This window comes from Stenotrophomonas sp. (genome assembly GCF_032066555.1).
GTDB lineage: Bacteria > Pseudomonadota > Gammaproteobacteria > Xanthomonadales > Xanthomonadaceae > Stenotrophomonas.
The window spans coordinates 50,744-103,775 of sequence record NZ_DAMBKV010000013.1; the positions used below are offsets into that span (position 1 = coordinate 50,744).

Here is a 53,032-nt window from a genome sequence, read left to right on the forward strand (position 1 = left end):
AGGGGATGATTTCCTGGTAACGCCTCAGCCGAGCATGGCTCGGCTCTACAGGGGATGATTTCCTGGTAACGCCTCAGCCGAGCATGGCTCGGCTCTACAGGGGACGATTTCCTGGTAACGCCTCAGCCGAGCATGGCTCGGCTCTACAGGGCAGGTACTGCCATGACTTCAGACAGGTGTGTCGCGCGGAATGGCGGCGCATCCTTCGGCCAAGGTCCCCACCCAGGCGGTGCAGCATGTTCCGCAAGATAATGATCGGGATGCTTGGCTTCCTCGTCGTCTGCATATTGGCCGGCGCGGGTTACCGCGTTGGTCAGCATCTGGCACAGCAGGACAAGGCCGCCGCCGCAAGGTAAACCATCCCGGCATCAACCCGTCACAACAAGTGGCGCTCCTCTCCCGCTGCCGTCGGGATGCCCTGGCTGACACATTCCAAATCCGTGTCAGTGCCGCTAGCATCGCCTGTTCAGGCAGGGGGCCTATCCACATGTCATCACTTCTGTTCCGCTGCGTCGCCATGGCGCTGGCACTGCATGCGGCATCCAGCAACGCAGCCAATCAGGGGCTGGACTCACACGCGCTTGCGAGCGCTGTCGAAACCGCACCTGCACCGGCAGCTGACACGCTTCCCATGATTCCTGCCGGCACGCCCGTCATTATTGAAATCGCCGAACCCCTGGCATCCTCCACCAATAAGCGCGGCGACGTATTCGCCATCACGCTGGTCGAGCCACTGCTGCTGGATGGCGTTGAACGCCTCCCGCGCGGCATCCGTGGAACCGGTCAAATCGTCCACGCCGCAGCGGCGCGTGGCGGCGGCGCCCCCGGTGAACTGCTGATTGCCGCACGCACATTGGAAACATCGCAGGGCCAACTGCTGCTGCGCGGTTTCAGTCTCGGTGCCGCCGGTGATGACAACACCGGCATGGCGCTTGGCGTATCAATCGCAGCGGGGCCCTTTGCGATGTTCATCCGAGGCCGGGAAGTCGAGATTCCCGCAGGCACGCGCGGCATCGCCAGAACCAAGGCCGCGGCAAGACCTGTAACCAGCGCAACTCCTGCCGCCGAGCCGGACACCACAAGCCATCCTGATCCAGCCGTCGACTCCGGTAACGGCAGCACTGCCGTTGCAGGCCCTGTTGTCCCACCCCCGCCGGAAACCCCGGCCCAATCCAAGGAATAGTTCGATGCGCCTACGTTCGTGCGCGATGGCCCTGTCTGCAAGCTTGCTGATACCGCTTGGTGTTTTCGCACAGCAAGTGCAGGCGCCCACCGATGCCGCCATCGCCACCCAGGAAGTGTCCGCCAGTGCGCTGGAGGAAGCAGAAGCAGCCGATACCGCGACAGCTGGTGATACGGCGCAAACCGCGCCTGCAGCGGTCGCTGACAGTCCTGCCGCAGCTGAATCCCCCGCCCGCAGCGGCCTGATTGCAGCCGCACCCGCCGACAAGGCACAAATCGTGTTCTTCCGTCCCTCAAAATTCACTGGCGGCGCGATCGGCTTCAAGGTCCGCGAGGGTCAGCAGGAACTGGGCAAGCTGCGCAGCGGCAATTATTTCATCCACCTTGCCGAGCCCGGCACCCATGAGTACACCGTCCACTCCGAGGCCAAGGACGTGTTGACGATTGAGGTGGAAGAGGGTGAGACCTACTTCGTGCAGGGAACCATCACCATGGGCGTGTTCGCAGGCCGTCCCAACCTGTCGCCATCCGACCAGAGCACCTTCGACGGCATGGCAGACAAACTCACACTGCGCGAGTAAGCAGCATGGCATGGGCGCAGCGCTGCGCCCTGCAGTGACCTGCCGCCCTCAGCGACAGCTTGCTCCTTCCATTCTCAGGACGGCCGAATACGCTGGCAATGCGGCCAGGCGCCCTGCCGCCGCCTGCGTCTTGGCATCTTCCAGGTACACCCGGTTCTGACCCTGCCCGTCCAGCGCCACCTGTTGGCCGGCCGGTTTTCGCCACACCTCGATCAAGGCCTGCTGCGTGTTGCAGCTTGCCGAGGGGATGCGCACGACTTCGTTGAGTTTCCAACCGCTGGCTTCGCTGGGCGTCACCTTGGTTGAATCAAGGAAAGCAGCGCGCGCCTGACATTGCGCGCTGATCCGCACCAACTGCATGTCATAGGGAGCGGCGGCATCGCCAGTGAAACGCCCTTCGATGCGGGTGCAGGCTTCGGGAATCTGTCGCACGGTGTGCAGCGCAGCAACGGCCTGTGGGCTGGCTGCTGGCCGTTCGATCTCGGGCTTGGCGTTGGCCGCGAACAGCGGCAGTGGCAGCGCGGCAAGCAGGATCAAGTGGAATGCGACTTTCATCATGGTGTTCCCTATCGGCAAGCTGCCGACGTTGCCAGCGTCTGCCTGAACCGCCGGGCAAGAGCGCCGCCTGCTGGCGGTGGAGACAGCTGGCAGTCATACTCAGGCCGCCTCAGAGTGTTTGAACACAGCGACACGTACCACAGCCGCACGCGGCCCGGGTCTGTTCCAGTGCTTCGATCTACCCGGCGTGTCCCCGCTTCATCCACAGCTGGATGGCATCCACCAACGCTGGAGGGGTCATGCTCGAACAGTACGGTCTTGTGCTTTCGCTTGTCTGCGCCGCTGTCGCCATCGTCTACGGCATCATCTCGGCCCAATGGGTCCTACGCCAACCTGCCGGCAATGCCCGCATGCAGGAAATCGCCGCCGCCATCCAGGAAGGTGCGCGCGCCTATCTCAACCGCCAATACCTGACCATCGCCATCGTCGGCGTGGTGTTGTTCGTGCTGGTCGGTGTCTTCCTCAGCTGGTACACGGCGATCGGTTTCGCCATTGGCGCGGTGCTGTCCGGTGCTGCCGGTTATATCGGCATGAACGTGTCGGTACGTGCCAACGTGCGCACCGCCGAGGCCGCCCGCAACGGCATGAGCGCGGCCATGGATGTGGCGTTCCGCGGCGGTGCGATCACCGGCATGCTGGTGGTCGGGCTGGGCCTGCTTGGCGTGGCGGGCTACTACCTGCTCCTGCAGCGCATGGGTCTGAGCCAGGCCGACAACCTGCATGCGCTGGTTGGGTTGGCATTTGGCAGCTCGCTGATATCGATCTTCGCGCGACTGGGCGGCGGCATCTTCACCAAGGGTGCGGACGTCGGCGCCGATCTGGTCGGCAAGGTCGAAGCCGGCATTCCCGAGGACGACCCGCGCAACCCGGCGGTGATCGCCGACAACGTCGGTGACAACGTTGGCGACTGCGCCGGCATGGCTGCCGATCTGTTCGAGACCTACGCGGTAACGGTGATCGCCACCATGCTGCTCGGCGGCATGATGATTGCCGAAGTCGGCCGCAACGCGGTGCTGTACCCGCTGGTACTTGGCGGCGTATCGATCATCGCCTCGATCATCGGTGCGTTCTTCGTCAAGGTGAAAGCCGGCGGCTCGATCATGGGCGCGTTGTACAAGGGCGTGATCGTCTCCGGTGTACTGGCCGCCATCGCCTTCTGGCCGGTCACCACGCAACTGATGGCCGATTCCAGCCACGGCGCCACCAATCTTTACATCTGCGCCTTGATCGGGCTGGTGTTGACCGGCCTCATCGTCTGGATCACCGAGTACTACACTGGCACCCAGTACAAGCCGGTGCAGCATGTGGCGCAGGCATCGACCACCGGCCACGGCACCAACATCATCGCCGGCCTTGGCGTGTCGATGAAATCCACTGCACTGCCGGTGATCGCGGTATGCGTGGCGATCTGGTCGGCGTTCCACTTTGGTGGTCTGTACGGCATCGCCATCGCTGCGACCGCGATGCTGTCGATGGCCGGCATGATCGTCGCGCTGGATGCCTACGGCCCGATCACCGACAACGCCGGCGGCATCGCCGAGATGGCCGAGCTGCCGTCGGACATCCGCGACATCACCGATCCGCTGGATGCAGTGGGCAATACCACCAAGGCGGTGACCAAGGGCTATGCGATCGGTTCGGCGGCATTGGCGGCATTGGTGCTGTTCGCCGACTACACGCACAACCTGCAGGTGGCGCATCCGGGCGAGGCCTTTGCCTTCGATCTGTCCGACCACACGGTGATCATCGGCCTGTTGATCGGCGGTTTGATCCCCTACCTGTTCGGCGCGATGGCGATGGAAGCGGTAGGCCGCGCGGCCGGCGCGGTGGTGGAAGAAGTACGCCGCCAGTTCCGCGAGATCCCCGGCATCATGCAGGGCACCGCCAAGCCGCAGTACCACAAGGCGGTGGATATGCTCACGCGCTCGGCGATCAAGGAAATGATCGTGCCGTCATTGCTGCCGGTCGCAGTACCGGTGGTGGTTGGCCTGCTGCTCGGGCCGAAGGCGCTGGGTGGCCTGTTGATCGGCACCATCGTCACCGGCCTGTTCGTGGCGATCTCGATGACCACCGGTGGCGGTGCCTGGGACAACGCCAAGAAATACATCGAGGACGGTCACTTCGGCGGCAAGGGCAGCGAAGCGCACAAGGCGGCGGTGACTGGCGATACCGTGGGCGATCCGTACAAGGACACGGCCGGGCCGGCGATCAACCCCCTCATAAAAATCATCAACATCGTGGCATTGTTGCTGGTGCCATTGCTCTGATCGAAGCCGACTGCGCACGGCCCCTTCCCCTGCTCGCGAGGGAAGGAGACAGGATGGGGCGCCGCAGGCGCAGAGCACGATCATCAACATCGTGGCGCAGCTGTAGGCGCCGCTGCTGTAGTTGAAGCTGACCGCGGGAAGCGGCCCTCACCCCAACCCCTCTCCCGCACACGGGAGAGGGGCTTTGTATCCGGCGACGTGACGGTCGGAAGCTGCAGGTAATGTCTCCGCAACCAACGGCACCTGCAGGAGCGGCGTAAGCCGCGAAGCAGATGGCATAGTCGTCATGGTGCTGTTGGCCCCGCTGCTGTAGTTGAAGCTGGCAGCGAGAAGCGGCCCTCACCCCAACCCCTCTCCCGCACGCGGGAGAGGGGCTTTGTATCCGGCGACGGGAAGGTCGGAAGCTGCAGGCGATGTCTCGGCAACCAGCGCCACCTGCAGGAGCGGCGTAAGCCGCGAAGCAGATGGCGTAGTCGTCATGTTGGTGCAGTTGGCGCCGTTGTTGGTGCCGTTGCCGTTGTTGAAGCCAACAGCGAGAAGCTGCCCTCACCCCAACCCCTCTCCCGCACGCGGGAGAGAGGCTTTGTATCCGGCGACGGGAAGGTAGGAAGCTGCAGGTAATGTCTCCGCAGCCAACGGCACCTGCAGGAGCGGCGTGAGCCGCGAAGCAGATGGCGTATCAGCCACAAATGCTCGGTGGTACTGCCACCGCTCCAATCAACGCAGCCGCTTCACCGCATACACCCTGCCGTCGTTGCCGCCGCCGCAATAGAACAGCTCGCCGCCATCGCCTTCCAGGCCACTGACGCTGATCCCGTCCGGCATCTGCAGGCGTTCCAGCACCGCGCCGGTATCGGGCTGGACACGACGGATGTCGCTCTGCCCGGCCTCGCCAGTGGCATGCCAGAGTTCGCCATCCACCCACGACACGCCGGTGACGAAACGGTCGGATTCGATGGTGCGCAGGATGGCGCCATCGGCGGGATCAATCTGGTGGATTTTCCGCTGGCGGTATTGGCCTACCCACAGGCTGCCTTCCGCCCATGCCATGCCCGAATCCGTGCCACCGCCGGGTGCGGGAATCGTCGCCAGCACCTCACCACTTCGCGGGTCGATCTTGTCGATGCGCGCCTCGGCGATCTGCCAAAGATAGGTGCCGTCGAACGCCGTGCCTGCGTCACAGGGCAACGCCAGGCTGCGCACGGGTTCGCCACTACCCGGATCGAAGGCCACCAGGGCGACACCCGTGGCAGCCCAGACATTTTGTCCGTCGAAGCTGACGCCGTTGACGGTGTCCGAGCCGGCAAACGGGCCGTACTCGCGAATCACCTCGGCGGGTCGAACCTTGCCTGCCGCCATCGCAGGGTCGAGTGCTTGTGTGTTCATCGCTGCAATCTCCTGGCATGTCCGTGTTTGGCTGCCTGGCAATCAAACTAGTCAATCGGTAGCGCAGCAGGGAGTAACAAGATCGTCGTGAATCCGCCCAGCGGCATCGCCCGCCAGCGCTGCGCGCGGCCACGCCCTTGCGCATGCACGCGCCCTGCCGCCTCCAGTTCCAGCAGCGCCCGTTGCACATTGCGTTGGCTGCTGCCCAAGGCCAGTCCCAAGGCCGACGAGGACCAGGCCGCGCCATCGGCAAGCAGCGCGATCACTGCAGCCAGTTCCCCTTCGATCGGCGGCACCAGCACCCTCACCGCACTGGCGCTGCGGGGAGACAAGCGGAAACCCGCAGGCGTTGCTTCAATGTGCGCCTGCACCGTGATGAGTCTGCGCAGGCGGCCGATCTCCACCCGCAACCGTGCCCGCAGCGTGTCGTCGTAATGACGCATGCCGAACGCACGCATGATCAGCACCTCGCGATCCACCTCGGCTGGCCAGGCCTCGGCCAGCGCCCGAGCAAGCGCGAGCAGCACCGGCCGCCTCGCCAGTGACAACCAGCAGTCACCTATCCTGATGCCGCGCCGGCAAGCGTCCACGATCAGCGCGCCCGACTCCAGCAGCGCCTGTACCTGATCGATGCACAGCAGCTGATCGATACCGTTGCCAAGACAACGTGCCGCGGGCTGGTCCAGCTTGAGCAAGGCTCGGTCCACCTCCGCCCGCAATGCGGCAATGCCTGCACCTGCGGCAGCGCTACGCGCATGCGCGAGGGCCGTGCGTGCCTGGCCGATCCGCATTCGTCGCAGGGCCAGCGTTGCCGCCGTCAATCCGGCCATGGCAGCCAGCGCCGCCGGCAGTGGCTTGCCCTCCAATCGCGCCAATGCATCCGCGGCCTCCTGCAACCTGCCCAGCAACAGCCATCGCCGCGCAAGAATCAGCCAGGCCTGCAGCGCATTGGCGTGATCGCCGCGCGCGTCCAGCACCCTTGCAATGGCAATCAGCGGCTCGGCGTTACCGCCGAGCTCACGCAATGCCAGCGCCACTTCGGCCTCGGCCAGCTCACAGCGCGCGCGCGCCACTACTTCGTGCGCGCCGAAGCTGCGCCGCGCATTCCGCAGCAGTTCGCGCGCGCGCGGCAAATCACCCAGTTGGGCCATGGCGATCCCGCGCAGCGCCAGCGCTGGCGGATCCTCGCGCAATGCGACGTGCTTGAGTGCGGTCAGAACGTCGCCGGTGGCAAGGGCACGCGCGGACGCGGAGATCAGGGAGTCCATGGGTGCAGGCTAGCCGCGGTCGTGCGCGGATGCACTTGTTCGGCGCAGCACCGCGAGTGACGGCTGGACCATTGTGGGTGGCCGATGGGCAGTGGCCCCCCATTGCGCCGCCTGCGTGGCGCGGCGTAATCGCCACAAGTCCCGGCGCAGCCCCCGCGCGTGCGCTGGTGGAGCTCGGCATGCAGACACCCGGATCTTGCCTCCCTGGATGCCGTCACCGGTTTCGCCGCCCCTGCAGGGCAGCCGCGCCGGTACTCGCCGCAGCGGGGGCCCTTCACTGATCAGCGGTCCGTCCAGGCCTGGCATTGCTGGACGTGGACGCCGTAGCGGCAAGCCGCGGGCGCCGAACTGGCTGAGCGGGGGCGGCAGAGCGACGGGGCAGCAGGAAATGATAATTATTCGCATAACCTCCATTCAGACAGGCGCCCTTCCGTCGGTTCGGCCCGCTCGCCGCGGTTTGGTGCGCCGCAATAGCCGTGGGCGTAGAATGGAGCTCTTTTTCAACCAACAACGATTCGGAGTCAGCGCAATGGGCCTGAAACTGGTCTCGCCGGGCAAGAACCCGCCGGAAGAAATCAACGTCATCGTCGAGATCCCGAAGGATTCGGAGCCGGTGAAGTACGAAATGGACAAGGAAAGCGGCGCGATGTTCGTCGACCGCATCCTGTCCACCCCGATGCGCTACCCCTGCAACTACGGCTTCGTGCCGCAGACCCTGTGCGGCGACGGCGACCCGGCCGACGTGCTGGTGGTGCTGCCGCTGCCGCTGGTCCCGGGTTCGGTGGTGCGCTGCCGTCCGGTTGGTGTGCTGAAGATGAGCGACGAAGCCGGTAGCGACGAGAAGATCCTGGCCGTGCCGGTTGCCAAGATCTTCAGCGGCTACGCCCATGTCGAAGATATCGCCCAGGTGTCCAGCCACTGGCTGGAGCGCATCGGTCACTTCTTCGAGCATTACAAGGACCTGGAGAAGGGCAAGTGGGTCAAGATCGAAGGCTGGGGCGATGCCGCTGAGGCCAAGCGCATCCTGAGCGAAGCCCACAAGACCTACCTCGCCACCCAGGAACAGGACGTCTGATTGCGCCCGCGCACGGTCGTAACACCCGGCCCTGCGTAGCGACAACCATCACGTTTTTCTCGTAGAGGGCATGACCCTTTGCCAGCGATTAGCTACATTGACAGGCCGGTTTCCGGCCTGTTTTTTGTTCGGATTTTGCGTTTTGTCCAAGGGGAAGTGTCTTGCGAATCCTGTTAGTCGGCGGCGAAGCCAGCCTGTCGGCCGAGCTGCTTGAGTACATCGGCGATCTCGGCGACGAGTGGGAAGTAGAGTCGGTCCCGGACGGCAGTGCCGCCATCGTCGCAGTGTCTTCCGCCACGATCGATGCGGTCATTGTTGCCCCGGTTCTGCCCGACCTGGCCCCGGCCACCCTGCTCGGCCAGATCCGGACCCTGCGTCCGGAAACCATCCGCATCGCCCTGATCGACGGCGACAACAGCCAGCGCGTGCCATCGGCGCGCATCATCGGTGTCGCCCACCGCTTCCTGCCCCTGCCGCTGCCACCCGAGATCCTGCTCGAGGCGCTGACCAGCCTGGAAGAACTGCGTGAACTGCTGGACAGCCCGCGCCTGCGCCAGGCCATCGGTCGCATCGAGAAACTGCCCTCGCCGCCGCACCTGTACCTGAGCCTGATGCACGCGCTGGAAGAGGACGAGGAGAGCAACGCGGCGGAGATCGCCAAGCTGGTTGCAGCCGACCCGGCCATTGCCGCCAAGGTGCTGCAGCTGTCCAACTCCGCGTTCTTCAACAATGGCCGCGCGATCTCCGATCTGCGCGGCGCGGTGACCCGCCTGGGCATGGCAACGCTGCGTGACCTGGTGCTGGCCAGCGAAGTTTTCGGCCTGCCCGGCATGTCCGGGCCGGATCGCAACACCATGCAATCGCGTGCCCTGCTGGCCTCGCGCCTGGCCGCGAAAATGCTGCCGTCCGCCAGCGCCGAGCTCGGCTCGACCGCGGCATTGCTGGCCGACATCGGCCTGCTGCTGCCAGGTGTGCGCGACGAGCGCCAGCCCGCCGAGGCCGACGAAAGCCGTCCCGGCCATGCGGAAGCCGGTGCCTATCTGATGGGCTTGTGGGGCCTGCCGATGCCGATCATCGAGGCGGTCGCCTTCCAGCTGCAGCCAGGCCGTTCCAATGTGCGCAGCTTCTGGGTGGCCGGTGCCGTCCACGTCGCCACCGCCCTGGCCGCTGGCACCGCGGTGGATGAGCAGTACCTGGCCAATGTCGGCGTGTTGCCCAAACTCGAACAGTGGCGTGCGATCGCCGACGAGATGATGGGCCTGAGCGTGGACGCCTGAGCCAGCGTCGCATCGGCACGCATGACCAGCAGTGAATGACAACGGCCGCCCAGCGGCCGTTGTTGTTTTTGCAGGGCGCACCCGGTTGGCGTGCCGTGCGTTGTGCAGCCCGCCCCCGCTCCCCCCGGCTGCGCGCGCCTACCCGGGCCAGGCAACACACAAAAAAGAAGGGTGGGCCTTTCGGCCCACCCTTCGTCACGCATCACAGTGCTTCAATGGATCAGAAGCGCTGGGTGTACTTCATGTACAGGAAACGGCCGATGTCGAAGCCGCCGTAGTAGGCGAAGTCGCTGTTCGGAGCCGAGTACTGCAATGCACCGCGGTGGTTGAACACGTTGTTCGCGCCCACTGCGATGGTGGCATCCCACGGCGCCTTGTAGCTGACCTGCAGGTCGTGGAAGGTGTTCGAACCGGTGGTACGCAGCGGAGCCTTCTCACCGTTCTCATAACGGTTCGGCAGGTCACACCAGCCCTCGGCCTTGGAAACGCAGGTTTCCTTCATGCCCGAGTAGTAACGCGCGGTGTAGTTCACACCGAAGTCGCCGTACTCCCAGTTCACGCCCAGGTTCGAGCGCACGCGGAAGATACCCGGCGAACCAACGTTGCCGACGATGATGTTCTGGCCCTTGCTGTTCTGGCCGACTTCGTCGTACTTGGCGGTGTAGGTGGTCTGCGAATCGATCGAGATCTGACCGAACGACATTTCCGGCAGACGGTACTTCACACCCAGGTCGTAACCTTCGGTTTCCATCTGACCCAGGTTGGCCAGGCCGTAGAACATGTCGCTGATGTGGCCATCAGCAGCACGCACGACGTTGGCGCAACGGCTGTTGTCACCCAGCACGTAGCAGTCACGCAGGATGCGGTTGACGCTGTCGGAGATGATCATGTCCTTGATCTGGTAGTTGTACCAGTCAAGCGAGATGTCCAGACCCTGCACCCAACGCGGGCTCCACACAACACCGATGGTCTTGCTGGTCGAGGTTTCCGGCTTCAGCGCCGGGTTGGAACCGGAGATGAACTGGTCCGGCGTCTGGCACGGGTATGTGGTGCACGGGATCAGACCCTGGCCCAGCTGGGTGTAGCCCAGCGGCACGCCAGCAGCATTACATGCTGCATTGCCGTTGACGCTGCCCGGTGCGCCGATGCCGCACGGATCGGTGTACTTCTCGAAGCTGCCACCGATGCCGCCGTACATGTTGTCGACCGACGGAGCGCGGAAGCCTTCAGCGTAGGTACCACGGACCAGCAGTTCATCCAGCGGACGCCAGGTCACGCCGAACTTGCCGTTCACGGTGTCACCGAAGTTGCTGTAGTCCGAGTAACGGCCAGCAACGTTGATGGTCAGTTCCTTGGCGAACGCCATGTCAGCCAGCACCGGGATGTTCAGTTCGAGGTAGACCTCGTCCAGATCATACTTGCCGTTGGTGGTGCTCTGCGGCAGGCCGGTGTACTCGCCCGACTGCATGAACGCGTCTGGCACGAAGCGGCCTTCTTCTTCACGGTGCTCGACACCGATGGCGAAGCCCAGGTCACCTGCCGGCAGGGTCACGATCGAACCCGCCAGGTCAGCGGTGAACGAGGTGGTCTTGGTGACGCCGGTGGTGGTGAAGGTCGGGAACAGGAACTCCTGCAGGTCCTTGTTGTCCAGCGAACCCGGGCCAGCAACGCCGGCCGGCAGCAGCGGGTTCCAGGCAAGGCAGCCAGCGATCGGCTTGGCAGCAGTGCCGCAACGGGCAACGCCGTCAGCGTCGATGAACGACTGGCCCAGGGCCTGACGTGCAGCAATCAGGCTCATGTCGCCGTGGTTGCTCTTGGTCGATTCGTTGCGGTTGAACAGCGCACCGACGTTCCAGTCGAAGGACTTGCCGGCGAAATCGAAGAAGCCGCTGATGGTCGGCGCGAAGCGCAGGGTCTTCAGCTTGCTTTCGGTGGTACGCGGCATTTCCCACAGGCGGCGACGGAACTCGACGTCCTGGCCGATCGGGTTGAATGCGCTGTTGCCAGCCAGCGGGGTCTCGAAGGACTGCGACTGGTACGGGTAACCGGCGATCTGCTGGTCGGTGGAGCGCTCGTTGTACAGGATGTCGGCATTGAACGACACGTTGTCCGTGAAGTCATAGGTGCCATTGACGTACACCGACTTGCGCTCGATGCCGGTCTGCAGGGACATCTGCTGGTTGGCGTTGGCGTACTCGCCCGGGGTCAGCGGGTGGTAGTCGTTTTCGTTGGTCGGGTTGCCACCCGGGTTCAGGGTCTGCCAGATGACGGTCGGGCCGTCCTTCTTCTGCAGGCAGTCGCCGAATACGCGCGGATCACACCACACGCCGTTCGGGCCGATCGGGCTCAGGTCGGCAGCAGTGGTGTTCGGGCCCTTGCCACCGTTGCGCGAGAACCAACGGTCCTTCGCCATCACCGGATCCTGCTTGGAGTACTCGGCCGACAGGGTCAGGCTGCCGCGCTCGCCAGCCGAACCCAGGGTGAAGGAGTACTGGTTCAGGTCACCGTCGCCTTCGCCGTACTGGCCGATATAGACGTTGGCTTCAGCGCCGTCGAAGTTCTTGCGGGTGATCACGTTGACCACGCCGGCGATGGCGTCCGAACCGTAGATGGCCGAAGCGCCATCCTTCAGGACTTCAATGCGTTCGATGGCCGACATCGGGATCTGGCTCAGATCCTGGTAGCCGCCCGAGGTAGCGCCCAGGCGCTTGCCGTTCATCAGCACCAGGGTGCGGTTGGCGCCCAGGTTGCGGATATCGATGTAGTAACCACCGACGTTCTCGCCCGAAGCCAGCGACTCCGAACGGGAGATTGCCGGGGAACCGGCCGAGGTCATGTTCTGCAGCACGTCGGCGACCGAGGTGAAGCCCTGCTTTTCCAGGTTCTCACGGCTCAGGGTCAGGATCGGCTGCTGGGTTTCCATGTTCGCGCCACGAATGCGCGAGCCGGTGACTTCCAGGCGGTCCAGCGTGGTGGCGCCGGCAGCAGCTTCCTGCGCCGAAGCAAAAGACGGGGTCAAGGCAATAGCAATGCCGGCCGGGAGCAAGCCCAACCGCACTGCAGAATTACGAAGCTTCATCAATCTCTCCAAAGAGCTAAACAAACGACAAAGTTAGCGGTGTGTTAAACACCCCTGAACGTTACGTTCGTACTGCCGCCTTGGTTTTGCGCAAGCCATCCTTAAACTTTGCCGAATCTGGCTTCAACGCCTCCGGCGTCTCGCGGTACTGCGTGGCCGATGCGCCAAAACGTGCACGAAATGCACGCGCAAAGCTGCAACAGTTATCAAAACCGCTGGCAGAGGCCACTTCACCGATCATCATGTCGGTATCACGCAACAGCATCGCCGCGCGCTCCAGTCGCAGCCGCGCCGACAGGGACTGCGGGCTTTCTTCATACAGGCTCTGGAAGGTCTTGGACAGGTACCAGCTGGAGAAGTTCGTCAGCTCTGCCAACTCACCAATGCGTACGACGCGGTGGCTGTTGCCTTCCAGATACATGCGCGCACGCTGCATGCGACCGAACACCTGCCGCTTGCGGATGCGCGAACGCCCGGGGCAACGCTGCACCGTACCGGCGAGATCACGTTGCAGCGAAGCAAGATGCAGCAGCAGCGGACGCAGCTGGTGGATGGTTGAACCCGGTGCCTGCGCCTCGCGCCATAGCCGCAGCGCCAAGCGCGCCTCACCCAGGCTCATGCGGCCGCGCCCGGTATACACGCTGCAATCGGCCAGCGTGCCCAGCATGCGCAGCGCGTCGGTATCCAGGCTCACGCCAATGCAGATGCCGTCCCGGCCCGCCTGGATCAGCGGCCGCGATTCTTTCTCGAAGGCAATCCATTCGCGCTGACGCAGGCGGAACTTTCCTTCCTTGGATTCCACCCAGGCAGTACCGCGCAGCTGCAGCCAAACCGTGAATACCGTGCCCGAGGTCTGCAGGCTGCCGAGTCGGGCCACGCCGACACAGGCTGGCCGCGGGCCATCCTCCGCAGGCTTTTCAAACGAAACCGACTGACCACGATCCACCCACGAAACCTGCCGCATGTCGCACACCATCGTTTGCTCTTATTGAGCGAACGTTTTGCCAACTTTGGCGATGTGGGTCAGGAAAGTCTGGCGAGATTGCTGCGAATTCTTCCCGATATGGCCTACGAAAAACTTACGAAACCAAATTTCCCTATGGTGACAACCACTTGGCCAAGCCCATCACCCGCCGCGGCGCACGCTGCGGAACCCGCATCATGCCGATATCGGCGTTGTCGGCGGTGGCCAAGGCGATGAAAACAGCACTGCCGTCCGGCGCCAGGCTCAGACCATTGCCGGCGCTGAAGCGCTTGGCATCCAGGCACTGGCTGGCACCGTCGCCGGCAATGGCGGTCAACCGACTGCTGCAGTTGCGGCTGATCTCCTGGTACTCCACTGCACCATTGGCGGCCACGGCCCAGGTCCGGTAGCGCCAGCGGCTGGGCAATTCGGCGTGCACGTTTTTCACGCTGTCCTGCGCCAGATTGGATGCGGCCTGCCAGAGCCCACCACTGGCCAGCCGCGTGAACAGCACCCGCTGCGCGGCGCGGTCATAGCGCACCTGTGATACCCCTTCCAGCGATGCCAGGCGCTTCCACGGTTGTTGCCGGCGATCAAACAGGGTCAGCGCCATCCGCTCATCATCCCCGCGCTCCACCACCAACAGCGTATCGGGCGTGGGGCCATACACCGCCTGCAGCGGTTCCCGCACAGGCACCGCCAGCTTCGCCCAATGACCTTCATCCGGTGCCACCTCGTAGATGCCCGGCACACCGTCGGCATCACGGCCGGTCACCAACAGGCGCCGCCCATCCTCGGACCAGTCCATGGGCTGGCGTGCTTCAGGGCGCACGCCCTCGATCATCTGCAGCGATGCCGGCTCATCCAGACGCGCCCACCACAGCGCGAACGCACCGGAACGGTCGGAGGTGAACGCCAGCTGCGCGCCATCGGGCGACACCATCGGCTGGCCATCGCGCGCGGACGATGCAAACAGACGCTGCGGTGGCTCGTTTTCGTCGCCGAGTGGAATGCGGAACAGGCCGAACTGCGGCTGGCTGCGCACGAAGGCCAGATTGCCACCACCCCGCGACACCGCCGGGCTCTGCGCGTTGTCGATGCCCATGTCACGCAGTGCGCGCGTGGCCACATCCAGGCGATACAGGCGCGCTTCGCTGTCGATGCGACGACCAAACACCATCTCGTCCGAGCCCAACCAACTCCAGCCACGAATCTCGGCTGCGTCGTCGGTCAAACGCTGCGCATTGCTGCCGTCGGCATCCATCACCCACATATCCCCCACCTGGGGATTGCGCACGAAACCGATCTTTTTCCCGTCTGGCGAATAGCGCGGTGCATAGTCGAAGTCGTCGCTGCCCATCTCATAGCGCAGCGATGACCAGCGTCCCGATGCCAGATCCAGGCTGCGGATGCCGCGGCTGGCATAGCGCCCGGTCATCGACCCAAACAGCAGGCTCGCCCCGTCGGGGGCCCAGTCGAAGCTGAGCATGTCCGTGCCATCACAACGCGTGGCGCGACGCAGCCCGGTGCCGGTGGCCGATACCACCAGCACCTCGCAGTCGCCCTGTGGCAGGAATCGCGCAAAGGCCACATTGCGGCCATTCGGTGACCATACCGGGAAGCGATCCAGGGCGCCGGCAGGCGGCGTCAGCAGCGGCGTCGCGGTTGCATTGCTCACGCTCTGTATCCACAAGCTGGAACTGTTGTCCTGTTCGCGGGCGAACACCACCAGCGCGCCGTCGGGCGACAGCGAAGGATTCACCTCCACGCCTTCGGTCGCCGTGATCAGGCGGTAGGGACGCGCAGGACTGCCCACTACCCGATTGCCTTCGACCACCGTTGCGTCCGTCTGCGACGGCGCATCACGGCCCCACAGCAACCAGGCCATCATCAGCGTGCTCAACAACAAGGCGACACCGATCGCCAGCAAGCCGTAACGGCGCACCTTGCGCCGCGTATGGCGCGCGCCATCGTGCACAGGCGCCAGCGGCGCATCCACACCCGCTGCGTCAGCCTCCTCGGGCGCATCGGCAACCGCGGCGTCCGGGCTCGATTCCCAGGCAACCGGGGCCAGCAGGCGGTAGCCGGTTTTGGCGATCGTTTCGATATAACTTGCGCCTTCGCCTGCTTCGGTTGCAGCGAAGGCCTTGCGCAGCTGGGTAACCGCCTGGGTCAGCACGTCGTTGGTCGGCATGGTGTCCGGCCAGACCTCGGCAAACAGCTCGTCGCGGGTCACCACCTGCCCAGGTCGACGCGCAAGCACCAGCAACACCCCCACCGATTTGGGCGTGAGCCGTTGGGTTCTGGATGTTGCTGGCTGGTGCACCTCGCGGGAGGAAAGCACCACCAGACACTCACCGACACGCAGTCGGTCAGAGCTTGGTTTTTCGATGAAATTCGTTGCCATCGCGGTCGTTCAAAATCGCTGGCGGACACGCATCCTGTGTCCAGCTGTCAGGGCCCATGCCCTTCCAAGCCGCCAAGTTCCGCAAAAGGCATCAACGCACAGAGCAAATGTTTTTTCTGGAACCAATATTACTCTAACCGGGTTCCCCACGCGCCCACGCGTGGATGACATCAGGCTCTCTCTCGCCGACGTAATTACATAATCCGCTACATGATTCGCGCCGTACGGCGCGATTTTTTTATCTAGCGTTCAGTTTTCTCGGCTTTGTAAATGGTCAGGCCGACCAGCCGCGAAACCACCAAGGCAACGTACATAACGCCTGCAAACTGCTCCAGCATCACCAATGCACGGGCCTGCGGATGCACCGGCACGACATCACTCAAGCCTACCCCTGACAGCAAGCTGAAGCTGAGATAAAGCAACTCTACCCAGCTTCGGAAATCGCCCTCGCTGGTGGCCACAAAACTGCCCGGATACACGTGCTGGCAGACTGAATAGGCGAACGCGAACGCCCACGCCAGCAGCGTAAACGTGGCGCCTGCCGCGAACAGCTCATCACGCGTCACCTTGTGATCCTGCAGCATGTAGGCGATCAAGCTGCAGGAGGTATAGAAATACAGCAGGCATTCGAATGCCTGCGCCACCGCGATCAGCGAATAACGCCCGAGCAAGGCCCCGGCGATCGAGAACACCACCGCCGGGATCGCCAGCGTCAACGCCAGCCACAGCAACAACGGGCTGCGCCTTACCACCCACACCGCCAAGCCCAGCACCAGCATGCCGAATACGCCGAACAACGCGCGCCCGGCGGGCATGTGCTCCATCGCCGGGTACAGCAGTACGCCGAGCAGTTGCACCGCCAGCAGCCACGCCGACGGGTGCCGGCGCGCCATCACGATCCATCTCAAGCGCGATTGCATATGCTCTTTCAGTGCCTCAGTGCCGGTGGCGAACGCTGCTGTTGCTGCATTGCGCCTGGGCGGGAAGATCAGGGAGCAGGATTGGCCGACATTCCAGCGCGATACGGATAGGTGGCAAAGATCGCCGCCACCGCTGCGTCAATCCGCTCGCCCCGCTGCTCCGGCTTGACCCGCCCGACCGTGCCCACCGCGACACCTTCCCAGACCAGGCGCTTCTGCCGTGCATCGACGACATCCACGTTCAATGTGCCCTCGGTGTACTGGCGCACGTCGGTGCGGTCACGCCAGTACGGCACGGCGACATAACCACGGGCGCGATAGCTGTAGTAATAGTCGTAATCCACTTCCGGCATCGTGGTGACCTGGGTCTTGTCCTGCAGGTAGGCGTTGAGGTTCACCCACAGGTCCGGATTGGCTTCATCGAACCGATAACCGCGCGCCTCCATCTGCGTGCGCACCGCGGCGCGGATGCGGTTGCTGGTGATGGTGGTATAGCCGTGCTGCTCGAGCGCCAGCGGCGTGAAGAACGCGAAACTGCGGTAGCGCGAGAAATCCGCACTGGGATCGGCCTGGCTGGCGACGCGCGGTGTACTGGCGCAGGCGCCCAGCAGGAGCAGCGTGGACAGGACGAAAAACAGCGAAACAAAGCGAAGTTTCATGGCCTACCCCTGGTGTGGACGGCTGCACGCTAGCACGTCCGTCCTCCGTGTGGCGTCAAGCATGGGCCAGGGCACCCGCGCAGGTGCCCTGGCCCGCTGGCGGGGCTATTCGGCGCGGTAGACCTGGCCGCCTTCGGCCAGGAACTGCGCGGACTTCTCGGCCATGCCCGCCGCCAGCGCCTGCGCCTCATCAACCCCCTGCTCGGCCGCGTACTCGCGCACGTCCTGGGTGATCTTCATCGAACAGAAATGCGGGCCGCACATCGAGCAGAAGTGGGCCAGTTTGTGCGCGTCCTTGGGCAGGGTTTCGTCATGGAATTCCTTGGCCTTCTCCGGATCCAGGCCCAGGTGGAACTGGTCCTCCCAGCGGAACTCGAAGCGCGCCTTGCTCAGTGCGTTGTCGCGAACCTGTGCGCCGGGATGGCCCTTGGCAAGGTCAGCGGCATGGGCGGCGATCTTGTAGGCCATGATGCCGTCACGCACGTCCTGCCGGTTGGGCAGCCCAAGATGTTCCTTGGGCGTCACGTAGCAGAGCATCGCGGTGCCGTACCAGCCGATCATCGCTGCACCGATCGCACTGGTGATGTGGTCGTAACCCGGCGCGATGTCGGTGGTCAGCGGCCCGAGGGTATAGAACGGCGCTTCACCGCATTCGTGCAGCTGCTTGTCCATGTTCTGCTTGATCAGATGCATCGGCACGTGGCCGGGGCCTTCGATGATGGTCTGCACATCGTGCTTCCAGGCGATACGGGTCAGTTCACCCAGCGCTTCCAGTTCACCGAACTGGGCGGCGTCATTGGCATCGGCGATGCAACCCGGGCGCAGACCGTCGCCAAGGCTGAAGGACACGTCGTAGGCCTTCATGATGTCGCAGATGTCTTCGAAATGCGTGTAGAGGAAGTTTTCCTTGTGGTGCGCCAGGCACCACTTGGCCATGATTGAACCACCGCGCGAGACGATGCCGGTCACGCGTTTGGCGGTAAGCGGCACGTGTCGCAGCAGCACCCCGGCGTGGATGGTGAAGTAGTCAACGCCCTGCTCGGCCTGTTCGATCAAGGTGTCGCGGAAGATCTCCCAGTTGAGCTCCTCGGCACGACCATCCACTTTCTCCAATGCCTGGTAGATCGGCACGGTACCGATCGGCACCGGCGAATTACGCACGATCCACTCGCGCGTCTCATGGATGTGCTTGCCGGTGGACAGGTCCATCACCGTGTCGCCGCCCCAGCGGATCGCCCACACCAGCTTCTCCACTTCCTCGGCGATACCCGAGGACACCGCGCTGTTGCCGATGTTGGCGTTGATCTTGGTGAGGAAATTGCGGCCGATGATCATCGGCTCACACTCGGGGTGGTTGATGTTGTTCGGCAACACCGCGCGGCCCCGCGCGATTTCATCACGCACGAATTCCGGGGTGATGATTTGCTGAATGTTGGCACCGAAACTCTGCCCCGGATGCTGCGCGAGCAGACCGGCATCACGCACCGCGTCCAGCCGCTGGTTCTCGCGGATGGCGACGTACTCCATCTCCGGGGTGACGATCCCGCGGCGCGCGTAATGCATCTGGGTGACGTTGGCGGTACCAATCGCGCGGCGCGGCAGCGTGCGGCCGGGGAAGCGTACGGCATCGAGTTTGGCATCGTGCTGGCGCTTGCGTCCGAACGCGGAACTGAGCCCGGCCAGCTGCTCGGTGTCGCCACGTTCTTCGATCCAGCGTGAGCGTACCGCCGCCAGCCCGGCGGCCAGATCGATGTTGGCCTGCGGATCGGTGTACGGGCCGGAGGTGTCGTAGACGGTAACCGGTGGATTCTCCTGGCCACCGAACAAGGTCGGCGTGCGGGTCTGCGCGATCTCGCGCATCGGCACCTGCAGGTCCGGGCGCGAACCGGCGACGAAGATCTTGCGCGAGCCGGGTATCGGCCGGGTCACTGACTCGGAGAGTTGCTGGGCCTGTTGCTGCAGGCTGGGCTGTGCATTCATGGGCATTCGTCCTGTCTATCCACACGCGGGGTGCGAAGGCCACGCGAGGGATTCGCATGACGGAACGAAGCGAAGGCGCACGCTGCCAAGTCCAGGCCCATCACGGGCTCATCGACTGGCAGCACACAAAGCTTCCCTACGCCGGTATGAACCGGATCAGGTTCGAAGGGTATGTCTCAACCGCAGCCCCAAGGCTGCGGTACCCCCGCTTCGGGCGCTATTAGACCTGCAAAGCCCGGCAAATCCAACCCATCTGCTGTCAGCGCACAGGATCCTCGGGTACTCCCCCCGCACCGGGCACGGCGATGCTGAAGGGTGCCTGTGCCGGATTGCGCAAACGCATGACACCTTGTTCGTTGACGTTGATCATCAGGTCGCCTTCCGCCGAGAACGCCAGACCACCGGGCTTGTGCAGGCCGCCCGGTAGCGCACCCGCCCTGTTGCCGACCTGATCCAGCGCACCTGCTATCACGCCAGCCTTGCCATCCAGCCCGATCCGCAGCACCGTGTTGTTGCCCACGTCGCTCAGATAGACATTGCCCTGCGCGTCCACCTCGATGCGCTCGGGGCGACACCATACCCAGCTGCAACTCGCAGCCGATAGCGCCTCCCGCTCCGCGCTGCTTTTGGCTTGTGCGTAAGCGAGCTCATACGCTTTCTCCAGCGGCCGCTCCGCAACGTGGAACAGCATGCGGTGCAAACCACTCTCCGGGTCGATCCGCCAGACCGCATTCTCGTCCAATGCATACACATACCCATCGGGACCAACCGCGATGTCCTTGTAGATCACGGTTACGGCCGCGCGGTTGACCCGTTGCAGCTCGCCTGACGGAGCGATCACGTCCATCGGCCGGTGTTCATCGGAGGCCAATGTGGTGACCTGGCCCGAACGCAGATCCAGGCGCCGCAGACGCACGTCACCGCTGCCAACGTAGGGGGTGTCATCCAGCACGTACAGCACGTTGCGCGCTTCATCCAGTGCGATGTACTTCGGCTCGAAGAAGCTGGCCGTGGCAAAGTCGCCATCGCCGCGAAACGATTCCGAATAATTGCCGGCCAGTGTCTGGACCACCCCGTCAGACCGTACTGCGCGGATCCGCGCACTGCCACTATCGGCAACGTATACCGTTCCGTCGCGCGCCCTTGCCAGATCCGTGGGATAGCTGAAACGCGCTTCAAGCCGCGGGCCATCGCTGCGGCCCTTCTTGTCGTTCCCCGCCCACAGCGCTGCGTTCCCATCGCGATCGACCTGGAACAAGGCGTTATCCAGTCTGGCGACATAGAGCGTGCCGCCATCGGGCAGCATGACAATGCTGTCGTCAAGCGAGGCCGGCAGTTTGGCCGACCGGCGTTTTTCGATGTCGTCACCTTGCCACCATGCCGAAGGCGGCGCATGTCCGGCAACCAGCGCCAGCCGGCCGTCGGCCCCCAGCGCAAACAGCGCGCTGCCACCGTCAATCGCCAGCACGATGCGTCCCTTGCCATCGACGGCCACCGCGTCGATCCGGCTGTCACCATAGCCGCGATCATCCGCTGCCGCTGGCAACGCCAACAGCGTCGTGAACTCCGCTGAGCGCGGCTCGAAGCGCAGCAACCGGTGGCGATCAATCAGCAAGGGCCGCCCTTGCGGATCAATCGTCAAACCACTGAAATCCACCGGTGCCGCGTCCCTGGGCCGCGAAGGCATCGGCGGCAGGCTGCCGCGTCCGGAAAACGGTACCTGCCCGATCAGCGCGGCTACCGGGCCACTGGCCGGCGGCTGGACGAGGTAGTCGGCCGGCGGCGTCCACTCGGGTACGTCCAGGCTGCCCATCACCTCGGCACGGTCGTCATGCAGGCGGAACAGCAGTTTGCCGTTGATGCCCCACAATTTTCCGTCGGCTGCCGCGGCGATCTTGCGCAGCATGATCATCTGCCCGGGTTCCCACAGACGTGCCTTGCCTTGCGTATCGATCACCAGGGTGCGCTCGCGATAGCTGCCGCTGTCGGCGACCCAGATCCGCCCCTTGGCGTCGACTGCAATGCCCGACGGATCAGGTAGCAGTGGCGCTTCCGGCGCAACGGGAGCAGCAGTCTGGCGGCTTTCGGCAGGAAGTGACGGCGGCGATGGCGGCGCCGGGGCGACCACAATGTCCGCAGATCCGCCAGCACCCAAGGCAGGGGCCTCCGCCATCGGCTCGCCCTTGCGAAGCTGCAGCGCGGTGATCCGGCCCTTGGCATCCACCGCGCGCAATCCCTTGACGCGCTGCTCGACCACCAACAGGCGACCGTCGGCCAGGCGGGCCAGTTCAGACGGGCGCGTCAGCTGCTGTGCGTCGCCGCCGGCCGCCATCGGATTTGCCGTGCCGGGCTTCCCGATGATCGTGGTGACAATCCCATCCTGGCCGATCCTGCGCAACGCATTGCCTTCGGCATCGGCTACCAGCAGTGCGCCATCCTTGTCGCGGTAAGGCGTCAGCGTTCCCATGAAGCGAGCGTCCAGCGCAGGACCGTCAGAATTTCCATAGGACCCTGCCTGACCCATTTCCCATTGCAGGACCGAGTGTTCACTGGCCCCCACTGCTGCGGCCAGCATCAGCGGCACGACCAGCACCCATCGCGTCGACCTGGCCGACATCGCGCTCTTCAACGCATCCATTGCATCGTCTCCGTGTTCGGCTGGCAGAACAGTTCACTCAACTGCGAACGTAGCGGTTCAAGGTCCATCGGTGCGTGCACATCCAGCAGCGATACGGATGCCGTATCTCCCGCATTGAGCACCGCAAGCAACCGCGAGTCGGGCGAGAACGCGACCTTCATCGGCCAGGCATCGGTTTGGAAGACGTGCGTCAGCAGGCCGCTGTCGCGCGCCACCACCATGGCCAACGCATTCTTGGGAAAGGTCAGCGCCAGTAGACGGCCATCGTCACTCAAGGCCATGTTCCAGGTAGTGACCTCATTGCAGAAGCGATAAGCGCGCAGCGGCGACAGCGTAGCGGCCGCGTAGTCGACGACGCCGTCTTCGTATAGCGCGACGAGATTGCCATTGTTCCGATCGACCGCCAGATCGTAAGGCGACGCCCCGCTTTCGATCAGCGCACTGCGCGAACGCTTCGCGGTATCGAACACCTCGATGCCGTCGCCGAAGATGCTGTTTACGTAGAGGTGACGCCCATCGACAGCCATCGTCAGCGCAAGCTGCCGTCCGAACGACAGGTTGCGCGCATCGCCGCCATCCAAGGGAAGCGCATCAGCAACCACCTCGCCGGTAGCGGCATCCACCACCGACAGGGAATTGGCAACGCCGTTGAACACCCACGCCTGCGCACCATCGGGAGTCAATAGCAGCGGCTGCGGAAAGCGCTGCAAGGGGGTGCTCCAAAGCGCCTGCCCGCTGCGCAGATCGAAAGCAGTCAGTGCATTGATGTTCCAGGAACTGACATAAGCGCGCTGACGCTGTGCATCGACGGCAATACCCGCCGCACCGCTGCCACGGCAGAAGTTGTGTGAGCAGCCGTCACCTTCCGGCGCTTTCCATCCGCCATCACCGAACCTGCGCAGAACGCTTCTGCGTGCAACATCGACTACGACAACCGTGTTGTCTTCGTTCTCGGTGACATAAAGTTGCTGCCCATCGGCGGAGAACACCATATCGGCCGGGCCCGCTCCAACCGCAACCCGTGCGCCCGTCGCGAGCTCGGGTGATGCTTCACCCGCGCCAGCCGCGAGGCTGGCAATCAGACATGCCGAAAACACCATGATCCGTGGCATTGAAACAACGTGGGACATCGCGCGACTCCGAAAGGGAATGGTGCAAGTCCGGCCGATACGCATCGTTGCTGCTTATCGTTTACCGTCCATGGCTGCGCCATTCTAGCCCCAACCTGCCGCTTGGCGGGGTCACCCGTCCAGACCCGCGGCCACGCAACGGAAACATCCGCCGTGGGCATCACGATCCCGAGCGCGACCATGCGCTGCGAACCACCCTGTACGGGCCGAACTCAATAGCCTGCCGCCTGGCCATCCTTGCGGCTCTCCGATGCACCGTAGTAAACGCCGCTTTCCGGGTCGCGCATGATCGCCTGGTAGCCGCCATAGGGGCCATCGGCGAAGGTCACGCGATGCCCCTTGCGCATCAGGCCACGCACGGTTTCCCAGCTGAAGCCGGTCTCCAGGTTGACCTCGCCACCATCTCGCATCACGGTGGCCTGCCCGGTTGGCTCGGCAGAGCCTTCATGCTGGATGCGCGGCGCGTCGCCGGCCTCCTGCAGGTTCATGCCGCAGTCGACCAGGTTCATCACGTTCTGCGCATGCTGCATCGCACCGCCCATCACGCCAAAACTGGCGAACGGCTTGCCGTCCTTGGTGATGAAGGCCGGGATGATGGTCTGGAACGGGCGCTTGCCCGGCGCATAGCCATTGGGATGGTCCTTCTGCAGGACAAACATCTCGCCGCGATCCTGCAGGATGAAACCCAGCCCCGTCGGCGCCATGCCGCTACCCATGCCGCGACAGTTGGACTGGATCAGCGACACCATCATGCCGTCGGCCCCGGCCACAGTCAGGTAGATCGTGTCACCTTCCTCCAGCTGTTTCGACGTATCCGGCTGCACTTCCTTCATGGCCTTGTCCAGCGAATTCAGCGCACGACACTGCGCGGCCTGCTCTTTGGAGAACAAGCGCGGTACCGGTGCCGGCGAAAATGCCGGGGCCGCGTAGAAACGGGCACCATCGGCGAATGCCAATTTCTTGGCTTCGACGAACAGATGAGTATGTTCTGCCGAGCCAAACGGAATCGTCGAAGAATCGTAGCCCTCCAGCACATTGCTCTGGCCCTATGCGGGCACATCGACTGGCGGCACACGAAGCTTATCTACGCCTGTATGCGCCGGATCAGGTTCGAAGGGTATGTCTCAACCGCGACCCAGTGGCCACTGCCCCCCCGGCTTCGGGCGTCATTGGACCTGCAATCAATGAGAACGCCAAGCCAACACCGGTCAACGGGCTGCAGCTACTGCTGGGTGGCAGCGCCATGCGCACCGTCACGACCCACTAACGCAATCGTGACACGCCATTCAGTAACATCCCGCACAGGCTCGTTCCGAATGACTGCCTTGCGGCGCTTGCCGCCCCTCCTTTCCCGGCCGGGTGCAATGGTGCCAGCCGGTTGTCCTGCAAGCTCAGGCCCACTCCCCTCAATCACTCTTTTGATCGGAGAAGCTCCTTCATGGTGTTTCGTGTCTCCATTGCGTTGGTCGCGCTACTGGTGCTGATTGCCGGCCTCGCGCCCGGCCCCTTCAACGACGTGGTGCAGGCCGCGCTGGCCCAGGTTGTGCGTGGCGCTGGCTGGATGTACCTGCTGATCGTGTTCCTGACACTCTCCTTCCTGCTGTACCTGGCATTCGGCCGCTTCGGCAGCCTGCGCATCGGTGGTGAAGATGCCGAGCCTGACTTCTCCCGTGCCAGCTGGCTGTCGATGCTGTTCGCCGCCGGCATGGGTATCGGCCTGGTGTTCTGGGGCGCGGCCGAGCCGATATCACATTTCGTCACTCCTCCCGAAGGCCTGCCGCCGCAGAGCATGGATGCCGCCCGTGCCGCGATGCGTTACTCGTTTTTCCATTGGGGCCTGCACCCGTGGGCGATCTATGCGCTGATCGGACTGGCAATGGCCTGGTTCCAATACAACCGCAATGGTCGCGGGCTGATCAGCGACATGCTGCAGCCGGTCATCGGCCGCCATCATCGCGGCTGGATAAGCAAGATGGTGAACATCGCCGCCGTGGTCGCCACCGCAATCGGTGTCGCCACCACGCTGGGATTCGGCACGATACAGATCGCTGCCGGCCTGCAACGTGTGTTCGGTGTTACCGCAGGCGTGCCGTTGCAGATGACCGTCATCGCCATCGCCTTTGTGCTTTACATGATCTCCACCACCAGCGGTGTGGACCGTGGCATCAAGTGGTTGTCCAATTTCAATCTTGCGCTGGCGGCATTGCTGCTGGCCGCCGTGCTGGTGCTCGGCCCCACCGGCTTCATCTTCGATACCTTCACCACCACCCTTGGCGCCTATCTGAACCAGCTGGTGACAATGAGCCTGCGCATGTCGCCCTTCTCGGGCAGCACCTGGGTCGCCGATTGGACAATCTTCTACTGGGCGTGGTGGATCGCCTGGGCACCGTTTGTGGGTTCCTTCATTGCCCGGGTATCACGTGGCCGCAGCGTGCGCGAGTTCGTGGTCGGGGTGGTACTGGCGCCAACCCTGCTTGGCTTCCTGTGGTTCTCCGTATTCGGTGGCACCGCGCTATGGGCGCAACTGTTTGGCCACGCTGATCTCGTCCAGGCGCTGGGCAATGGTTATGAAACGGTATTGTTCACGCTGTTCGACAGCATGCCGGCCTCCTTGCTGCTGTCGGGCCTGGCCTTGGTCCTGCTGGTCATTTTCTTCGTAACCTCGGCCGATTCCGCGGTGCTGGTGCTGGCCAGCATGTCCACCGATGAGGCCGGCGACCCACCGCTGTCACGCAAACTGGTGTGGGGCATCGCCATTGCACTCATCGCAGCGGCATTGCTGCTGGCGGGTGGGCTGGATGCACTGCAGGGCATGATCACCATTGCCGCACTGCCGTTCGCACTGTTGATGGTGCTGGTGATGGTATCGCTGTATCGCGTACTGGACGCCGAGCACAACCGCCAGCGTCGGCTCGCGCAGCGCGCACGGCACATGATCGAGGCATGGATCGAGCGCGAGCAGGCAGCACAGGAAGAAGCACGTGCAGTCACTGAGCGTTCGTCAGGTCTGGACAGGTAAACGGGAGCTGCGGGGGCTGTGAACTGCCGCGGCGCATCTGGCTGGCTTGGCATCCAGCTGCGTAATGGGGCTGAACAATTGGGTGATAAGGACGGCAGCGAAGAGCTACCCCTCCCCAACCCTCCCCTTCGCTGCGCGAAAGGGAGGGGGCAGAAGCAGCTCCGCCGCCATCTTGTAGATCGCCAAGAACGGCCCCCTCCCTTTCGCGCAGCGAAGGGGAGGGTTGGGGAGGGGGGCTTTGGCTTTGGCTTTGGCTCCGGTCCTGCCACAACCAAAAGAAGCGAAGATCAGTACCCCGCCGCCTGACCGTCCTTGCGGCTCTCCGAAGCACCGTAGTAAACGCCGCTTTCCGGATCACGCATGATCGCCTGGTAGCCGCCATAGGGGCCATCGGCGAAGGTCACGCGATGCCCCTTGCGCATCAGGCTACGCACCGCGTCATAGGAAAACCCGGTTTCCAGATTGACCTCGCCGCCATCACGCATCACGGTGGCCTGCCCGGTTGGCTCGGTCGAGCCTTCATGCTGGATGCGCGGCGCATCGCCGGCCTCCTGCAGGTTCATGCCGAAGTCGACCAGGTTCATCACGATCTGCGCGTGCCCCTGCGGCTGCATCGCACCGCCCATCACGCCAAAGCTGGCGAACGGCTTGCCGTCCTTGGTGATGAAGGCCGGGATGATGGTCTGGAACGGGCGCTTGCCCGGCGCATAGCCATTGGGATGGTCCTTCTGCAGGACAAACATCTCGCCGCGATCCTGCAGGATGAAACCCAGCCCCGGCGGTGCCATGCCGCTACCCATGCCGCGGTAATTGGACTGGATCAGTGACACCATCATGCCGTCGGCATCAGCCACGGTCATGTAGATGGTGTCGCCCTCCTCCAGCTGCCTGGGCGTGCCCGGCTGTACTTCCTTCAAGGCCTTGTCCATCGAGATCAAGCTGCGACGCTGTGCAGCGTAGTCCTTGGATATCAGTCGCTGTACCGGCGCCGGCGAGAATGCCGGGTCCGCGTAGAAACGGGCGCGATCGGCGAAGGCCAGTTTCTTGGCTTCAACGAACAGATGGATGTGCTCGGCCGAGCCGAATGGAATCTTCGAGAAGTCATAACCTTCCAGCACATTGAGGATCTGCAGCGCTGCAATCCCCTGGCTGTTGGGTGGCAATTCCCACACGTCGTAGCCGCGATAGTTGCTGCTGACCGGCTCCACCCACTCGCCTTCATGGGCGGCCATGTCTTCATAGCTCAGGTAACCGCCATTGGCCTTGAAGTAGTCGCCAATACTGCGGGCGATTTCTCCTTTGTAGAAGGCCTCGCGACCACCATCGGCTATTTGCTGCAAGGTGTTTGCCAGGTTTGGATTGCGCCACATCTGGCCCTTGCGCGGCGCATGCCCGTCGATGGTGAACTGTTCCCTGAAGCCCGGATACTGCACCAGCTTCGGCACCGAGCGGTCCCAATAGTAGGCAATGACTTCCGCCACCGGGTGCCCTTCGCGCGCATAGGCGATTGCCGGCGCCAGATTCTCAGCCATCGGCTTGCGCCCGAAGCGCGCGTGCAATGCGAACCAACCATCCACCGCGCCAGGCACCGACACCGGCAACGGCCCGGTCGCGGGAATCTCCTTCAGGCCGCGCCGCTGGAACTCCGCCAGCGTCAGCGACCGCGGCGAGCGGCCCGAACCGTTGTAAGCATGCAGCTTGTGTGTCTTCGGGTCCCAGACAATGGCGAACAGATCGCCGCCAATACCGTTGCCGGTAGGCTCCATCAGACCCAGCGCTGCATTGGCGGCGATGGCTGCGTCCACCGCCGAGCCGCCATCTTTCATCACGTCCAACGCGATCTGCGTGGCCAGTGGCTGCGACGTAGCCGCCATCGCGTGTGGCGCAATCACTTCGGAGCGGGTCGCAAATTCGTGACCGGTAACACGGTCTGCGGCAAACGCAGCCGCTGATACCGTGGCGAGGGCAAGCAGAAGCGCAGTACGCAGCATGGCAGGTGACCGGCAGGAGAATGCCGGGAAGATAGCTCTTACGCACGTCTTACGCACGTCTTACGCCGCCGCCGTATCTAGTCCGCTGAAACAAACCACCCGTCGCTGCAGACCCGCGCCGGGTACACAGGTTCTTCCACAAGGGGCTCTTCAATGCAAATGCGATCCAAGCGCCATCAAGGCGGTTTCACTCTGGTCGAAATGGCCGTGGTGCTGGTCATCATCGGCGTGATCATCGGTGCGGTAATGATCGGCCGCGACGTCCAGCGCAATGCCGAATACACGCGCATCAAGCAGAAGTACGTCGATCAATGGGTCGTGGCCTACAACAGCTACCACCAACGCTTTGGTGCCCCCGTCGGCGACAACCAGGCCGCGCCGCGATTGATGGTCGCCGGCAAGGAATACGACATCGACATGGCCAACAACACCGCCACCAAGGGCGCGATCTGCAATGGCTCGGCGTCGACCAAGAGCGACCAGCCGGTATCGGCTGCCTCGCAGGACGGTGACAAGCTGCGTGACTTCATGCGGGGCGCCGGCATCAGCTTGCCGCCGGGCCGTGGCGAGGGTTTTGAAGACCGCTATGTCTATCTGGATACCAACGGCAATCCGCAGGAGATCCAGGTCTGCTTCCAGTGGAATCCGGCAGAGACCGCCTCCGGTGCCGGCAATGTGATGGTCCTTTCCGGCCTGACCCCGGATCTTGCCCGTTCACTGGACCAGATGATCGATGGCAAGCCCGATCCGCAGTCCGGTGCGTTCCGCCAGGTGGGCCTGAACAAGCGCAGCGTCGGCAGCAATGCCGATGCCGAAAGCATGGAGTGGAAGGGCAACAACACCAACAAGTCGGGTTCGGCCGGCTCGGCCAACTCCAACGTCGCCGGCGGTGGCGATGACACCGACCAGATCATCACCCTGGTCGCTCACTACAAGATGAATCAGTAATCCCATGACCATCGCCTCCATGCTGGGCCGGCTGCGCCGGTCACGACGTCTCTCCCTGACGATCTTTGCGGTGACCCTGCTGGCCCTTGTGGTCACCGCCGTGTGGTTCATCTCCGCGCGCAGCAGCCTGGCCCGCGCCTACGACCAGCTCAGCAACAGGAACGAGCTGCTCTCGCAGGCCCGGATGGCCCAGCAGGAGGCGCAACTGAAGGTCGACAACGCCAACTCCGCCCGCCAGTTGCTGGATCAGCTCGGCGATCTGGGCATGGAACCCATTGGCTGGGGCGAGCGATTGATAAACCTCAATCAAAGCCAGATGTCGCGCGTGGATTCGGATGCATTGCTGGGCGGCATAGCGCCCAGCCCGGATCGCATCTTTGGCGCCGACGTCTTCGAGCTTTCGGTGACCGACCCGAGCGAAGGGCTGTTCCATCTGCCCACCTCCTTTTCCGATCGCCCGCCGGCACCTTTGTCGCTCACGCTACGTGGGAGCCTCCTTTTCCGCACCGCGACCGGTCCATTGGCGTCGAGCGCCCCGGTGCCCCCGCCACAAAGCACGCCCGGAGGCGCGCAGCAATGAGCATGCACAGCATCGTCCAGCTAGCCGGGCGCTGGCTTTCCTTTGGCCAGGACAGCGTCGCCATCAGCGAGACCCGCCCGCGGCTGGAAGGTCCCGCGTGGCTGTTCGCCGAATTCGAAGGCGGCAATAGCGGCGTCATGTCGTTGGAAGGCAGCTCCGCCCATGCCGTAGCCCTGATCGAGAAACGCCTGCGTGCCGATGGTCTGATCGATGGCGATGCCAAGATCCTGATCCACAAGAACCGCTCGATGGGTGCCGGCTACCAGACCTTGTATACAGCCGTTCCGCTGGATACCTGGCAGCAGAGCTATGCATGGGCCGAAGCCCAGCCGGACCACTGCCTGCTGTTGCCGATCACCTCGCTGATGTGGCGCACGCTGAAGCCGGGTGAAGGCCTGATCGTGCACTGTGGACGGCAGATGAGCGTACTGGCGCTGCGCAAGCACGACATCATCCATCGTGCATCGATGGCCTACAGCGAAGATCCATCCGACCTGTCAATGACCGCCAGCGCACTTGCCCAGCAGGTTGCAGATGATCTGTCGCGCAGCGACGAGGAACCTGATCCATTGCTGTTCCGCTGGTGCTCGTTGTTGCTCCCGGCTTCCGAATCGGAGCAGATACCGCTCAATGAGCGGCTTGCCGAGATCTTCTCGATCGCTACCGGCAGCCAGGTCAAGCAGGTGCCCATGCACATCTACCGCGATGAGCACGGCCAGTCCTGGTCCAGCGGCATTGCCTGGATGCGCACGCAGGCATCCTCGCGTGATGCGGTGAACCCCTTGCCCAGCCGCGCGGCGTACCTCGCCGAATGGGCCCTGCCAATGGCATCGGCCGCATCGCTGCTCATCGCCATTGCATTGGGTGCGTTGGGTACCCGCTGGATGCTGGCCGCGCACGATGCCAACGAACGCAGCGAAGCCATCAGCCAGGAAATCAGCACACTGGAGCAGGAAGCCCGCCTGCTCGCCGACAAGGCAAACATGCCCGCCGGGCTGGATGGTGCCCTGCAGTTCGTCAGCAAGGCCAAGGCATTGACCGATGGCATCGATCCGGTAACCGGACTGGAATCGGTGCGCAGGGCCGCACAGGACGAGGTCCGCATCCTGCGCGTACGCGTCGAGCAGCCCGCCCCAGGCCAGGCCAATGCAGGTCCGCCGCGCACGCTGCGCGTGGATGGCATGGTCGATGCGGACCGCGGCACACCTGGCATGCAGATCGCGGCTTTCGTTGAGCGCCTGCGCCAGGAGGGCTTCGATCCAGTGCCGCTGGATCCGCAATCCGGCGGTGCAACGCGTGCCGGTGGCGGGGTCTTCTCCTACCTGCTCAAGACCACCACCCCAACCAGCGCCGACGCAGTGACGGAGCCCACCACGTGAAGAAGAAATACATCGCAATGACGGCCCTGCTTTGCTGGCTTGCGGTCTCCGGCTGGCTGGCCTCCATGGTCGTCGCCAAGCCGGCGGTCCTGTTCATTGGCAACAACGCCGAGGAGAGCGCAGAAGCTGCACGCCTGCGTGCCTCCCTGCAACGCAACAAACTGGTACTGGAAACGGCAGCAACACTGCGACCGCAGCCGCGCTTCGAGGGTAGCCAACTGATCGCGGTACCGGACAGCGCTGCAGCGGGTAGCGCGAGCCCCGCCAGCAATGGCGTGGCAGATGCCGATACTTTGTCCCTCGTGCCGGCATCGCTGTCGCTGGTGGTCACCGCGGACGGTCGCTCGACCGCGATCATCAACGGCATGCCGGTTCGCCAGGGCGCGCGCTTGGACGATGGCACCCGCGTGCTTGCCATCGGCAGCAACTGGGCGCGTGTGCGCAGCCCCGCTGGAGAGGTAAGCACCTTGCGTGTGCGCCACATCGGCCAGTCGCCTGAAGCCGCAGGAGCCAGCCGATGAATCCCTACGTCAAGATCGGCGCGATTGCCGGCAGCATGGTCCTGGTGGGTGTGTTGCTGACCGTGGGTCTGCGCAAGACCAGCAATGCCCCGCTCGCGGCCCCAGCCGCGACAGCGGCAACAGCAACAGCCAGCGATAGCGCCCCCCCGCCCACCGCTACCGCTGCGGAGATCACGCCGTCCGCCACCGCGACCGCAGCACCGTGGGAGACCGGGCCGCATGCACGCACCACCGCCCCGGCCCCGGCGGCCGCCATCCGCATGCCACCACCATCGCCGCCAACCTCCTCGAATGCGCAACTGCGCACGGCCATGGAGCAGATGGATCGGCAGATGACCCAGAACGAAGTGCAGGCACAGGCTTTGCTGCGGCAGCTCGATACCGCCCAGGCGACCGGCAATCTTCCTCCCGGCATGAACCCCGAAGCGGCTCGCAGCAACATCCGCATCGCCATCAGGGCCCAGCAACTCGGGCGGGAACTGGTGAGTGTCAGCCAGCAGCCAGATACGCCAGGGCGTCAGCAGCGCATGGCGCAGATAAGCAACCAGCTGATCACCCTGCGCGAGAGCCTGCGCTATGACGTCAACCAGCCCATCGCGGCCAAGACGACGCCCTGACATGCACGGCCTCCGCCTACAACGTGGATTCAACCTCCTCGAGTTGACGATCGTGGTGGGTGTTCTTGCGTTGCTGACCAGCGCCGCAACGGGCACCTACGAGGCATTCCAGCAGTCGCGCAGCTACAGCGAGGCCAGCGCACGACTCGGTGAATCACGGCAGGCGATCAAGGCGTTCGTCATCCGCAACAAACGCCTGCCCTGCCCCGACAGCAGCCCCAAGGGTGATAGCGGCCGCGAGAACGGCGGCGTGGCGGGGTGCCCATTGGGATTGAACGTCGGATGGCTGCCATACGAAAGCCTGGGACTGACGCTGCCAGAGCAACGTGCACGCATCCGTTACGCGGTCCATCGCAGCAGCACGGCGGACCTGGTGATTCCTGCTGGCAGGGGGGCCGAATTCGCCGACAAGGACGGTTCCAGCAAGCTGTTGGCGACCTTGGCAAGCGCCATGCGAGCACCGGCCACTACGGGCCAGCCGTACTACAAGTTACCGCCCGCCAATACGCCCTATCCAAGCGAGACACCCGCGAATCCGGAGGTTGCCTGCAATGGCGTCGGCGAAACGATCAACCCGGCGTTCGCGCTGATCGCGCCGGGCATGGACATGGACCAGGCCGGTGGTGCCGCTGCCGGCTTCGACACCATGAACAACGCCATCGCCACGCAGCCCGCCAGCTCGCTGTGCATGGCGCCGCCCGAGCGCCCCGCAAGCTTCCGCAATGACGACCAGACCAGTGCCGAGTCAGCCACCAGCCTGCTCGGTTGGCTGACCTCCCTTGAACGATAAGCAATCGACCCCGCATAACTCCGAGGCCTTTGAAATGACGAGCCACCACAGCAACTCACCCTGCCAGCGCCAGCCGCGCCATCTTCCCCGCCTGCTGGCCGGTGGTGTCGGCACGCTGCTGTTGGCTGCGTGCACCAACATGCCACCACGCAGCGTGCAGGATCTTCCGCCCGTCGAGCACAAGGCACTGGAGCGCACCAGCACCGCTCTCGCGGAGGAGTCCGCGAAATTCCTGGAAGCCCAGGACAAGCGCCTTGCGGCGATCGAACACAAGGGCACGGCAGCACCAAGCACCAAACCGCTGGCACCGGTGTATGACCCGCTGGAGCACAGCGTGGTCAGCATCAGCATGTTCGATGCGGATGTCGGGCAGCTGCTGTGGGCGTTGGCCGGCGAGCTGAAGATGAACCTCATCGTCGATCCCAAGGTGCTGGAGCAGAAACAACGTTCCAGCCTGCAGCTGAGCAATGTGTCGGCGCGCGAGGTGTTCAACCACATCCTCGATGCGTTCGACCTGCATGGCGAGCTGCGCGGCGGTGCGCTGGTGGTGAGCCAGACCAAGGAACGCATCTTCAACGTCGACATGCTCAACTCGGTGACGTCATTGGAGCTCAACAGCGGTGGCGACGTATTCGGCGCCGGCATGGCCGGCGAAGGCGGCGGTGGCCAGTCACTGCGTGGATCACTGAGCATGAGCGGCAGCGTCGGCAAGGACAATGATCCTTACAAGCAGCTCGCGGCGGCACTGGACGTGATCCTGGATACCGACAAGAGCAAGCAGGCCGTTGCGCCCACCGGCCCGGACCAGCCCAAGCCGGCGGCCACCGCCAGCTACAACCTGGATGCCGGCAGCGGCACCTTGTTCGTGCGCGCACGGCCCTCGCAGATGCGCGCCGTCGAAGAACTGATCGAGCACAACAAGCAGAAGCTGCGGCGTCAGGTACTGGTCGAGGCACAGATCCTGGATGTGACACTCAACGACAGCAGCAACTACGGCGTCGACTGGAACCTGCTGCGTGATCGCGTCGCCGGCATCTATGGCGATACCGCCGCCACCATCCTGCCCGACGCCAACAGCCCGCTGTCCTATGATGGCCTCACCCGCCTGGGTCAGCAGCCGCGCACCATCACCTTCCCCAACCAGACGCTTGGCTCGGGCCTGGGCCGGGCGCTGGGGCTCAGCTACGCCACTGACACGTTCTCCGCGGCGGTGAATGTGCTGCGCGGCTTCGGCAACGTCAAAGTGCTGTCCAATCCCAGCGTGCGCGTGCGCAATGGCAGCCCCGCCTACCTGAGCGTGGGCACCAACATCCGCTATGTCACCAAGTCCACCAGCAACTTCTCCAACACCGGTGGCAGCGGTGGCTCCTACAACCAGTCCACCGACATCCAGACCGATTCGCTGTTCTCCGGCGTGGTGATCGGCGTGGCACCGATGATCCATGAGAACGGCAGCGTCGAACTGCTGGTCCATCCAATGCAGACCGAGGTCGATACCAGCAGCCTGGTCCTGCGTGAGTTCCCCAACGGCAACGCCGTTACCCTTCCACAGGTCAACGTCAAGGGCATCACCACCACGCTCAACCTGCGCGACGGTGACACGGTGATGCTCGGCGGCCTCATCGATCAGAATGCGTCGCTGGACGATCGTGGCGTACCGGGGCTGTCCGACGTGCCGGTATTCGGGCGCATGTTCGGTTCCCGCGCCAAGACCCATAGCACCCGCGAACTGGTGCTGGTATTGCGGGTGAAGGTGCTGTGAGCCTGATCTTCGACGCCCTGCGCCAAAGCGCTACGACTACGGCGACCGGCACTTCGCCGGCCGCCGCGCAGGCGCACGGCCGGACGTCGCGGAAACGTCTGTATTGGCTGGGGGCTGCGGCGTGCGTAGTACTGGGATCGACACTGGTGCACGTATTCTCCAGCAACGCCAATCCGGTACAGGCAGCGCATCCCCACAACCTGGCTGGCGCAGTGCAGGCTGCGTCGGCAGCACCCGCCCGCCAGGTCGCCCCCGCGTCCTTGCCAAGCACGGCGCCGCCGATTCCGGCCTTGCCGCCCCTGCGCCCGGCCGCGGCAGTGGCTGGCGCGGCGCCTGCGCTGCCGCGCTCGACCCCGTCGCCCGCCGCCGCTGCGGCGGGCGCAACCGACCGTCCCCCGATTGCTGCGGCGGCACAGGACGTCGTCCATGTGCAGTCCCAGCAGTTGAACATCACCGTCAGCAAAAGTACGGCACCAGCCGCACAGACACGGCCCGCGGCCACTACCACCAGGGACAGTGAAACCGCCATAACCCAAGCCATCCGGACGCTGCAGGAGGCTGTGGCACAAAAAGACGATGCCGCCGTCGCACTGCAGTTGCAGAGGCTGCGCCAGCTGCTGCCCGCCGATAGCCTGACCCTGCTGCGCAATGAAGCCTGGATCGCACACAACCAGGGCGACCTGCTCGCCGCGGAAGAACGCTATCGGCAGATCCTGTCGCGTGTGCCCGAAGACACCCAGGCCGGTGTGAACCTGGCGCTGCTTGAAGCGGCACGCGGGCAGACCGACAACGCACAGACACGCCTGTTGCGGCTCGCTGCGGAGAACGGCGAGTCGGCGCTGATCATCCAGGCACTGGCGCAGATCCGCGGAACGCAGCAATGAATCCGGCCACCCGCCAGCACCTGCAGCAGCTTGGCCTGCATCGTTCGCCGTTCCCGCCGACGCCGGACAGCGTCGCCTACTTCCAGACCGCTTCGGTGGAGCGCGAGCTGGTGGAGGCAAGCCATTGCCTGCGCACGCGCTCGGGCTTCGTCCTGCTCACCGGCGAGGTGGGTACCGGCAAGAGCACGTTTCTACGCCGCCTGCTGGCCGCGCTGGAAAGTGAAGACATGGTGGTCTCGCTGGTCTTCAATACCTATCTGCAGGGCAATGACCTGCTTGCGGCGGTGTTGCGTGACTTCGGCCTGTCGCCCGAAGCGAGTGCCGCCGACAACATCGATCGCCTCAATCGCTTCCTGCTCGAGCGTTGGCAGCGCCAGGTCACCTGTGTCCTGCTGATCGACGACGCCCAGAATCTGGACATCGAAAGCCTCGAGTTGCTGCGCCTGCTTACCTGTCTGGAATCCGGGCAGGAGAAGCTGCTGCAGATCGTGCTGGCCGGGCAACCGGAGTTGCTGCAGTCGCTGGCGCAGCCCGCCATCCGCCAGCTCAGCAGCCGCATCAGCAAGCATGTGCAGCTCTCGGCCTTGCCGCAGGACCGCGTTGCCGACTATGTCCATTTCCGCCTCGACAGCGCCGGTGCGGACGGCAGCATCGCGCTCGACGACGCGGCGGTAAGCGCGTTGCATCGCCTCAGCAAAGGCAACCAGCGCCACATCCACCAGATCATGGACCGCAGCCTCTATGGCCTGTACGGGCATAGCACTACGCCCAGGAAAATCGATGCGGCATTGATACGCACCGCCGCTGCCGAGGCCGGCATCCGTGCGCCGACGGCAGTGCGCAGACATACCTGGGCCCTGGCCGCTTCGCTGGGGGGCATCCTCGTGCTGGGCGCGCTCGCCCTCTCGTTGCGTCCGGCGGTCACCCACGCCGAACCGTCGGCGCCGGCGCAGCACTCCGCCATCACCCACGCTCAGCCCGATCCTGTGTATGCCAACGCCAGCTGCCTTGCCGGGCTTGGCACGGGCGCACAGCTCAGCGTCGCCGTCCGCGCCGAAGCCGCGGCGCTGCTGCAGCAACGCGCCGATTTCTGCCTGCAACGGTCAGCGCAAGGGCTGCGCGCCACCTTCGTGCCGCACATCTCCGCCACGCAACTGCTGCAGCGCCAGCCCAATACGCATGTGCAGGAACTGCAGTACAGGCTGCAACAGCAAGGCCACTATGACGGCCAGCTCGACGGCCGCTTCGGCCCCCTGACCCAGCGCGCACTTTCGCGCATGCAGCAGCGCAGCTTCCTGCCTGTAACAGGCACGCCGGACCCCTTGACCTTGCACCTGCTTTCACTCAGCAAGCCGCAAGCCACCTCCTCGAACGACATGGATCCCTCCGCCAATGGCCACGGTTGATTCCCGCATCCCCTCCGCCTCCGCCAACTCGAGCCAGGGTCTGGTAAGCCTTGAACAGGCCAAGCTGGGCGTACTGCTAAACGAGCAGGGGCTGCTTGACCCGATCCAGCTGCTGTACGCCCGCCAGAAGAACCTGGTGGAGCAGACCAGCTTCGGCCGCCTGCTGATCCGCCATGGCCTGGCCAACGAATCGGACATCGTGCGCACCCATGCAGGCATGCTGGGCATCGAGTTCGCGCCGACGGAAACCCTGCCGATCGCCGACCCGCAGATCCTGGCCATGTTCAACCGGGAACTGTGCCAGATGCGCCAGTTCCTGCCGCTGCGTCGCGACGGGGATCAACTGGAAGTCCTGCTCGGTGATGCCGACCAGGCGGCCGTGGCCCAGCTTGTGCTGCAGCGCTGTGGCCTGCGTTGCCGCTTCCTGCAAGGCGAGTACGGCAAGGTCGCGCGGTTGATCCGGCAGACCTATTACTTTGCACAGAACCCGATCGAAGCGCTGCTGGAGAAAGAGATCCGCCGCCTTGCGACGGACAACGACCACGCCTACAGCCCGGAGAAGTTGCTGGACTACCTGCTCCACCTGGCCGTTCGTGAGCGTACAACCGACATCCACATCGCGCCGTCCGAACACAGCCTGCATGTCCTGTTCCGCGTCGACGGCGTGCTGCGGCCGATGTGGGCCATGCCCAACTCGCTCAGCCGCCTGCTGGGTTACATCAAGCTCGCCTCGGAGATGGACATCTCCGAGCAGCGCCGTCCGCAGGACGGCAGCTTCCGCGCCACGGTGCTCGACTCCGCGCTGACCGTTCGCGTCTCCACCCTGATCACCGAGTCCGGCGAGCGCATGGTCATGCGCCTGCTGCCGGAGCACAGCGATCTTGCCGGCCTGGAGGAACTTGGCTTCTTCCCCGAGGATGTCGCCCTGCTGGAGCGCCTGTTCGCCAAACCGGCGGGCCTGATCCTCATCACCGGCCCTACCGGCTCGGGCAAGAGCTCATCGCTGCACGCCGCACTGCGCATGCAGTCCTTGATCGAACGCAATGTGCTGACGGTCGAAGACCCCATCGAGTACCGCGTGCCGGGTGCCGGTCAGACCGAGGTCAACCGACGCGCCGGCTATGAATTCGGTTCCGCCCTGCGCCACTTCCTGCGCCACGACCCGGACGTGATCCTGCTGGGCGAAATGCGCGACGCAGAAACCGCACAGGCGGCAATCGAAGCCGCCGCAACCGGTCACCTGGTGTTGTCGACGCTGCACGTGACCACGGTCTTCGGCGTGGTACCTCGCCTCCGTCCATTGGGCCTGGAGGCACAGGTGATCGCGGACAACCTGCTCGCGGTTGTCAACCAGCGACTGGTCCGCCAGGTATGTCCGTTCTGTGCCGCCGATGTTCCCTTCAGCGACAAGGAGTGCGAATGGCTGGAGCTGCCCATCGGCAGCCTTGGGCGCCGCGGCCCCGGCTGCGACCGCTGCCGTGGCAGCGGCTTCTATGGCCGACTGCCGGTCTACGACATCATGATCGTCGACGAACCCCTGGCCAATGGCATTGCCGATGATGTCAGCCGCGAGGCCCTGCGCGGGCTGGCCATGGGTGCCGGCTTCAAGGGCATCGAGCAGGTCGCACGTGCACGTGTCATCGCCGGCCAGACCACCACCGAAGAAGTGTTGCGCGTGGTTGGTGTAGGCCCGTCGCCATGAACGTCTACTACTACCGACTGCTGCTCTCCAACGGCCGCGTCCGCGCAGGGGTAACCCAGCTGGCGGTCGAGCACGATGCCTCCGCACGCATGTGGCTGGAGAAGAACTTCGATGCGGTGGTGCTGAAACTCTACCGCTTCCCTGGCTGGCTGGCGGAAACCCAGCGCTCCATCACCCACCTGATCAAGCCCAGCATCAAGCCGGTGGAGCTGGCCGGCATGCTGCGCGACCTGGCGGTCATGACCAGCAGCGGCATTCCGGTCATGGAAGCACTGCGCGCAGTCGCCAACGAGGTCAGTTCCGGCCGTGCTTCCAATCCGGCCCGGCTGGCACGGCGCCTGCTGGATGAGCTGGATGCCGGTGCATCGTTGAGTGATGCCTTCGGCCGCTATCCGGATGCGTTTCCCGAGACGGTTCGCAACCTGATCATGATCGGCGATGAAACCGGCTCGATGGACAAGATGTTGATGGAAGCGGCCGACCACGTCGAACGCATCTCGCGGATGACCGCCGACACCCGCCAGGCCTTGATCTACCCGGCCTTCGTGTTCTCGGCGATCTTCGCCGCCGGTGGCTTCTGGATCTACTACGTCATCCCCAACCTGTCCGACCTCTTCAAGCAGATGAACGCCAAGCTCCCGCCGCTGACGGTCTGGGTGATGCGCAGTTCCGAGTGGCTGATCGGGCACATCGCCATGATCGCCGCCGGCATGGTGGCGCTGGCCTTCGTGCTGTGGGTGACCTGGCGCTACAGCCGGCGCTTCCGTCGCGCCGTGCACTACACACTGCACAAGCTCCCCATCGCCAAGACCATCATGTTCTCCTCAGGGCTGGCCTTCTTCACTGAATACATGGCCCTGCTGATCCGCGCCGGCGTCGACATGGTCAGCAGCCTGCAGGTGATGGAGCGCGCCATGCGTGACGAGTACTACCGTGATCGCATCATCGCCATCCGCCAGGTGCTTGAACGCGGTGACCGGGTGTCCTCGGCTATGCGCCAGGTGGGCGGTTTCCCCTCGATGATGGTGCGCATGATCAGCGTTGGCGAGGATACCGGCACCCTGGACAGCCAGTTCTCGCGGCTGTCCGAAGAGTACAGCCTGCGCCTGCAGCGCCTGATCACCAACCTGTCGGAGATCATCAAGCCGGTTGTCGTCCTGTTCGGCGGCGGCATGTTCGTTTTCCTGATCGTCGCCTTGCTGCTACCGGTCTACGACCTGGTACAGCAGGCCATCACATCGCCGCAGATGTAAGGACCGCCCCGACCATGAAATCAATCCGATCCAACCGTGGCTTCACCCTGATGGAGATGTCAGTGGTGCTGGTCATCATCGCGCTCATCCTGGGTGCGGTCACTGTCGGCCGCGACGTCTACCGCGGCGCGGTCGCCGAACGCATCAGCAGCGAGTTCGTGCAGGGCTGGATTCTCGCCTATGACCGCTACGCGAGCCAGACCGGTAGCGTGCCGAACGACGGAACCCTCACCGGCATGATTGGTGGCGGCACCGCCGCGACCGCGCTGTGCAGCACGCAGCTGGTCGACGAGATGCTCAAGGCGGGCGTGACCCTGCCACAAGGTGCAATGGAGGGCCGCCAGGATGCCTACATCTACCAGGACCGCAATGGCCTGCCGCAACGCCTGCAGGTCTGCCTGCAGGCGATCTCCGGCTGGCACGAGCCAACCAGTTCCACCGGCTACGTCCAGCGAACACGCAACGTGCTGGTACTCCACGGTCTGACGCCGGAGCTGGCACAGCAACTGGATCAACGCATCGACGGCAAGGTCGATGCGCGCGCAGGGCGCGTGCGCGAGAAGCGGCCAGGTACCAACAAGGTCGCCACCCCCACGGAGAACGCCGCCTGGTCGCGCGACGAAATGAGCAATGCAACCACCAGCATGGATGCCGCCAGCGCAACGGTCACCGCCTACATAAAAATGAGCCAGTAATCGGACCTGCAGTCATGCACAACGTCAGCCCTGATCCACTCGCCGATACCTCCACACCCCCCGCCCAACGCGGCTTTGGCCTACTGCAGGTCATGCTGGTGCTGATGCTGGCAGGCGTGGCGGTGGCCGCCGCCACCCTGCTCCTCAACGCCAAGCGACCACTCGCCCAGGCAAGCAACCAGCAGCACACCCTGCGCTGGGCGGACGAAGCCCTCACCGCATATGCCGCAGCACACGGGCGCCTGCCCTGCCCGGCCAGCCGCTGGAGCGAGGAACCCTCCAGCGTATTGGAGAGCTGCGTTGATGATGGCAGCGCCGGCTCGCCGCAGGCCGTCGGCTTCCTTCCCGTGGCCGTACTTCCGGGTGCCATGGAACTCGGGGCCGGCATCGGACCGATCCGCTACTCGGTATCACGCGGCGTGATCGCCACGGACCCAGCTGGCGCGCAGCACCGCCAACCGGCCCTCTCCGACACCGGCGACGCCTACATCCCGGTCAACGAGCAGGGCGAAGCCTTCGAGGACTATGTTGATCCGACCGCGGGCCTGGGCAATGGCCTGGACTTCTGCGCCGCGCTCGGCCAGAACGCCGTTTCCGGCGGCATCGCCGATGCCTACGCCACCACGAGGACCGCAGACCAGCAGTACAACCTTGCCTATGGCCTGGTAGCGGCCGGTATCACCGGCAATGAAGGCAGCCGTTTCGACAGCACCGCCTCAGCGGCGTTGCCAAGTCCCGCCAAGCCGGGTGATGTCGACTACGACGACCGCACGCTTGCCCGCACCTTCGCCGAGCTGGCGCCACTGGTGGGCTGCCGCCAGTACGCGGCAACGAACGCGATGGAGGCCCCCAGCAGCGTGGCGTTGCTGTCCATGGACGTGTTGGCCGGCGCCGTCGCCAATCATGCCACCGTCATCGATTTCCAGGACACGAATGAAGGCAACGGTGAGGCCCAGGTCCGCGATGCCACCTTCGCCCAGGTCATGGCGATCACCTCCATCGTGCTCAGCTCGCTGACGCTGGTGGATTCCATCCAATCGGCGGTATTCCACGGTGTCACCCTGGGGATCGATACCGCGATATGCATCGCCTCGCTCGGTATTGTCTGCGCACCGTTGGGCAAGGACATCATCGCCAACATCCTCAGCGTGGGCGCCATGATCCAGTCGATCTCGGCACTGGTGCAGAACACCGTGGCGCTGGTGCCCATCGGCCTGGCCCTGGATGCGAACGTCAAGGCGCGTGATCGCGCCAAGGAATCAGGGCAGCGGCCGGACACAACCTCGGTCGAGGGGGTGCTCAAATCAATGGAAAAGATGTTGTACGGCGCCGATGCAACCGTCTGCGAGACGAAGACAGACCCCACCACCGGACTACCGATACAGCGCCGGGACCCCGCCGGAGAATTGATTTTCAACGACGCGGGCATCCCGCAATACGAGTGCGAGGAGAAAACCGGCTTCCAGCCCGGGTTGAAGCAGGATGTCGAGAGCGCAAAGGTGACCGAGCGCAACATGGTCGCCGCCGAACAGGTGTATTACGTCAACCGCATCCTGCCGTTCGAGGACGCATCGCTGGCCTCGTTGATGGTGCTGGGCCCATCCGCGGCCAAGTACAAGAGAACCACCTGTGAGTACACAGGCTCCGGCCCATACAAGAACAGCAACGGCAACTGCGTCGCGGTCATCCCACCGGAACCCGCGGGCTGGAGCTCGGTGACCCGCTTCCTGCCCAATGCGTTGCAGGATGCCAAGCTCCGTCGCGGCTATGCCCAGCGATGGACCGTGCTGCAGCGCGAGGCCAATGACATGAAGCGTGCCATCGACCAGAAGACAGCCAACCGGACGCAGTGGCTGGGATTGGTTGCGGGTGCGGAGAAGGACGCCGAAAACGTATGTCGCGGGGCCAACAACCCCGACTCCATGCAGATCTGCAAGAACTCGCGCCAGCAGGTCCATTACATGAAAACCTGCACCTATACCCTGGCCAACCCCGATGGCTCCACCCGCGTGTTCAACGAACTCAGCCCGGGTGCCGGGGAGCCGATCAACTATGACGCCCAATGCACGCCGATGATCGATCTTGACCTGCAGCGCGCAAAGGACGCGCTGGCAAACAAGGAGCGCGACCGCGACGCCACCAAACGCTCCTACGACCGGCAAAGCTCGCCCTACCTGAGGTACCCGACCAGCTGGAACAATCGCAGGGTCGTCATCGATACCAGCGTCCCGACGTTCACCTGGGACACCAGCAATGTCTGGCGCTACAACGAGCTGCCGATCGATGGCGCCAATGGCGTACATCTCATCAGCACGGAAAACGTGGTGTCCGGCGATGCCTGCGATTTCATCAGGACGACCGGGCAATCGGGGTCCGAGTGCTCCCGCTATCCCTACTCCCGCGCCTATGGCGACTGGCTGCGGGCCAAGGAAGGTGCGGACAAGGCAATCACAAATCGCACACAGACCGAGGCCCGCTTCAAGGAGCTGGAAGCCAAATATCTCACGCTGCAGAATGCAGCAGGGCCGGGCTCAGGCAACGAGGAGGCGCTGGCAGTGGGCGCTCCCGCGCTGCTGCTGAAGGCCGACACGCGCGGCGCGGTGGGCCCAGCGCGCCCCGCGGTGGCTACGCCATGACCATCCATCGTCACGCACAACGCGGCTTCAGCCTCGTCGAGATGGCCATTGCCCTGGTGATTGCAGGGTTGATCTCGGCCGTGGTGTTCGCCTTGATACCTGCGGGCACGCAGGTGCTCAAGGCTGACAATGACGAACAACGGATGGCACAGGCCGAGCATGCCCTGCTGGGGTATCTGCGTGCCAACCTGAAGCTTCCGGCGGCGGACACCGATGGTGATGGCCGTGCCAATCCGGGCCAGACCGCCGGATGGCTACCGGTACGCGACCTGGGCCTGTCCAGCGACACGCGCATCCTCTACCAGGTGCAGGCGGATCTGCTGCCGACGCTTGGCAGCCATTTTTCCCCGCGCATCCCCGATGGCACTGCCACCAACCCGACCTCGCCGATAAACGGGCTGGACCTGTGCCTGCGCCTGATGGACCTGCAGAAAACCGCGCCGAAGCTTCCTGGCATCGAGTTTGCTGCAGCCTATGCACTGGCCATCAACAACCATCGCGCCGATGTCGGCGCGGATGTCGGCAGTGCCGCAATTGCGTTTCACCTGCCCGGGTTGCCAGACAATGCGCATCGCCTCACCCAGGCCGCCGGCATTGGCGAGCTGTCCAGCCGTCTGTCCTGCAGTGACCGCGTGGGTCGTGCGCAGGGAGCCGCGCAGTCCGCGGCAGCGGCCTACAGCACCGCTCGGGTCGCCGAGTTCAATGCCCGGTTCCGGAAGTTCGACGAGCGGACAGCGCGTGCGCTGAAGGCCGCCACCGATGCCGGCATGGCCGCTGCCGGCGCCGCACTGGCATTCGCAATCTTCGATGAAACAATTGCCGCAGTGATGACCACACCAGGCGACTTCGAAACGCCGCTGAAGATCACCATCGCATTGGGCGAGCATGCCAATGCACTCACCGGCATCGGCTATGCGAGTTATCTGGTCCACCTCGCCACCGGTGAGGTGGAAGAGGCCGAGGCGGCCTTGCAAGCGGCAAAACAAGCCAAGGAGATCGCCGCCACACAGTGGCAGAAGGCCTCCGCAGCAAGCCAGGCCGCCAAGCAGAGTGCCATAGCCCTGGACAGCGCAGGAATCGATAAATGAGTCACCCCAACATTTCCTCATCCCGCGTACGTGGCTTCTCGCTGATCGAACTTACCGTATCGCTGGTGATCCTGGGCATCGTTGGCGTGCTGCTGGCACGGTGGCTGATGCTCAGCCACAGCGAGAGCCAGCAGATCATGCAACGCACGCTGCTGCAGCGCGCCGACGATGCGCTGCTGGCCTATGCGGCAAGCAATCATCACCTGCCCTGCCCGGCTGCCGATAACAACGGCATCCCCGACTGCAGTCTGGAACATGGCCAGCTGCCGTACCGGGAGCTCGGTCTCCCGGACCAGCGCGCTGCCGGCCTGCGCTACGCGGTCTATCGCAACAATGCGCTCGCCGCTGTTGATCCGGATGTGACAACCGTCAACGCCGACCTCACCGTGGCAGCCAACCGCGCGCCCACCCTGCAGGTGCTAAGCAATGCCACGTCTTCCAGCATCGCCTCGATGGTGATGCTGCCCGACACCTGCACGAAGCCGGGGGCTTGTGACGACACAGCCGACCTCGAGATCAATGGCCTGGACTTCTGCTACGCACTGCGCAGCGCGATGAATGCTGGACTGCAAGCCGGGCAGCTGCGCACCCTGCGCGCGCAGGGGAGCGGCGAGGCCATGGTGGGCAATATCGCCTATGCACTCTCCACCGCTTCACTGGACTCCGCGGCGAGCAGCGCACTGCCCTCTCCACGGCGACCTGCCAGCGTCGAACATCCCGAAAGGGTACGCGCGGTAGGCCTGGAGCAGGTGTGGACCCGGCTGCGCTGCGGTGAATCGGTGGGTGCTGCCCTCCACGCCCATGCCAATGCAGCCGCCGCTGCTGCCATCAACGTACCGGCGATGGAGGACTACGCCGAGCAGCTCTCCATCATGTCCGAGCTTGCACGGGCGTCCGACAAGAGTGCGGATGCCGACATCCAGTCGGCAGTCGCGCAGATATCCGCCGCCATGGGTGGCAGCAACGATACCGTGTCTGAAGCGTTCAATACCTATGGCGCATGGACCTGGCGCGCCGGTTTGTCCATCGTGGGGGTAGGCAGTGCGATTGGCGCCACGGTCGCCGCCGCAGCCTCCAAGGCCAAGTCGGTGGAAAGCGTCAGGACAGCGGAGAAGACCGAGGCGGCATTTGCCAGTGGCAACCCCACCGACGACGACCCCGATCGTACCGTGTACTCACTCACCAGCCGCTCGACCGAACTTGCCAGAACCATCGACCTGGAGGCACGCAGGGCGGATATGTTGGGCATATCGCCGCGGCTTCCCCAGCAGGCGGCGGCCGAAGGTCTCAAGTAGGCAAGGCCGCGGTTGTTGCATGGAACCCCGACCACCAACGCCGCCACCCAAGGCGGCGTCCAGAAAGACAAAGCACCGCCGTAACCTGTCCTGCACCGGCAGCGGACGCACCGTCATGCTGCTTTTCCGGAACGAAAAAGGCGTGCCGCGAGGCACGCCCTTGCAGTGCTCCGGGGGATGTCGCTCACGCCAGCGCGACGCGCCCCATGTGCGTCCGCTCCGTCCCCATTCCGCCGCTCCGCGCGGATGCCAGTGCCCCTGCCCCGCTGGATATCTGCGCGAACAGGTGGCGTATCTCCTTGCCGGGGTCCAATCCCAGTTCGGATCGGAGCATCACTTCGAAGCGCTGATAGGCATTGACGGCGGCGCTGAGCATGCCGCTGCCGGTATAGGCCCGCATAACCCGCTGCGCGTGCGCCTCGTTCCACGGATCATGCTGGCCCAAGGCGCGCGCCATCAGCAGCGCGCGCTCCCATTGGCGGCTCGACAGCAGCTCATCACAGCACTTCTCCGCGGCCGCAACCAGCCTGCCATCCAGTTCCTGCCGACTGGTCTCCAACCAACTACGGAAATCTATGCCGGCGATATCATCCATGCCATCCAGGAAGCTGCTGTGCCTTGCCAGCATATAGACCGCCTGGCAGGGCACCGATTGCAGCAGGTCGATGTCAAAGCGCATCTCCTGGTCCCGGAACAACCCCACGCTGCCGCGCTCGATGCGCAGTATGTCCGTGCCGAGGGCTGCACTGCAGAAGCGGTTGAGATTGCTCAGCACCTGGCGCAGATTGGTCAGTGCACTGGTTTCGCCCAGCGTCGGCCACAGCAGCGCCGCCAGCGCCGTGCGCGAATGCATGCGGTTTGACTCCATCGCCAGGTAGCCCAGCAGGGCCCAACCCTTTCGATAGATCAATGGTGCCGGCAGGCCGTCGCCCTGCCCCATCAACTGCACCAGACCCGTGACCGGTGCGCTGTTGTGCCCGCCACACCGGTTTGCGCCTATGCATGGCGTGTCCTGCTCTACTACGTGCGTCATGGTTTTGCCCCCGGTTGGCCCAGCAAATGAGGCCCTTACTTGTTAAACCGGCAAAAGCAGCGCAATCCAATCATCAATCTGCGAATGATCGCGTTCGGACCTTGGTCGGGCTGCTGCCGTGGGGCGAAATCCGCGCAATCGGCGCGCTGCGGATCGGCCCCGACGTAGGTTTCAGCCGCAACCATGCCGCTACGACGGGGCTTGTGCGGCGAATCCAGGCAATCACACCTGCAAGCGTTGACACCGCGTCTACGGGGTGGTTATCTCGACCCATGCTGCAACGCCACAACGCCACCGCTGACCTGACTTCGACCCCGGCCCACGCCGTGGCCTCGATTCTTGTACTCGTACTTATTACCGAGCCAACAGGTGCGGGGCAGACTGGCGCGTAACGTAAAGACAGCCAGATTCGACTAAAGACCCCGCGCCGACCCCGGTGCGGGGTTTTTCGTTTCCAGCTTCTATTTCATCTGAAACCATGTACCCAACCACTGACACCACGAACAAACACACCGCCAACGCTGCCTGCCGCAGCGCTGCCGCCTGCATGGTGTCTGCCCCGCCCGCCCCGGCCGCTGCGTCCTGACGCAACGGCCGTTTTTATTTCTGCATGTCTCTCTTGATCGCAAGGAACCCAAGCACCATGAGCACCAACGAACTGCCCCAGATCAAAATCGCCGTCGTCGGTTACGGCAGCCAGGGCCGCGCCCATGCCATGAACCTGCGTGAATCCGGCTTCGACGTGGTTGTCGGCCTGCGCGCTGGCGGCCCCACCGAGGTCAAGGCACAGGCCGATGGCTTCACCGTCAAGACCCCGGCCGAAGCGGTCAAGGACGCCGACCTGGTCGCCGTGCTGACCCCGGACATGGTGCAGAAGAAGCTCTACAACGAGGTGCTGGCACCGAACATGAAGCAGGGCGCCTGCCTGCTGTTCGCACACGGCCTGAACGTGCATTTCGGCATGATCGAGCCGCGCGCCGACCTGGACGTGGTGCTGGTCGCGCCGAAGGGCCCGGGTGCGCTGGTGCGCCGCGAGTATGAAATCGGCCGCGGCGTGCCGTGCATCTACGCGGTCTACCAGGACAAGAGCGGCAAGGCCGAGCAACTGGCACTGGCCTATGCCGCTGGCCTGGGCGGCGCCCGCGCCAACATCATCAAGACCACCTTCAAGGAAGAGACCGAAACCGATCTGTTCGGCGAGCAGGCCGTGCTGTGCGGTGGCGCTTCCTCGCTGGTGCAGGCCGGCTTTGAAACCCTGGTCGAAGCCGGCTACCAGCCGGAAATCGCCTACTACGAAGTGCTGCACGAACTGAAGCTGATCGTCGACCTGTTCTACGAAGGCGGCATCACCCGCATGCTGGAGTTCATCTCCGAGACCGCCCAGTACGGTGATTTCGTCAGCGGCCCGCGCGTCATCGATGCCTCGGTGAAGGCGCGCATGAAGGACGTGCTGACCGACATCCAGAACGGCACCTTCACCCGGAACTGGGAAGCCGAGTACGACGCCGGCCTGCCGAACTACAAGAAGTTCCAGCAGGCCGACATGGAACATCCGATCGAGAAGGTTGGCAAGGAACTGCGCGCCAAGATGGTTTGGCTGCAAGGTCAGACTGCGTAATCCGCGGTCCCCCACCCGCAACTGGCAAAGGTCGCTGCATGAACACTTCCACCCCCGGTGCGCCCCGTAACGGCGCACGCTGGCTGACGCAGGCCCTGGAAGCCGAAGGCGTGCAAACGCTGTTCGGCTACCCGGGCGGCACCATCATGCCGTTCTACGACGCATTGGTGGACTCCAGCCTCAAGCACATCCTGGTACGACACGAGCAGGGTGCGGCGCTTGCCGCCAATGGTTATGCCCGCGCAAGCGGCAAGGTAGGCGTATGCGTGGCCACCTCCGGCCCGGGCGCGTCCAACCTGGTCACCGGCATCGCCGACGCCATGCTCGACTCGGTACCGATGGTGTGCCTGACCGGCCAGGTCGCTACCCCGCTGCTGGGTACCGACGCGTTCCAGGAACTGGATGTGTTCGGCATGACCATGCCGATCGTCAAGCACAGCTGGCTGGTGCGCAGCGTTGATGAGCTGCCGCAGGTGGTTGCCGAGGCCTTCCGTGTCGCCCGCGAAGGGCGGCCCGGTCCGGTGTTGATCGACCTGCCCAAGGACGTGCAGCTGGGCGATGCCTCGCACCTGCCCGATCACGTGCCGGCCTCGATCGATCCGGTTCCGGCACCGTCGGCCGAGCGTTTGGCCGCTGCTGTGGAAATGATCGCCGCTGCAGAGAAGCCGGTCATCTATGGCGGTGGTGGCATCGGCCTGGCCGATGCGGTTGGCGAGTTCCGCCACTTCGTCGAAAGCTCGGGTATCCCGACCGTGCTGACCCTGCGCGGCCTGGGTGCACTGCCGGCCAATCACCCGCAGTACCTGGGCATGCTGGGCATGCACGGCACCCGCGCCGCCAACATGGCGGTGCAGGAGTCGGACCTGTTGATCGTGGTCGGCGCCCGCTTCGATGACCGCGCCACCGGCAAGCTGGCCGAGTTCGCGCCGTTCGCCCGCGTCATCCACCTGGATGCCGATGCCTACGAGATCTCCAAGCTGCGCGCGGTCGACATCGCCATCCCCGGCAACGTCAAGACCGGCCTGCAGGCGTTGACCAGCATCCGCAGCAGCTGCAACAGCTGGCGCGCACGTTGCGCCGCCAACCGTGAAAAATTCGCCGCCCGCTATGACGCACCCGGCCATGACATCTACGCCCCGGCGCTGCTGAAGCGGCTGAGCGAAGTGGCGCCGGCGGATACCGTCATCGCCTGCGATGTCGGCCAGCACCAGATGTGGGTGGCGCAGCACTGCCGCTTCAACCACCCACGCAACCACCTGACTTCCGGTGCGTTGGGCACGATGGGCTTCGGCCTGCCGGCGGCGATGGGCGCACAGTTCGCCTGCCCCGATCGCACCGTGGTGCTGGTCTCCGGTGATGGCAGCTTCATGATGAACGTGCAGGAGCTGGCCACCATCGCCCGCTGTCGCCTGCCGGTGAAGATCGTGCTGCTGGACAACGCCTCGCTGGGCATGGTCCGCCAGTGGCAGGAGCTGTTCTTCGCCGAGCGTTACAGCGAGATCGATCTGTCCGACAACCCGGATTTCGCAGCGCTGGTGCAGGTGTTCGGCATCCCCGCCACCCGCATCACCCAGCGTGCGCAGGTTGAAGACGCACTGGCCGCCATGCTGGACACGCCCGGTCCGGCGCTGCTGCACGTGTCCATCGATGCACGCGCCAACGTGTGGCCGCTGGTGCCACCCAACAACGCCAACAGCACCATGCTGGACAGCAACCCAGCCCATGCCAAGGCAGTGCAGGAGAGTTCCAATGCAATACCGGCTTGACCTGGTGCTGAAGCCTGCCGAAGGCGCGCTGGTGCGCGTGATCGGCATGGTCGAACGGCGCGGCTTTGCCCCCAGCAACATCGCCGGCAATCGCAATGCCGACGATGCCGGCCGCTGGCACGTGCAGATGGACATCCATGGCACGCGCCCGCCGGAAACCCTGTGCCACCAGTTGCAGAAGGTCTACGACTGCGAATCCGTGCAGCTGGTACCGGTAGCAGGTGCCAGCGTATGAGCAGCGACGTAAGTGGCGTACCGGTAGTACGCCGCCACAAGCCACGGAGGCGTCTTCTTCAACGCGAACAGTCGACAGCTGGTTCGCTTGTATCCGGTGACGGCCACGTACATGCCTGACCGTGGCCGCACCGTCGCAGTTGCAACACCCGCTGACACGTTGAACGTCAGCGTCGCCGACGTATTGGCCGCGCAGGCCCGCCTGCGCCGTTTCCTGCCGCCTACCCCGCTGCATTACGCCGAGCGCTTCGGCACCTGGCTCAAGCTCGAGAACCTGCAGCGCACCGGTTCCTACAAGGTGCGCGGCGCCCTGAACGCCATGCTGGCCGCACTGGAACGCGGCGACGAGCGTCCGGTGATCTGCGCCTCGGCCGGCAACCACGCCCAGGGCGTGGCCTGGGCCTCGCACCGGCTGGGCGTGCAGGCCATCACGGTGATGCCGCATGGTGCACCGGCCACCAAGATCGCCGGCGTCCAGCACTGGGGCGCCACCGTCCGCCAGCACGGCAACAGTTATGACGAAGCCTATGCCTTCGCCCGCGAGCTGGCCGAACAGAACGGCTACCGCTTCCTGTCCGCCTTCGATGATCCCGACGTGATCGCCGGCCAGGGCACGCTGGGCATCGAACTGGCACCGCATGCACCGGACGTGGTGATCGTGCCGATCGGCGGTGGTGGCCTGGCCTCCGGCGTCGCGCTGGCCTTGAAGTCGCAGGGCGTGCGCATCATCGGCGCGCAGGTCGAAGGCGTGGACTCGATGGCACGCGCGATCAAGGGCGACGTGCGCGAAGTTGATCCGGTGCCGACCCTGGCCGATGGCGTCAAGGTCAAGATCCCCGGTTTCATCACCCGCCGCCTGTGCGCCAGCCTGCTCGACGACGTGGTCATCGTGCGCGAAGCCGAACTGCGCGAAACCCTGGTGCGACTGGCGCTGGAAGAGCATGTCATCGCCGAAGGCGCCGGCGCATTGGCGCTGGCCGCCGGCCGCCGCGTCTCCGGCAAGCGTAAGTGTGCGGTGGTATCGGGCGGCAACATCGATGCCACGGTATTGTCGACCTTGTTGTCTGAAGTGCGCCCCAGTCCCCCGCGTAAACCTCGACGGCGTAACGCCGAACGACTTAGAAGCCGTGTCGTCGCAGCGACACAGCGCAGCCCCAAATCCGATTCCCCCAAAATTCCCGTTACCGCCGCAGTCGAGGAGACCCTCTGGTGAATACTCCAACCAACAACACCCCGCGAATTACCATCTTCGACACGACCCTGCGCGACGGTGAGCAATCACCCGGCTGCAGCATGACGCCACCACAGAAGCTGGTGATGGCGAGGGCGCTGGCGGAACTGGGCGTGGACGTGATCGAAACCGGCTTCCCCGCAAGTTCGCAGTCCGACCGCGAAGCAATGGCGCTGATCGGCCGCGAGGTACGCCAGCCGGTCCTGGCAGTGCTGTCGCGCTGCCTGGCCGGCGATATCGAAACCTCCATCAAGGCGTTGGAAGCCGCAGCGCGCCCGCGCCTGCACCTGTTCCTGTCCACCAGTCCGTTGCACCGCGAGCACAAGCTGCGCATCAGCAAGGAACAGGTGCTGGAGTCTGTGCACAAGCATGTGAGCATGGCGCGCGGCTATCTGGACGATGTCGAGTTCTCCGCCGAGGACGCCACCCGCACCGAACTGGACTTCCTGACCGAAGTCACCCAGGTCGCCATTGCCGCCGGTGCCCGCACCATCAACCTGCCCGACACCGTTGGCTTCACCACGCCGGAAGAAATCCGCGCGATGTTCCAGCATGTCATCGCCAATGCCGCTGGCGCCGACAAGGTGGTGTTCAGCACCCATTGCCACAACGACCTGGGCCTGGCCGTGGCCAACTCGCTGGCCGCCATCGAAGGCGGTGCGCGCCAGGTGGAAGGCTCGATTAACGGCATCGGCGAGCGCGCCGGCAACTGCGCGCTGGAAGAAATCGCGATGGTGCTGAAGGTACGCAACGCCTTCTACAACTTCGATACCGGCTTCGACACCCAACGCATCGTGCCCACCTCGCAGCTGCTGCAGCGCCTGGTCGGCATGCCGGTCCAGCGCAACAAGGCCATCGTCGGCGCCAATGCCTTCGCCCATGAATCCGGCATCCACCAGCACGGCATGCTGCGCAACCGCAACACCTACGAAATCATGCGTCCGGAAGACGTGGGCTGGGAGTCCTCGCAGATGGTGCTGGGCCGCCACAGTGGCCGCGCCGCGGTCGAGGCGCGCCTGCGTGCACTGGGCTACTGGCTGGAAGAAGAAGAACTGAAGCTGGTATTCGATCAGTTCAAGGCGCTGTGCGAACAACAGCGAGTGGTCACAGACGCCGACCTGCAGACCCTGATGCAGGGCACCTCCAGCAGCGACGGTTACCGCCTGGCCTCGATGACCATCAGCGACGTCGGCAGCCGCGCCAACGCGCTGGT

At 64.3% G+C, this 53,032-nt stretch carries 39 protein-coding genes, 1 pseudogene and 1 riboswitch; of the genes and pseudogenes, 26 read left to right on the forward strand and 14 right to left on the reverse strand.

Annotated features, from left to right (window positions below; all coding sequences use genetic code 11):
- Positions 1-517: 517 nt before the first annotated feature.
- Both RT131_RS14555 and RT131_RS14560 read left to right on the forward strand, forming a co-directional pair.
- Positions 518-1,183 carry a hypothetical protein gene (locus RT131_RS14555; protein WP_313173514.1) on the forward strand — a complete coding sequence of 222 codons (666 nt, stop codon included), beginning with the start codon at positions 518-520 and terminating at the stop codon, positions 1,181-1,183.
- A gap of 4 nt (positions 1,184-1,187) precedes the next feature.
- Complete coding sequence (locus RT131_RS14560; protein WP_313173515.1) at positions 1,188-1,763, forward strand: DUF2846 domain-containing protein; 576 nt, start codon at positions 1,188-1,190, stop codon at positions 1,761-1,763.
- A 48-nt stretch (positions 1,764-1,811) separates the two neighbouring features.
- On the opposite strand, the gene RT131_RS14565 is transcribed toward RT131_RS14560, so the two are convergent.
- Entirely contained in the window at positions 1,812-2,318 is a 507-nt protein-coding gene (locus tag RT131_RS14565) for a hypothetical protein (RefSeq protein ID WP_313173516.1), read from the reverse strand.
- A gap of 242 nt (positions 2,319-2,560) precedes the next feature.
- On the opposite strand from RT131_RS14565, the gene RT131_RS14570 reads away from it, so the two are divergent.
- The gene (locus tag RT131_RS14570; protein WP_313173517.1) at positions 2,561-4,588 is read left to right on the forward strand and encodes a sodium-translocating pyrophosphatase; all 2,028 of its coding nucleotides are present in this window, start codon (positions 2,561-2,563) and stop codon (positions 4,586-4,588) included.
- Positions 4,589-5,305: 717 nt separating this feature from the next.
- Here RT131_RS14570 and RT131_RS14575 read toward each other — a convergent pair.
- Both RT131_RS14575 and RT131_RS14580 read right to left on the reverse strand, forming a co-directional pair.
- Positions 5,306-5,974, reverse strand: a complete 669-nt coding sequence (locus tag RT131_RS14575) for a glutaminyl-peptide cyclotransferase (RefSeq protein ID WP_313173518.1) — start codon at positions 5,972-5,974, stop codon at positions 5,306-5,308.
- A 47-nt stretch (positions 5,975-6,021) separates the two neighbouring features.
- Positions 6,022-7,242, reverse strand: a complete 1,221-nt coding sequence (locus RT131_RS14580; protein WP_313173519.1) for a helix-turn-helix domain-containing protein — start codon at positions 7,240-7,242, stop codon at positions 6,022-6,024.
- A 529-nt stretch (positions 7,243-7,771) separates the two neighbouring features.
- Between RT131_RS14580 and ppa the strand changes: the two genes are divergently transcribed.
- Together ppa and RT131_RS14590 are read left to right on the forward strand one after the other, a co-directional pair.
- Positions 7,772-8,317: an inorganic diphosphatase gene (gene ppa / locus RT131_RS14585; protein ID WP_313173520.1), complete on the forward strand. Its 546-nt coding sequence runs from the start codon at positions 7,772-7,774 to the stop codon at positions 8,315-8,317.
- Between the two features lie 161 nt (positions 8,318-8,478).
- The gene (locus tag RT131_RS14590; RefSeq protein WP_313173521.1) at positions 8,479-9,594 is read left to right on the forward strand and encodes an HDOD domain-containing protein; all 1,116 of its coding nucleotides are present in this window, start codon (positions 8,479-8,481) and stop codon (positions 9,592-9,594) included.
- A 220-nt stretch (positions 9,595-9,814) separates the two neighbouring features.
- Here the strand turns inward: RT131_RS14590 and RT131_RS14595 are convergent, their stop codons facing one another.
- The 9 genes and pseudogenes from RT131_RS14595 to RT131_RS14635 form a co-directional block, all read right to left on the reverse strand.
- Positions 9,815-12,673: a TonB-dependent receptor gene (locus RT131_RS14595; protein WP_313173522.1), complete on the reverse strand. Its 2,859-nt coding sequence runs from the start codon at positions 12,671-12,673 to the stop codon at positions 9,815-9,817.
- A 61-nt stretch (positions 12,674-12,734) separates the two neighbouring features.
- Positions 12,735-13,637 (reverse strand): helix-turn-helix transcriptional regulator, encoded by a 903-nt coding sequence (locus RT131_RS14600; protein WP_313173523.1) that lies wholly within the window; start codon positions 13,635-13,637, stop codon positions 12,735-12,737.
- Between the two features lie 133 nt (positions 13,638-13,770).
- Positions 13,771-16,044 (reverse strand): winged helix-turn-helix domain-containing protein, encoded by a 2,274-nt coding sequence (locus RT131_RS14605; RefSeq protein WP_313173524.1) that lies wholly within the window; start codon positions 16,042-16,044, stop codon positions 13,771-13,773.
- Between the two features lie 242 nt (positions 16,045-16,286).
- Complete coding sequence (locus RT131_RS14610; protein WP_313173525.1) at positions 16,287-16,964, reverse strand: ion channel; 678 nt, start codon at positions 16,962-16,964, stop codon at positions 16,287-16,289.
- A 68-nt stretch (positions 16,965-17,032) separates the two neighbouring features.
- Positions 17,033-17,623: a DUF4136 domain-containing protein gene (locus RT131_RS14615; RefSeq protein ID WP_313173526.1), complete on the reverse strand. Its 591-nt coding sequence runs from the start codon at positions 17,621-17,623 to the stop codon at positions 17,033-17,035.
- A gap of 105 nt (positions 17,624-17,728) precedes the next feature.
- Complete coding sequence (gene thiC / locus RT131_RS14620) at positions 17,729-19,603, reverse strand: phosphomethylpyrimidine synthase ThiC (RefSeq protein ID WP_313173527.1); 1,875 nt, start codon at positions 19,601-19,603, stop codon at positions 17,729-17,731.
- A gap of 115 nt (positions 19,604-19,718) precedes the next feature.
- Positions 19,719-19,820, reverse strand: a riboswitch (TPP riboswitch).
- Positions 19,821-19,862: 42 nt separating this feature from the next.
- Positions 19,863-22,241 (reverse strand): hypothetical protein, encoded by a 2,379-nt coding sequence (locus RT131_RS14625; RefSeq protein ID WP_313173528.1) that lies wholly within the window; start codon positions 22,239-22,241, stop codon positions 19,863-19,865.
- On the reverse strand, positions 22,229-23,371 hold the full coding sequence (locus RT131_RS14630; protein ID WP_313173529.1) for a beta-propeller fold lactonase family protein: 1,143 nt from the start codon (positions 23,369-23,371) through the stop codon (positions 22,229-22,231). The genes RT131_RS14625 and RT131_RS14630 overlap by 13 nt, the downstream gene beginning before the upstream one ends.
- 212 nt (positions 23,372-23,583) lie before the next feature.
- A pseudogene (locus RT131_RS14635) lies at positions 23,584-24,408 on the reverse strand (gamma-glutamyltransferase); the annotation flags it as partial.
- Positions 24,409-24,809: 401 nt separating this feature from the next.
- On the opposite strand from RT131_RS14635, the gene RT131_RS14640 reads away from it, so the two are divergent.
- A complete protein-coding gene (locus RT131_RS14640; RefSeq protein ID WP_313173530.1) occupies positions 24,810-26,390 on the forward strand; it encodes a BCCT family transporter in 1,581 nt (526 codons plus the stop codon).
- A 287-nt stretch (positions 26,391-26,677) separates the two neighbouring features.
- Here RT131_RS14640 and ggt read toward each other — a convergent pair whose 3' ends face one another.
- Positions 26,678-28,381: a gamma-glutamyltransferase gene (gene ggt, locus RT131_RS14645; RefSeq protein WP_313173531.1), complete on the reverse strand. Its 1,704-nt coding sequence runs from the start codon at positions 28,379-28,381 to the stop codon at positions 26,678-26,680.
- 153 nt (positions 28,382-28,534) lie between these two features.
- Here ggt and RT131_RS14650 point away from each other — a divergent pair, with 153 nt between their 5' ends.
- Genes RT131_RS14650 through RT131_RS14720 form a run of 15 tightly spaced genes read left to right on the forward strand, consistent with a single transcriptional unit; the run spans position 28,535 to position 45,937 of the window.
- A complete protein-coding gene (locus RT131_RS14650) occupies positions 28,535-29,329 on the forward strand; it encodes a prepilin-type N-terminal cleavage/methylation domain-containing protein (protein ID WP_313173532.1) in 795 nt (264 codons plus the stop codon).
- A gap of 4 nt (positions 29,330-29,333) precedes the next feature.
- A complete protein-coding gene (locus RT131_RS14655) occupies positions 29,334-29,909 on the forward strand; it encodes a hypothetical protein (RefSeq protein ID WP_313173533.1) in 576 nt (191 codons plus the stop codon).
- Positions 29,906-31,288 carry a hypothetical protein gene (locus RT131_RS14660; protein WP_313173534.1) on the forward strand — a complete coding sequence of 461 codons (1,383 nt, stop codon included), beginning with the start codon at positions 29,906-29,908 and terminating at the stop codon, positions 31,286-31,288. The genes RT131_RS14655 and RT131_RS14660 overlap by 4 nt, the downstream gene beginning before the upstream one ends.
- Complete coding sequence (locus RT131_RS14665) at positions 31,285-31,809, forward strand: hypothetical protein (protein ID WP_313173535.1); 525 nt, start codon at positions 31,285-31,287, stop codon at positions 31,807-31,809. Before RT131_RS14660 ends, RT131_RS14665 begins: the two co-directional genes overlap by 4 nt.
- Positions 31,806-32,426: a hypothetical protein gene (locus RT131_RS14670; RefSeq protein WP_313173536.1), complete on the forward strand. Its 621-nt coding sequence runs from the start codon at positions 31,806-31,808 to the stop codon at positions 32,424-32,426. The genes RT131_RS14665 and RT131_RS14670 overlap by 4 nt, the downstream gene beginning before the upstream one ends.
- Position 32,427: 1 nt before the next feature.
- Positions 32,428-33,216, forward strand: coding sequence for a type II secretion system protein (locus RT131_RS14675; RefSeq protein ID WP_313173537.1), 789 nt, complete (start codon positions 32,428-32,430; stop codon positions 33,214-33,216).
- A complete protein-coding gene (gene mshL, locus RT131_RS14680) occupies positions 33,206-34,978 on the forward strand; it encodes a pilus (MSHA type) biogenesis protein MshL (RefSeq protein ID WP_313173538.1) in 1,773 nt (590 codons plus the stop codon). The genes RT131_RS14675 and mshL overlap by 11 nt, the downstream gene beginning before the upstream one ends.
- Positions 34,975-35,862 (forward strand): tetratricopeptide repeat protein, encoded by an 888-nt coding sequence (locus RT131_RS14685; RefSeq protein WP_313173539.1) that lies wholly within the window; start codon positions 34,975-34,977, stop codon positions 35,860-35,862. The genes mshL and RT131_RS14685 overlap by 4 nt, the downstream gene beginning before the upstream one ends.
- Positions 35,859-37,268, forward strand: a complete 1,410-nt coding sequence (locus RT131_RS14690) for an AAA family ATPase (protein ID WP_313173540.1) — start codon at positions 35,859-35,861, stop codon at positions 37,266-37,268. Before RT131_RS14685 ends, RT131_RS14690 begins: the two co-directional genes overlap by 4 nt.
- Positions 37,255-38,970 (forward strand): GspE/PulE family protein, encoded by a 1,716-nt coding sequence (locus tag RT131_RS14695; protein WP_313173541.1) that lies wholly within the window; start codon positions 37,255-37,257, stop codon positions 38,968-38,970. The genes RT131_RS14690 and RT131_RS14695 overlap by 14 nt, the downstream gene beginning before the upstream one ends.
- Positions 38,967-40,223: a type II secretion system F family protein gene (locus RT131_RS14700; RefSeq protein WP_313173542.1), complete on the forward strand. Its 1,257-nt coding sequence runs from the start codon at positions 38,967-38,969 to the stop codon at positions 40,221-40,223. The genes RT131_RS14695 and RT131_RS14700 overlap by 4 nt, the downstream gene beginning before the upstream one ends.
- Before the next feature lie 14 nt (positions 40,224-40,237).
- The gene (locus RT131_RS14705; protein WP_313173543.1) at positions 40,238-40,918 is read left to right on the forward strand and encodes a prepilin-type N-terminal cleavage/methylation domain-containing protein; all 681 of its coding nucleotides are present in this window, start codon (positions 40,238-40,240) and stop codon (positions 40,916-40,918) included.
- A gap of 14 nt (positions 40,919-40,932) precedes the next feature.
- Positions 40,933-43,554, forward strand: coding sequence for a hypothetical protein (locus tag RT131_RS14710; RefSeq protein ID WP_313173544.1), 2,622 nt, complete (start codon positions 40,933-40,935; stop codon positions 43,552-43,554).
- Positions 43,551-44,642: a type II secretion system protein gene (locus tag RT131_RS14715; protein WP_313173545.1), complete on the forward strand. Its 1,092-nt coding sequence runs from the start codon at positions 43,551-43,553 to the stop codon at positions 44,640-44,642. Before RT131_RS14710 ends, RT131_RS14715 begins: the two co-directional genes overlap by 4 nt.
- Complete coding sequence (locus RT131_RS14720; protein WP_313173546.1) at positions 44,639-45,937, forward strand: prepilin-type N-terminal cleavage/methylation domain-containing protein; 1,299 nt, start codon at positions 44,639-44,641, stop codon at positions 45,935-45,937. The genes RT131_RS14715 and RT131_RS14720 overlap by 4 nt, the downstream gene beginning before the upstream one ends.
- Positions 45,938-46,121: 184 nt before the next feature.
- Here RT131_RS14720 and RT131_RS14725 read toward each other — a convergent pair whose 3' ends face one another.
- Complete coding sequence (locus RT131_RS14725; protein ID WP_313173547.1) at positions 46,122-46,970, reverse strand: BTAD domain-containing putative transcriptional regulator; 849 nt, start codon at positions 46,968-46,970, stop codon at positions 46,122-46,124.
- A gap of 643 nt (positions 46,971-47,613) precedes the next feature.
- On the opposite strand from RT131_RS14725, the gene ilvC reads away from it, so the two are divergent.
- The 5 genes from ilvC to RT131_RS14750 form a co-directional block, all read left to right on the forward strand.
- The gene (gene ilvC, locus RT131_RS14730; RefSeq protein WP_313173548.1) at positions 47,614-48,588 is read left to right on the forward strand and encodes a ketol-acid reductoisomerase; all 975 of its coding nucleotides are present in this window, start codon (positions 47,614-47,616) and stop codon (positions 48,586-48,588) included.
- 38 nt (positions 48,589-48,626) lie between these two features.
- Positions 48,627-50,354: an acetolactate synthase 2 catalytic subunit gene (gene ilvG / locus RT131_RS14735; protein ID WP_313173549.1), complete on the forward strand. Its 1,728-nt coding sequence runs from the start codon at positions 48,627-48,629 to the stop codon at positions 50,352-50,354.
- A complete protein-coding gene (locus RT131_RS14740; RefSeq protein WP_313173550.1) occupies positions 50,338-50,589 on the forward strand; it encodes an ACT domain-containing protein in 252 nt (83 codons plus the stop codon). The genes ilvG and RT131_RS14740 overlap by 17 nt, the downstream gene beginning before the upstream one ends.
- A 111-nt stretch (positions 50,590-50,700) precedes the next feature.
- Positions 50,701-51,801, forward strand: coding sequence for a threonine dehydratase (locus RT131_RS14745; protein ID WP_313173551.1), 1,101 nt, complete (start codon positions 50,701-50,703; stop codon positions 51,799-51,801).
- On the forward strand, positions 51,795-53,032 hold a 1,238-nt coding region (locus tag RT131_RS14750), incomplete at its 3' end, for a 2-isopropylmalate synthase (protein WP_313173553.1). The genes RT131_RS14745 and RT131_RS14750, both read left to right, overlap by 7 nt.

What these genes read in the sequence shown, in the direction of transcription:
- RT131_RS14555 (WP_313173514.1), top strand. Translation starts at nt 518, where the DNA reads ATGGCGCTGGCACTGCATGCGGCATCCAGCAACGCAGCCAATCAGGGG.
- RT131_RS14560 (WP_313173515.1), top strand. Translation starts at nt 1,188, where the DNA reads ATGCGCCTACGTTCGTGCGCGATGGCCCTGTCTGCAAGCTTGCTGATA.
- RT131_RS14565 (WP_313173516.1), bottom strand. Translation starts at nt 2,318, where the DNA reads ATGAAAGTCGCATTCCACTTGATCCTGCTTGCCGCGCTGCCACTGCCG.
- RT131_RS14570 (WP_313173517.1), top strand. Translation starts at nt 2,561, where the DNA reads ATGCTCGAACAGTACGGTCTTGTGCTTTCGCTTGTCTGCGCCGCTGTC.
- RT131_RS14575 (WP_313173518.1), bottom strand. Translation starts at nt 5,974, where the DNA reads ATGAACACACAAGCACTCGACCCTGCGATGGCGGCAGGCAAGGTTCGA.
- RT131_RS14580 (WP_313173519.1), bottom strand. Translation starts at nt 7,242, where the DNA reads ATGGACTCCCTGATCTCCGCGTCCGCGCGTGCCCTTGCCACCGGCGAC.
- ppa (WP_313173520.1), top strand. Translation starts at nt 7,772, where the DNA reads ATGGGCCTGAAACTGGTCTCGCCGGGCAAGAACCCGCCGGAAGAAATC.
- RT131_RS14595 (WP_313173522.1), bottom strand. Translation starts at nt 12,673, where the DNA reads ATGAAGCTTCGTAATTCTGCAGTGCGGTTGGGCTTGCTCCCGGCCGGC.
- RT131_RS14600 (WP_313173523.1), bottom strand. Translation starts at nt 13,637, where the DNA reads ATGCGGCAGGTTTCGTGGGTGGATCGTGGTCAGTCGGTTTCGTTTGAA.
- RT131_RS14605 (WP_313173524.1), bottom strand. Translation starts at nt 16,044, where the DNA reads ATGGCAACGAATTTCATCGAAAAACCAAGCTCTGACCGACTGCGTGTC.
- RT131_RS14610 (WP_313173525.1), bottom strand. Translation starts at nt 16,964, where the DNA reads ATGCAATCGCGCTTGAGATGGATCGTGATGGCGCGCCGGCACCCGTCG.
- RT131_RS14615 (WP_313173526.1), bottom strand. Translation starts at nt 17,623, where the DNA reads ATGAAACTTCGCTTTGTTTCGCTGTTTTTCGTCCTGTCCACGCTGCTC.
- thiC (WP_313173527.1), bottom strand. Translation starts at nt 19,603, where the DNA reads ATGAATGCACAGCCCAGCCTGCAGCAACAGGCCCAGCAACTCTCCGAG.
- RT131_RS14625 (WP_313173528.1), bottom strand. Translation starts at nt 22,241, where the DNA reads ATGGATGCGTTGAAGAGCGCGATGTCGGCCAGGTCGACGCGATGGGTG.
- RT131_RS14630 (WP_313173529.1), bottom strand. Translation starts at nt 23,371, where the DNA reads ATGTCCCACGTTGTTTCAATGCCACGGATCATGGTGTTTTCGGCATGT.
- RT131_RS14640 (WP_313173530.1), top strand. Translation starts at nt 24,810, where the DNA reads ATGGTGTTTCGTGTCTCCATTGCGTTGGTCGCGCTACTGGTGCTGATT.
- ggt (WP_313173531.1), bottom strand. Translation starts at nt 28,381, where the DNA reads ATGCTGCGTACTGCGCTTCTGCTTGCCCTCGCCACGGTATCAGCGGCT.
- RT131_RS14650 (WP_313173532.1), top strand. Translation starts at nt 28,535, where the DNA reads ATGCAAATGCGATCCAAGCGCCATCAAGGCGGTTTCACTCTGGTCGAA.
- RT131_RS14655 (WP_313173533.1), top strand. Translation starts at nt 29,334, where the DNA reads ATGACCATCGCCTCCATGCTGGGCCGGCTGCGCCGGTCACGACGTCTC.
- RT131_RS14660 (WP_313173534.1), top strand. Translation starts at nt 29,906, where the DNA reads ATGAGCATGCACAGCATCGTCCAGCTAGCCGGGCGCTGGCTTTCCTTT.
- RT131_RS14670 (WP_313173536.1), top strand. Translation starts at nt 31,806, where the DNA reads ATGAATCCCTACGTCAAGATCGGCGCGATTGCCGGCAGCATGGTCCTG.
- RT131_RS14675 (WP_313173537.1), top strand. Translation starts at nt 32,428, where the DNA reads ATGCACGGCCTCCGCCTACAACGTGGATTCAACCTCCTCGAGTTGACG.
- RT131_RS14690 (WP_313173540.1), top strand. Translation starts at nt 35,859, where the DNA reads ATGAATCCGGCCACCCGCCAGCACCTGCAGCAGCTTGGCCTGCATCGT.
- RT131_RS14695 (WP_313173541.1), top strand. Translation starts at nt 37,255, where the DNA reads ATGGCCACGGTTGATTCCCGCATCCCCTCCGCCTCCGCCAACTCGAGC.
- RT131_RS14700 (WP_313173542.1), top strand. Translation starts at nt 38,967, where the DNA reads ATGAACGTCTACTACTACCGACTGCTGCTCTCCAACGGCCGCGTCCGC.
- RT131_RS14705 (WP_313173543.1), top strand. Translation starts at nt 40,238, where the DNA reads ATGAAATCAATCCGATCCAACCGTGGCTTCACCCTGATGGAGATGTCA.
- RT131_RS14710 (WP_313173544.1), top strand. Translation starts at nt 40,933, where the DNA reads ATGCACAACGTCAGCCCTGATCCACTCGCCGATACCTCCACACCCCCC.
- RT131_RS14715 (WP_313173545.1), top strand. Translation starts at nt 43,551, where the DNA reads ATGACCATCCATCGTCACGCACAACGCGGCTTCAGCCTCGTCGAGATG.
- RT131_RS14720 (WP_313173546.1), top strand. Translation starts at nt 44,639, where the DNA reads ATGAGTCACCCCAACATTTCCTCATCCCGCGTACGTGGCTTCTCGCTG.
- RT131_RS14725 (WP_313173547.1), bottom strand. Translation starts at nt 46,970, where the DNA reads ATGACGCACGTAGTAGAGCAGGACACGCCATGCATAGGCGCAAACCGG.
- ilvC (WP_313173548.1), top strand. Translation starts at nt 47,614, where the DNA reads ATGAGCACCAACGAACTGCCCCAGATCAAAATCGCCGTCGTCGGTTAC.
- ilvG (WP_313173549.1), top strand. Translation starts at nt 48,627, where the DNA reads ATGAACACTTCCACCCCCGGTGCGCCCCGTAACGGCGCACGCTGGCTG.
- RT131_RS14740 (WP_313173550.1), top strand. Translation starts at nt 50,338, where the DNA reads ATGCAATACCGGCTTGACCTGGTGCTGAAGCCTGCCGAAGGCGCGCTG.
- RT131_RS14745 (WP_313173551.1), top strand. Translation starts at nt 50,701, where the DNA reads ATGCCTGACCGTGGCCGCACCGTCGCAGTTGCAACACCCGCTGACACG.